Origin of the sequence: Desulfuromonas thiophila, assembly GCF_900101955.1 — a bacterium.
GTDB lineage: Bacteria > Desulfobacterota > Desulfuromonadia > Desulfuromonadales > Desulfuromonadaceae > Pseudodesulfuromonas > Pseudodesulfuromonas thiophila.
Window position 1 is genome coordinate 227,731 of sequence record NZ_FNAQ01000002.1, and the last position, 55,991, is coordinate 283,721.

At 61.6% G+C, this 55,991-nt stretch carries 51 protein-coding genes and 7 tRNA genes (2 of these 58 only partly in view); 33 read left to right on the forward strand and 25 right to left on the reverse strand.

The window, feature by feature from the left end; all coding sequences use genetic code 11:
* The 5 genes from BLR80_RS03375 to BLR80_RS13295 all read left to right on the forward strand — a co-directional run.
* Nucleotides 1-682, forward strand: partial view of a phosphohexomutase domain-containing protein gene (locus BLR80_RS03375; protein WP_092076271.1) — the final stretch only. Its footprint begins 689 nt before the window's first position; only the last 682 of its 1,371 coding nucleotides appear in the window; its start codon lies off the left edge, out of view; the stop codon is at nt 680-682.
* A gap of 13 nt (nt 683-695) precedes the next feature.
* Nucleotides 696-1,289, forward strand: coding sequence for a Maf family protein (locus tag BLR80_RS03380; RefSeq protein WP_092076273.1), 594 nt, complete (start codon nt 696-698; stop codon nt 1,287-1,289).
* Nucleotides 1,290-1,358: 69 nt separating this feature from the next.
* Nucleotides 1,359-4,832 carry a DNA polymerase III subunit alpha gene (gene dnaE, locus BLR80_RS03385; RefSeq protein WP_092076275.1) on the forward strand — a complete coding sequence of 1,158 codons (3,474 nt, stop codon included), beginning with the start codon at nt 1,359-1,361 and terminating at the stop codon, nt 4,830-4,832.
* A 114-nt stretch (nt 4,833-4,946) separates the two neighbouring features.
* Complete coding sequence (locus BLR80_RS03390) at nt 4,947-5,915, forward strand: acetyl-CoA carboxylase carboxyltransferase subunit alpha (RefSeq protein WP_092076277.1); 969 nt, start codon at nt 4,947-4,949, stop codon at nt 5,913-5,915.
* Entirely contained in the window at nt 5,916-6,683 is a 768-nt protein-coding gene (locus BLR80_RS13295; RefSeq protein WP_092076279.1) for a septal ring lytic transglycosylase RlpA family protein, read from the forward strand.
* 27 nt (nt 6,684-6,710) lie between these two features.
* On the opposite strand, the gene BLR80_RS03400 is transcribed toward BLR80_RS13295, so the two are convergent.
* Both BLR80_RS03400 and tgt read right to left on the reverse strand, forming a co-directional pair.
* Nucleotides 6,711-7,490: a hypothetical protein gene (locus BLR80_RS03400; protein WP_092076281.1), complete on the reverse strand. Its 780-nt coding sequence runs from the start codon at nt 7,488-7,490 to the stop codon at nt 6,711-6,713.
* A gap of 22 nt (nt 7,491-7,512) precedes the next feature.
* Nucleotides 7,513-8,634, reverse strand: coding sequence for a tRNA guanosine(34) transglycosylase Tgt (tgt, locus tag BLR80_RS03405; RefSeq protein ID WP_092076283.1), 1,122 nt, complete (start codon nt 8,632-8,634; stop codon nt 7,513-7,515).
* Between the two features lie 150 nt (nt 8,635-8,784).
* Here tgt and cas6 point away from each other — a divergent pair, with 150 nt between their 5' ends.
* The 3 genes from cas6 to BLR80_RS13070 all read left to right on the forward strand — a co-directional run bounded on the left by cas6 (nt 8,785) and on the right by BLR80_RS13070 (nt 10,943).
* Complete coding sequence (cas6, locus tag BLR80_RS03410) at nt 8,785-9,741, forward strand: CRISPR system precrRNA processing endoribonuclease RAMP protein Cas6 (RefSeq protein ID WP_092076285.1); 957 nt, start codon at nt 8,785-8,787, stop codon at nt 9,739-9,741.
* Nucleotides 9,742-9,842: 101 nt separating this feature from the next.
* Nucleotides 9,843-10,172: a zf-TFIIB domain-containing protein gene (locus BLR80_RS03415; protein ID WP_092076287.1), complete on the forward strand. Its 330-nt coding sequence runs from the start codon at nt 9,843-9,845 to the stop codon at nt 10,170-10,172.
* A 246-nt stretch (nt 10,173-10,418) separates the two neighbouring features.
* Complete coding sequence (locus BLR80_RS13070) at nt 10,419-10,943, forward strand: hypothetical protein (protein ID WP_092076289.1); 525 nt, start codon at nt 10,419-10,421, stop codon at nt 10,941-10,943.
* A gap of 170 nt (nt 10,944-11,113) precedes the next feature.
* Here the strand turns inward: BLR80_RS13070 and BLR80_RS03425 are convergent, their stop codons facing one another.
* The 3 genes from BLR80_RS03425 to BLR80_RS03435 are packed head-to-tail and all read right to left on the reverse strand — an operon-like array spanning nt 11,114 to nt 13,182.
* Complete coding sequence (locus BLR80_RS03425; protein WP_092076291.1) at nt 11,114-11,794, reverse strand: retropepsin-like aspartic protease family protein; 681 nt, start codon at nt 11,792-11,794, stop codon at nt 11,114-11,116.
* Nucleotides 11,782-12,471, reverse strand: coding sequence for a Crp/Fnr family transcriptional regulator (locus BLR80_RS03430; protein WP_092076293.1), 690 nt, complete (start codon nt 12,469-12,471; stop codon nt 11,782-11,784). The genes BLR80_RS03425 and BLR80_RS03430 overlap by 13 nt, the downstream gene beginning before the upstream one ends.
* 39 nt (nt 12,472-12,510) lie before the next feature.
* Entirely contained in the window at nt 12,511-13,182 is a 672-nt protein-coding gene (locus tag BLR80_RS03435) for a hypothetical protein (RefSeq protein ID WP_092076295.1), read from the reverse strand.
* A 123-nt stretch (nt 13,183-13,305) separates the two neighbouring features.
* Here BLR80_RS03435 and BLR80_RS03440 point away from each other — a divergent pair, with 123 nt between their 5' ends.
* From BLR80_RS03440 to BLR80_RS03500, 13 genes are all read left to right on the forward strand, one after another.
* Nucleotides 13,306-14,541 carry a class I SAM-dependent rRNA methyltransferase gene (locus BLR80_RS03440; protein WP_092076297.1) on the forward strand — a complete coding sequence of 412 codons (1,236 nt, stop codon included), beginning with the start codon at nt 13,306-13,308 and terminating at the stop codon, nt 14,539-14,541.
* A 116-nt stretch (nt 14,542-14,657) separates the two neighbouring features.
* Nucleotides 14,658-15,188, forward strand: coding sequence for a hypothetical protein (locus tag BLR80_RS03445; RefSeq protein ID WP_092076299.1), 531 nt, complete (start codon nt 14,658-14,660; stop codon nt 15,186-15,188).
* Nucleotides 15,189-15,264: 76 nt separating this feature from the next.
* Nucleotides 15,265-15,341 (forward strand) — tRNA-Pro (locus BLR80_RS03450).
* Between the two features lie 7 nt (nt 15,342-15,348).
* Nucleotides 15,349-15,425, forward strand: a tRNA-Arg gene (locus tag BLR80_RS03455).
* A gap of 76 nt (nt 15,426-15,501) precedes the next feature.
* Nucleotides 15,502-15,577, forward strand: a tRNA-His gene (locus BLR80_RS03460).
* 134 nt (nt 15,578-15,711) lie between these two features.
* Nucleotides 15,712-15,794, forward strand: a tRNA-Leu gene (locus tag BLR80_RS03465).
* A 142-nt stretch (nt 15,795-15,936) separates the two neighbouring features.
* Nucleotides 15,937-17,262, forward strand: a complete 1,326-nt coding sequence (tig, locus tag BLR80_RS03470) for a trigger factor (RefSeq protein ID WP_092076301.1) — start codon at nt 15,937-15,939, stop codon at nt 17,260-17,262.
* A 4-nt stretch (nt 17,263-17,266) separates the two neighbouring features.
* Complete coding sequence (gene clpP, locus BLR80_RS03475) at nt 17,267-17,866, forward strand: ATP-dependent Clp endopeptidase proteolytic subunit ClpP (RefSeq protein ID WP_092076303.1); 600 nt, start codon at nt 17,267-17,269, stop codon at nt 17,864-17,866.
* 63 nt (nt 17,867-17,929) lie between these two features.
* A complete protein-coding gene (gene clpX, locus BLR80_RS03480) occupies nt 17,930-19,192 on the forward strand; it encodes an ATP-dependent Clp protease ATP-binding subunit ClpX (protein WP_092076305.1) in 1,263 nt (420 codons plus the stop codon).
* Between the two features lie 9 nt (nt 19,193-19,201).
* Entirely contained in the window at nt 19,202-21,565 is a 2,364-nt protein-coding gene (lon, locus tag BLR80_RS03485) for an endopeptidase La (protein WP_092076306.1), read from the forward strand.
* Between the two features lie 122 nt (nt 21,566-21,687).
* Entirely contained in the window at nt 21,688-21,966 is a 279-nt protein-coding gene (locus tag BLR80_RS03490; RefSeq protein WP_092076308.1) for an HU family DNA-binding protein, read from the forward strand.
* A 77-nt stretch (nt 21,967-22,043) separates the two neighbouring features.
* Nucleotides 22,044-22,120: transfer RNA gene (locus tag BLR80_RS03495), tRNA-Asp, on the forward strand.
* A gap of 17 nt (nt 22,121-22,137) precedes the next feature.
* Nucleotides 22,138-22,213 (forward strand) — tRNA-Val (locus BLR80_RS03500).
* 611 nt (nt 22,214-22,824) lie between these two features.
* Here the strand turns inward: BLR80_RS03500 and BLR80_RS03505 are convergent.
* From BLR80_RS03505 to BLR80_RS03530, 7 genes are all read right to left on the reverse strand, one after another.
* Complete coding sequence (locus tag BLR80_RS03505) at nt 22,825-23,931, reverse strand: tyrosine-type recombinase/integrase (protein ID WP_171906294.1); 1,107 nt, start codon at nt 23,929-23,931, stop codon at nt 22,825-22,827.
* A gap of 702 nt (nt 23,932-24,633) precedes the next feature.
* Nucleotides 24,634-25,029 (reverse strand): hypothetical protein, encoded by a 396-nt coding sequence (locus BLR80_RS12650; RefSeq protein ID WP_143012073.1) that lies wholly within the window; start codon nt 25,027-25,029, stop codon nt 24,634-24,636.
* A complete protein-coding gene (locus BLR80_RS03510) occupies nt 25,019-25,474 on the reverse strand; it encodes a hypothetical protein (RefSeq protein ID WP_092076312.1) in 456 nt (151 codons plus the stop codon). The genes BLR80_RS12650 and BLR80_RS03510 overlap by 11 nt, the downstream gene beginning before the upstream one ends.
* Nucleotides 25,475-25,568: 94 nt before the next feature.
* Nucleotides 25,569-25,961: a hypothetical protein gene (locus BLR80_RS03515; RefSeq protein WP_092076314.1), complete on the reverse strand. Its 393-nt coding sequence runs from the start codon at nt 25,959-25,961 to the stop codon at nt 25,569-25,571.
* Entirely contained in the window at nt 25,958-28,585 is a 2,628-nt protein-coding gene (locus BLR80_RS03520) for a CHC2 zinc finger domain-containing protein (protein ID WP_092076316.1), read from the reverse strand. Before BLR80_RS03520 ends, BLR80_RS03515 begins: the two co-directional genes overlap by 4 nt.
* Entirely contained in the window at nt 28,578-28,829 is a 252-nt protein-coding gene (locus BLR80_RS03525; protein WP_092076318.1) for a helix-turn-helix domain-containing protein, read from the reverse strand. Before BLR80_RS03525 ends, BLR80_RS03520 begins: the two co-directional genes overlap by 8 nt.
* A gap of 372 nt (nt 28,830-29,201) precedes the next feature.
* Complete coding sequence (locus BLR80_RS03530) at nt 29,202-30,281, reverse strand: hypothetical protein (RefSeq protein WP_092076320.1); 1,080 nt, start codon at nt 30,279-30,281, stop codon at nt 29,202-29,204.
* Nucleotides 30,282-30,817: 536 nt separating this feature from the next.
* On the opposite strand from BLR80_RS03530, the gene BLR80_RS03535 reads away from it, so the two are divergent.
* A tRNA-Asp gene (locus BLR80_RS03535) sits at nt 30,818-30,894 on the forward strand.
* 69 nt (nt 30,895-30,963) lie between these two features.
* Here BLR80_RS03535 and BLR80_RS03540 read toward each other — a convergent pair.
* From BLR80_RS03540 to BLR80_RS03565, 6 genes are all read right to left on the reverse strand, one after another.
* On the reverse strand, nt 30,964-31,398 hold the full coding sequence (locus BLR80_RS03540; RefSeq protein ID WP_092076322.1) for a thioredoxin family protein: 435 nt from the start codon (nt 31,396-31,398) through the stop codon (nt 30,964-30,966).
* A complete protein-coding gene (locus BLR80_RS03545) occupies nt 31,395-31,946 on the reverse strand; it encodes a nitroreductase family protein (protein WP_171906296.1) in 552 nt (183 codons plus the stop codon). Before BLR80_RS03545 ends, BLR80_RS03540 begins: the two co-directional genes overlap by 4 nt.
* Before the next feature lie 167 nt (nt 31,947-32,113).
* Nucleotides 32,114-32,716 carry a peroxiredoxin gene (locus tag BLR80_RS03550; protein ID WP_092076326.1) on the reverse strand — a complete coding sequence of 201 codons (603 nt, stop codon included), beginning with the start codon at nt 32,714-32,716 and terminating at the stop codon, nt 32,114-32,116.
* A gap of 143 nt (nt 32,717-32,859) precedes the next feature.
* Nucleotides 32,860-33,753, reverse strand: a complete 894-nt coding sequence (locus BLR80_RS03555; RefSeq protein ID WP_092076328.1) for a sensor domain-containing diguanylate cyclase — start codon at nt 33,751-33,753, stop codon at nt 32,860-32,862.
* A complete protein-coding gene (locus BLR80_RS03560; protein WP_092076330.1) occupies nt 33,750-34,394 on the reverse strand; it encodes a chemotaxis protein CheC in 645 nt (214 codons plus the stop codon). The genes BLR80_RS03555 and BLR80_RS03560 overlap by 4 nt, the downstream gene beginning before the upstream one ends.
* Nucleotides 34,391-34,774 carry a response regulator gene (locus BLR80_RS03565; RefSeq protein ID WP_092076332.1) on the reverse strand — a complete coding sequence of 128 codons (384 nt, stop codon included), beginning with the start codon at nt 34,772-34,774 and terminating at the stop codon, nt 34,391-34,393. Before BLR80_RS03565 ends, BLR80_RS03560 begins: the two co-directional genes overlap by 4 nt.
* A gap of 470 nt (nt 34,775-35,244) precedes the next feature.
* Here BLR80_RS03565 and panP point away from each other — a divergent pair, with 470 nt between their 5' ends.
* The 3 genes from panP to BLR80_RS03580 all read left to right on the forward strand — a co-directional run bounded on the left by panP (nt 35,245) and on the right by BLR80_RS03580 (nt 39,974).
* Nucleotides 35,245-36,882, forward strand: coding sequence for a pyridoxal-dependent aspartate 1-decarboxylase PanP (gene panP / locus BLR80_RS03570; protein WP_092076334.1), 1,638 nt, complete (start codon nt 35,245-35,247; stop codon nt 36,880-36,882).
* Between the two features lie 124 nt (nt 36,883-37,006).
* Entirely contained in the window at nt 37,007-38,281 is a 1,275-nt protein-coding gene (locus BLR80_RS03575) for a solute carrier family 23 protein (RefSeq protein WP_171906297.1), read from the forward strand.
* 34 nt (nt 38,282-38,315) lie between these two features.
* Nucleotides 38,316-39,974, forward strand: coding sequence for a DUF6178 family protein (locus tag BLR80_RS03580; protein WP_092076338.1), 1,659 nt, complete (start codon nt 38,316-38,318; stop codon nt 39,972-39,974).
* Here BLR80_RS03580 and BLR80_RS03585 read toward each other — a convergent pair.
* The gene (locus BLR80_RS03585; RefSeq protein ID WP_092076340.1) at nt 39,960-41,705 is read right to left on the reverse strand and encodes a B12-binding domain-containing radical SAM protein; all 1,746 of its coding nucleotides are present in this window, start codon (nt 41,703-41,705) and stop codon (nt 39,960-39,962) included. The genes BLR80_RS03580 and BLR80_RS03585 overlap by 15 nt on opposite strands.
* A gap of 179 nt (nt 41,706-41,884) precedes the next feature.
* On the opposite strand from BLR80_RS03585, the gene BLR80_RS03590 reads away from it, so the two are divergent.
* From BLR80_RS03590 to BLR80_RS03610, 5 genes are all read left to right on the forward strand, one after another.
* Entirely contained in the window at nt 41,885-43,270 is a 1,386-nt protein-coding gene (locus BLR80_RS03590) for a radical SAM family protein (protein WP_092076342.1), read from the forward strand.
* Complete coding sequence (locus tag BLR80_RS03595) at nt 43,267-43,896, forward strand: TIGR04211 family SH3 domain-containing protein (RefSeq protein ID WP_092076344.1); 630 nt, start codon at nt 43,267-43,269, stop codon at nt 43,894-43,896. Before BLR80_RS03590 ends, BLR80_RS03595 begins: the two co-directional genes overlap by 4 nt.
* Nucleotides 43,897-43,926: 30 nt before the next feature.
* Entirely contained in the window at nt 43,927-45,264 is a 1,338-nt protein-coding gene (locus tag BLR80_RS03600) for a DUF1015 domain-containing protein (RefSeq protein ID WP_092076346.1), read from the forward strand.
* A gap of 77 nt (nt 45,265-45,341) precedes the next feature.
* Nucleotides 45,342-45,884: a YeeE/YedE thiosulfate transporter family protein gene (locus tag BLR80_RS03605; RefSeq protein WP_092076348.1), complete on the forward strand. Its 543-nt coding sequence runs from the start codon at nt 45,342-45,344 to the stop codon at nt 45,882-45,884.
* Nucleotides 45,884-46,408 (forward strand): DUF6691 family protein, encoded by a 525-nt coding sequence (locus BLR80_RS03610; RefSeq protein ID WP_171906298.1) that lies wholly within the window; start codon nt 45,884-45,886, stop codon nt 46,406-46,408. Before BLR80_RS03605 ends, BLR80_RS03610 begins: the two co-directional genes overlap by 1 nt.
* Before the next feature lie 101 nt (nt 46,409-46,509).
* Here BLR80_RS03610 and BLR80_RS03615 read toward each other — a convergent pair whose 3' ends face one another.
* Nucleotides 46,510-47,781: a DEAD/DEAH box helicase gene (locus BLR80_RS03615; RefSeq protein WP_092076474.1), complete on the reverse strand. Its 1,272-nt coding sequence runs from the start codon at nt 47,779-47,781 to the stop codon at nt 46,510-46,512.
* A 336-nt stretch (nt 47,782-48,117) separates the two neighbouring features.
* The gene (locus BLR80_RS03620) at nt 48,118-48,711 is read right to left on the reverse strand and encodes a Spy/CpxP family protein refolding chaperone (RefSeq protein WP_092076350.1); all 594 of its coding nucleotides are present in this window, start codon (nt 48,709-48,711) and stop codon (nt 48,118-48,120) included.
* A gap of 248 nt (nt 48,712-48,959) precedes the next feature.
* On the opposite strand from BLR80_RS03620, the gene BLR80_RS03625 reads away from it, so the two are divergent.
* Both BLR80_RS03625 and BLR80_RS03630 read left to right on the forward strand, forming a co-directional pair.
* The gene (locus BLR80_RS03625; RefSeq protein WP_216095165.1) at nt 48,960-50,369 is read left to right on the forward strand and encodes an ATP-binding protein; all 1,410 of its coding nucleotides are present in this window, start codon (nt 48,960-48,962) and stop codon (nt 50,367-50,369) included.
* A complete protein-coding gene (locus BLR80_RS03630) occupies nt 50,366-51,079 on the forward strand; it encodes a response regulator (RefSeq protein ID WP_245691320.1) in 714 nt (237 codons plus the stop codon). Before BLR80_RS03625 ends, BLR80_RS03630 begins: the two co-directional genes overlap by 4 nt.
* 12 nt (nt 51,080-51,091) lie before the next feature.
* Here the strand turns inward: BLR80_RS03630 and BLR80_RS03635 are convergent, their stop codons facing one another.
* From BLR80_RS03635 to glpX, 4 genes are all read right to left on the reverse strand, one after another.
* Nucleotides 51,092-51,373, reverse strand: a complete 282-nt coding sequence (locus BLR80_RS03635; RefSeq protein WP_092076352.1) for a YciI family protein — start codon at nt 51,371-51,373, stop codon at nt 51,092-51,094.
* A gap of 22 nt (nt 51,374-51,395) precedes the next feature.
* Nucleotides 51,396-53,741 carry a phosphoenolpyruvate--protein phosphotransferase gene (gene ptsP / locus BLR80_RS03640; protein ID WP_092076354.1) on the reverse strand — a complete coding sequence of 782 codons (2,346 nt, stop codon included), beginning with the start codon at nt 53,739-53,741 and terminating at the stop codon, nt 51,396-51,398.
* 34 nt (nt 53,742-53,775) lie between these two features.
* Nucleotides 53,776-54,603 (reverse strand): cytidylate kinase-like family protein, encoded by an 828-nt coding sequence (locus BLR80_RS03645; RefSeq protein WP_092076356.1) that lies wholly within the window; start codon nt 54,601-54,603, stop codon nt 53,776-53,778.
* 185 nt (nt 54,604-54,788) lie between these two features.
* Nucleotides 54,789-55,742, reverse strand: coding sequence for a class II fructose-bisphosphatase (glpX, locus tag BLR80_RS03650; protein ID WP_092076358.1), 954 nt, complete (start codon nt 55,740-55,742; stop codon nt 54,789-54,791).
* Nucleotides 55,743-55,934: 192 nt separating this feature from the next.
* On the opposite strand from glpX, the gene BLR80_RS03655 reads away from it, so the two are divergent.
* Nucleotides 55,935-55,991: the beginning of a class I SAM-dependent methyltransferase gene (locus BLR80_RS03655; protein WP_092076360.1), read on the forward strand. Its footprint extends 1,101 nt past the window's final position; 57 of the gene's 1,158 nt are visible here — the first part of the coding sequence; its start codon is at nt 55,935-55,937; its stop codon lies beyond the right edge, outside the window.

The following is a 55,991-nucleotide window of genomic DNA, read 5'->3' on the forward strand; positions in this document are numbered from 1 at the left end:
CCTGGCCGGCATCGCCTGGGATGGCGATTTTGACCGTTGTTTCCTGTTCGACGAAAAAGGCCAATTCATCGAAGGCTATTACATTGTTGGTCTGCTGGCCGAGGCGTTTCTGGCAAAGTATCCGGGCGCGAAAATCGTGCATGATCCGCGGCTGGTGTGGAATACCCTGGATATCGTTGCGGCCGGCGCGGGTCAGGCGGTGGAGAGCAAGTCGGGCCACGCCTTCATCAAGGAGCGGATGCGGCTGGAGAATGCCGTTTACGGTGGTGAAATGAGTGCCCACCATTACTTCCGCGATTTTTCCTATTGTGACAGCGGCATGATCCCCTGGCTGCTGGTGCTGGAACTGATAGCGCGCAGCGGCAAGCCTCTGTCGCAGCTGGTGGCGGAGCGCATCGCCGCCTATCCGGCCAGTGGCGAGATCAACCGCGAGGTGCAGCAGGCGGATGCCGCCCTGCAGGCCCTCAAGGCGCACTACCGTGACCAGGCCCAGGCGATTAACGAGGTGGACGGTCTGGGCATGGACTTTGGTCGCTGGCGCTTCAATCTGCGCAGTTCCAATACCGAACCGGTGGTGCGGCTGAATGTGGAATCGCGCGCCGATGTGGCGCTGATGGAGCAGAAAACGCGGGAACTGCTGCTCTGGCTCGACAGCTGGAACGCCCGTTGTCAGAACGCCTGAGCCCGGTTGCCCCATGAGCCGACAGCTGATTCTGGCCTCCACCAGCCCCTACCGGCGCCAGTTGCTGCGTCAGTTGGGGCTGCCATTTACAGCCGTGGCGCCTGATTTCGAGGAAGTGCTTGACCAGCAGATCGCGCCGGAACTGCTGGTCAAGCATCTGGCCGCCGGCAAGGCCCGCAGCCTGGCGCCGCGTTTTGGCGATGCCCTGATCATCGGTGCCGATCAGGTGCTGGTTGATCCGCGCGGCCAGGTTCTCGGCAAGCCCGGCGATTTGGCCGCAGCGCGTCGCCAGCTGCAGGTCATGGCCGGTAAACGCAGCTGTTTTTTTACTGGTCTGGCCCTGCTTGACAGTGCCAGTGGCGCCCTGCTCAGCGAGGTGGTGCGCTTTGAGGTGCAACTGCGCCCGCTGACCAGTGGCCAGATTGATGCCTATCTGCAGCGTGAGCGGCCCTTCGACTGCGCCGGCTCCTTCCGGATCGAGGGGCTGGGCATTGCCCTGATGGAACGGCTGGCCGGGGAGGACTACAGCAGCCTGATCGGTCTGCCGCTCATTGCCTTGACGCGGTTGCTGGCTGCCTGCCACTGCGACCCGCTGCAACCCTGCTGAATCCCCCCACGGTTTGTCATCTCCCGCTGTTTGTTGCCTCGAACCTGATCGCCTGGAAACCTGTGAGCCATGGAACACGCCCCCTTTGTTCATCTGCATCTGCACAGCCAGTACAGCCTGCTGGATGGTGCCATCCGCATTCCCGATCTGATCGATCACGTCAAGGCCCACCGCATGCCGGCGGTGGCGGTCACCGATCATGGCAACATGTTCGGTGCTGTTGAGTTTTATCTCAAGGCCACTGCCGCTGGTGTCAAGCCTATCATTGGCTGCGAGGTCTATGTGGCGCCGAGCAGCCGCTTTGATAAAAAGAACGCCCGTGGTTCCTCCGAGGCGTCCTATCATCTGGTGCTGCTGTGCCAGAATCAGACCGGTTATCGCAATCTCTGTCAGCTGGTCAGTGCTGCCTACCGTGAAGGCTTTTACTATCGGCCGCGTATCGACTGGGAGCTGCTGCGCCAGCACCATCAGGGCCTGATTGCCCTGAGTGCCTGCCTGGGGGGCGAAATTCCGACCCTGCTGCTGCTGGATCGGCCTGACGAGGCGCGCCAGCGGGCGCAGGAAATCGCCACGCTGTTCGATGATGAGCGCTTCTATCTGGAGTTGCAGGAAAACAACATCCCCGAACAGGCCAAGGCCAACGCCGGTCTGATTGAGCTGGGCCGCGAGTTGGGCCTGCCACTGGTGGCGACCAACGACTGCCACTATCTGACCCGCGAAGACGCCTATGCCCACGAGGTGCTGCTGTGCATCCAGACCGGCAAGACCATGGATGACGGCAAGCGCATGCGCTTCGCCAATGATGGCTTTTACGTGCGCAGCCCGCAGGAGATGGCGGCGCTGTTCGGTCATGTGCCCGAGGCCCTGAGCAACACCCTGGCCATTGCCCAGCGCTGCAACCTGACCTTCGATTTCAAGACCTATCACTTTCCGCAGTACGAAAAGCCGGCCGAGCAGACCCTCGACGAGGTGCTGCGTGAACAGGCCCAGGCCGGTTTGGAGGAGCGGCTCAGGGTGATCCGTCAACGGCGGCCCGAGTTCAGCGCCGAACAGGAGGCACTGTACCGTCAACGGCTTGAACGCGAACTTGATACCATTATCCAGATGGGCTTCCCCGGTTACTTTCTCATCGTTGCCGACTTTATCAACTGGGCCAAGGATCATGGCATTCCGGTGGGGCCGGGGCGTGGCAGCGCCGCCGGCAGCCTGGTGGCTTACGCCGTGCGCATCACCGACATCGACCCGATTCCCTACGACCTGCTGTTCGAGCGTTTTCTCAATCCGGAGCGGATCTCGATGCCGGATATCGACGTCGATTTCTGCATTTACGGCCGTGAGGAAGTCATCCGCTATGTGCAGAACAAGTATGGCGCAGAAAACGTCGCTCAGATCATCACCTTCGGAACCCTGGGTGCCAAGGGCGTGATCAAGGATGTCGGCCGCGCCCTCAATCTGCCCTACAACGAGGTCGATAAAATCTCCAAGCTGGTGCCGGCGGTGCTCAATATCAGCCTGACCGATGCCCTCAAGCAGGAACCGCGTATTCAGGAGCTGGCCAAGAACGATATCCGCATCAAGGAGCTGTTGCAAATTGCCCTGCGGCTGGAGGGGCTGACCCGCCATGCCTCGACCCATGCCGCCGGCGTGGTGGTGACACCCAAACCCTTGACGGACTATCTGCCGCTGTACACCGATCCGAAGTCGGGCGGGCAGGTAACCCAGTACGCCATGAGTTATGTCGAAAAGATCGGCCTGGTCAAGTTCGACTTTCTCGGCCTGAAAACCCTCACCGTTATCGCCAACGCCCTGCGGCTGATCCGTGCCCACAAGGCTCCCCAGTTTGATCTGGAACAGCTGGCCGATGACGATGCTGCAACCTATCAGCTGCTCAGTCGGGGCGATACCACCGGCGTGTTCCAGCTGGAATCCTCCGGCATGAAGGAGCTGCTGGTCAAACTCAAGCCCAGTTGCTTCGAGGATATCATTGCCGCCTGTGCCCTCTACCGGCCCGGCCCGTTGGGGTCAGGCATGGTGGACGATTTCATCCTGCGCAAGCATGGCAAGAAGAAGATCGTCTACGATTTTCCTCAGTTGGAACCGATCCTGCGCGACACCTATGGCGTCATCGTCTATCAGGAACAGGTCATGCTCATCGCTCAGGTGCTGGCCAATTATTCCCTTGGCGGCGCCGATCTGCTGCGCCGGGCCATGGGCAAGAAAAAAGCCGAGGAGATGGACAAGCAGAAGGAGCTGTTCCTGGCCGGGGCACGCGACAACAAGCTGGATGAAAAGAAGGCCGAGGCGGTGTTCGATCTGATGGCCAAATTTGCCGCTTACGGCTTCAACAAGTCGCATTCGGCGGCCTATGCCCTGATAGCCTATCAGACCGCCTATCTCAAGGCCCACTATCCAGTTGAGTTCATGGCGGCGCTGCTGACCGAGGATATGGAAAATACCGACAAGGTGATCAAGAACATCGCCGAGGTGCGTTCGATGGGGCTGCAGATTCTGCCGCCCGACATCAATGCGTCGGTGCGTTCCTTCACCGTGCATGACGAAGCCATCCGCTTTGGTCTGGGCGCGGTCAAGGGCGTGGGCAGTGCCGCCATTGACGCCATTCTGCAGGCGCGGCAGGCACAGCCGTTTAAGGATCTCTATGACTTCTGTGAGCGGGCCGATCTGACCAAGGTCAACAAAAAGGTGATTGAGGCGTTGATCTGCTGTGGCGCCTTCGACAACCTGGGCGGTCATCGCGCCCAGTACCTGGCGGCGCTGGAAGAGGCGATGGAGATCGGTCAGCGGCTGCAGCGGGAGCGGCAGATGGGCCAGGAATCCCTCTTTGGTCTCGACGAGATGCTCTCCGGTCCGAAGGGGGCCTATGCCCAACTGCCCGAGGTGGAGGCCTGGCCGGAAAAGGAACGGCTGCAACATGAAAAGCAGGCCCTCGGTTTCTACATCACCGGCCATCCCCTGGCCCGTTTTGCCGAAGACATCAAGCGGCTGGCCACCTGCGACAGCAGTGGCTTGACCGAGCTGAGCGATAAGGCCGAGGTGCGGCTGTGCGGCATGGTGGCCGCCAGCAAGGAGCTGGTGACCAAGAAGGGTGAGCGTATGGCTTTTATCACCCTGGAGGACTTGACCGGTTCGACCGAGGTGGTGGTCTTTCCCGAGGCTTTTCAGGCGGCCGTTGATCTGCTGGCTGCCGAGGAGCCGTTGATGGTGTTTGGTACCCTTGATGCCGGCGAGGAAAGCTGTAAGGTGCTGGCCAGTCAGATTCTGCCCTTGCACGAGGTCAAGCAGCGCCAGACCAGCCGGGTGCGTATCCGCCTGTCCACGCCAGGTCTGACCGAGGATCAGCTGCAGAGCCTCAAGCATACCCTGATGCGTTACAGCGGGGATTGCCCGGTGGAGTTGCAGATGGTGGTGCCCAATCGCAGTGAAACCCGCATCCAGATCGCGCCGGAACTGAGCGTGGTGGCCAGTGACGAACTGTCGCAGGCGGTGGAAAAATTGTTTGGCTATCCGGTTGTCACCTTCGAGTGATTCGGGTAGCATGGTCCGATTTTAAGCCAGTAAAAATTCGTTTTATTTTGCTGCTGTCGCAGCCTGCGCGGGTCTCTGACCGCTGCTGGCGCAGCAGGATACGGGAGAGCGCCCATGCAGACCTACCTTGATTTTGAAAAGCCTCTGGCGGAACTGGAAAAAAAGATTCACGAACTGCGTGAATACTCTACCGAGGATGTCGATTTCACCAGCGAGTTGCAGAAGCTGGAAAAAAAGGCGCAGAAACTGCGCGAGGAAATTTTCTCCAAGCTCAGCCGCTGGCAGCGCACCCAGCTGGCCCGCCACCCCAACCGGCCCTTTACCCTCGACTTCATCCGCCATGTTTTCACCGACTGGTTCGAGCTGCATGGCGATCGCAATTTTGCCGATGACGCTGCCCTGGTGTGCGGCTTTGCCCGGATTGACGGCCAGCCCTGTGCCGTTATCGGCCACCAGAAGGGGCGCGATACCAAGGAAAAGGTGGCGCGCAATTTTGGCATGCCCAACCCCGAAGGTTACCGCAAGGCCCTGCGGATCATGCAGATGGCCGAGCAGTTTGGTCTGCCGATTTTTACCTTCGTTGATACCCCCGGTGCCTATCCGGGCATTGGCGCCGAGGAACGCGGTCAGGCCGAGGCCATTGCCCGTAACCTGCGTGAGATGGCTGCTCTGACGGTGCCGGTGATCGTCACCATCACCGGCGAGGGTGGCAGTGGCGGTGCGCTGGCTGTTGCGGTCGGCAACCGGGTGCTGATGATGGAGTATTCCGTCTATTCGGTCATCTCGCCCGAGGGCTGTGCCGCCATTCTGTGGAGCGATGGCAGCAAGGGGCCCCAGGCGGCCGAGGCTCTCCGGCTGACGGCGGCCGATATCGCCGAACTCGGCTGTGTTATTGACGAGGTGATCCAGGAACCCGCTGGTGGCGCCCACAACGACATCCCCGCGGCCTGCGCTGCGGTCAAGGCAGCACTGCTCAGACATCTGGCGGAACTGCAGCAACTCGATGCCGACCAACTGGTGGAACAGCGCTACCAGAAGTTCCGTGCCATGACGGTGCTGGAAGAAGCGGGGAGCGAGGCCTGAATGCGCCGCGGGCTGGCTGCCCTGGTTCTGCTTGCGTTGCTGGCCGGCTGCAGCAGCGCGCCGCCGCCGCGCCCGCCGGCGGGCGCCCCCGCTGCGGCAGACCCGACGGGGGCGCCGCTCAAGGGCTGGCAGAAGCCCTATCAGGTTAACGGCCAGTGGTACCGGCCGCTGCTTGATCATCAGGGATTCCGCGAGGAGGGCCTGGCCAGCTGGTATGGCAAGGATTTCCACGGTCGCAAGACCAGTAACGGGGAGATCTACGACATGTACGCCATGACGGCGGCCCACAAGCTGCTGCCACTGGGCATTCATGTGCGGGTGGAGAATCAGGCCAATGGCCGCAGCGCCATTGTTCGTGTCAATGATCGTGGCCCCTTTGTCGCCGGTCGCATCATTGATCTGTCCTATACCGCTGCCAGTCAGCTGGGGGTTGTCGGACCGGGCACTGCGCCGGTAAGGGTAACCGCTCTGGGTTACGAGCGGGTTACGCCCGATGGCCGGCATTTCTATGCGTTGCCGGAAAATGTCGCCGGCGGACCGTTCACGGTGCAGGTGGGCGCCTTCACCCAGCGGGCCAATGCCGAGCGGCTGCAGCAGCGGCTGCAGCCGCAGTTTGGCCGCACGCTGATTTGTCAGGCCGATGTTGCCGGCCAGCTGTTCTATCGGGTGCGCTGTGGCCACCACGACTCGCTCGAACAGGCGCTACAGGGCCAGCAGGCACTCCTGGACGCCGGCTTCTCTTCGACCTTTGTGGTCGCCATCGATTGATCCGTCCGTTTTGTCCCTGGCGAGGTGTCAGTTTTGTCCCAGAAAGGAGCGCAGCCAGCTTTTCTGCCGTGCTCCCAGCCGTTGGCTCAGCAGCAGGTTGCGGATCTCTTCCGCCGGCAGAGAGCTCAGCAGCTGACGGAACAGGTCGGCTGGCGTTTGGCTGTTGCGCGCGATGGCGCGCTGGAGGTGGGGGCGGCGCTGCCAGCGTGGATGGCTGGCGATCAGGCGAATGACCTGGGGGCTGGCGTTGGGGCCGTTGAGCAGGAGGTAGAGAGCGGCTTCCTTGAGGTGGGGATTGTCGAGGCAGGCTTCCACGACCTGGGGCTGCCCTCCCTGAATCAGTGCCTGTAACACGGCACTGCCGGTCCGGCGGGCCAGGCTGATGCGGTTGCCCAGCGGGCAGCCCGGCAACCGCTCAATGATGGCCCGTTCCGCCGCCACACGGACGTCCTGGTGCAGGCCGGGCTGCTGGCACAGGCGCACCAGATCGAACAGCTGCAGCCACTGCAGCACGGTTTTGAGCTGCAGTGGCGGTAGTTGTGGGTGGCGCACCAGGGCCAGAGCCACCGGTTTGCGCCGGACCAGACTGTGTTTGCACAGGGTTTTGCAGAATAGACCATCCAGGTCGGGCCGCTGGGCAATCAGCAGCAGGTGTTCTTCACAGCAGTGGACGTTTTTCAGCGCGGCGCGCACCACCTCCAGGTCGGCCTGCCGGACGATGTGCCTGAGTTGTTCGGCATTGCCGGTCAGGGCCTGCTTGAGTTCGGTGGCCCGGGCCGGGCCGATAGGGCTGTCGCTGCTTGCCATGAGGGACGGTCCTGCTGATGTGTCAGTCGTCGCTGTTGCCCGCCGCGCCGTATTGCTGCAGAAAGCTGGCTTTGAAGGCGCTAAAACGGTTTTGCTCAATGGCCTCGCGCGCCTGCCGCACCAGATCCAGATAAAAATGCACGTTATGGATCGCCGCCAGGGTGGCTGAAAGAATCTCGTTGGCGTTGTAGAGATGGTGCAGATAGGCGCGGCTGAAGTTGCGGCAGCAATAACAGCCACAGGAGGCGTCAACGGGGAAGAAATCACGCCGGTAGCGCCGGTGGGTCAGTCGCAGTTTGCCGCGTGAGGTGAACAGGGTGGCGCTGCGGGCGTAGCGGGTCGGGATGACGCAGTCGAACATGTCCATGCCGCGCTCGATGCTTTCGAGGATGTCTTCCGGCAGGCCGACACCCATCAGGTAGCGCGGTTTATCTGCTGGCAGATGGGGTTCGGTGTCATCAACCACTTTTTTGAGCAGTTCGAGGCCTTCGCCGACGCTGACGCCGCCGATGGCGTAACCAGGGAAATCCAGCTGGCGTAGTTGCTCGGCGCATTCGCGCCGCAGTTCGGGATACACGCTGCCCTGGACAATGCCGAACAGGGCCTGGTCGCTGCGGCGGTGGGCCTTGAGGCAGCATTCCGCCCAGCGCAGGGTTTTCTGAATCGACTGGCGGGCGTAACCGATGTCCGACGGGTAGGGGATGCATTCGTCGAAGGCCATGATGATGTCGGCACCCAAGGCGTTCTGAATTTCCATGGCCTGCTGTGGCCCCAGAAAGATTTCCTCGCCGCTGACCTCGTGACGGAAGAATACGCCATCGGCGGTGATGCGCTTTTTCGGCAGGGAAAATACCTGAAAGCCGCCGCTGTCGGTCAGGATCGGCTTGTTCCAGTGCATGAAGCGGTGCAGGCCGCCGGCCTTTTCCACCAGCCCCTCGCCCGGTTTCAGATGCAGGTGATAGGTGTTGGACAGGATGATCTGGGCACCGCAGGCTTCGACCTGGTCGGGGGTTAGGGCCTTGAGGGCGCCGTGAGTGCCTACCGGCATGAAGATGGGGGTTTCGATGACCCCGTGGGGTGTCTGCAGACGGCCACGACGGGCGCGGCTGTGACGGTCCTGGTGGAGCAGTTCAAAGGAAAACATGGGATGTGGGGCGTCTTTCATTCAAGGGCAGAGGCCGTAACGGCCACGTTGGTTGTCGCCGGGGGGAAGCCAAGTGGTGGTGCGGCGGCTGAAATGGCCCAAGCCTAGCAGAGGCGCGGGGCGAATGCAATCCAAGGTGCGTGTGACGCGATGGTGATCCGGGAGCTGTACGACTGGCGGCAGGCCTGCTTTGTCCGCTTGCGCCTGCGCTGTCGTCTGCTGGAACCGGCCCGAATCGATCCGGCGGTTCTGATGCGGTTGCGGCGGCGGTTGCGCCAGGCTGGTCAGCAACGGTTTGGCGCGCCGGCGGCGACCGCTGAACGCTTTGCGGCGCTGTTTGAAGCACCGGCCGCGCTGAATCCGGCGGAACAGCGACGGGCTTACAGGGCCGGCGCGCCCTTTGTGCTGCAACCGCGGGCCACGCCACCCCTGAGCGGCGCTGCCGGCGCCATCTTTGACAGCGAGGTGCTGCTGTGGGGCCAGGCGGCTCTACGGCTGGCCGACTGGCTGGCCTTGTGGCAGCAGTTGGGACAGCAGGGGCTGAGTCTGGCCCGGGGGCGTTTCGAGCCGGTTTGCCTCGATGCGGCCGATGCCAGCGGCCACTTCGTGCCGCTGTGGCAATTGGGCGCTTCTTCTGCCGTGTTGCCGCCGGCGCCCCAGTGTGATCTCGCCTGGTGGCTGGCCCTGCAATCGCTTGATGCGCCGTTGTTGCTGCGCCTGGAGACACCGGCACGTTTGCTGAGCCGTGGCCGCCCCCTGTTCCGGGCCGATTTCAGTCAGTTTTTCCCCTTTGTTTTGCGACGGGTCAGTGCTCTGCTGGCCGCCCATTGTGGCCTGCCTTTTACCGGTGACGCGGCCCGTCTGTGTCAGCTGGCTGGTCAGGTGACACAGACGGGCTGTCTGCGTTGGCATGACTGGCGGTTACTGGCGCCGGCTGCTGCCGACCCACAGCCTCTCGGCGGGCTTCTTGGCCAGCTGAAACTTGATGGGCCTCAGCTGCGGGAGGTGATTGAGGTTGTTGCTGTTGGCAGTTTGCTCAACCTGGGCAAAAACGCGGCCTGTGGTGCCGGAGCCTATCGCCTGCTGCCTGTGACGGCATCAAATTGAAAAGCAGGTTCTGTTCGCTATACTTGAAAGCGATAGACGCAGTGCCCGGATTCGTAACCCCAAAACTGGCGGATCGCTAGATCAAGCAGAGGAGGTGGAGCATGAAGGATATCTGGAACGAGCGGGAAAAAGCTTTCGAAAACAAGTATTTTCGTGATCTTGAACAAAAGCAGCTGGCGGAGCTGAAACAGGCCCTGCAGGAAGAGCAGATTCGCCAGTTGTGTCATAATCGCTGTCCCAAGTGTGGCGAGGCCATCGAGGCGGCCGAGTTCCGTGGTGTGCCGCTGGATCGCTGTCCCGGCTGCGGGGGCATCTGGCTGGGGCCGCGGGATCTGAAGATTCTGGCCGAAAAGGATCATCGTACCTGGTTTGATACCTGGTTCGCCCAGGAAGAGCAGGCTGTGTCGAATGAGAGAGACCTTACGGCTTGACGGGCTACTCGCTGCGGCTGGGGTTGGGGTGACGCGATGCAACCTGGCTCAAGCCGAGAGTGGAAGCGAATAACGGCGGGGCAGTTTTTCTTGACCTCGCCGTTTTATTTGCGTAAAACTATTTGAATCTTCAAGTTGTTTTTATCTGAAAACTGTATACTGTATTTCTTTGGCCCGCTGGGCCGGGTGAGCAGGCTGATGTTGCGGCGTAGCCGCAGCGGGTCTGATGGGTACGGAGGTGTAGCGATGGGGGAGATTCTGTTTATTGTTCTGGTCCTAGCGGGTCTGGGGGCCTTTTTTTTCCGTCAGCCCCTGAGGCGGGCGCGCCGGCTGTATGCGGCGGCGCCGGTCGAGACCGTCATCGAACCGGTCGCGCAACCGGCTTGCCGGGCAACTGCCGAACCCACCGCTGAGTCTGTTGCGGCGGTCGCGGGCGAGCCGACAGAGCCGACAGAGCCGACAGAGCCGACAGAGCCGACAGAGCCGACAGAGCCGACAGAGCCGACAGAGCCGACAGAGCCGACAGAGCTGCCGCCGGTTCCAGCCCCGCCCGAGCGTGCTGCTGTCGAGTCGCCATCGGTCCAGCAAACGCTGGCCTGGCGTCTGGTTCAGCGGATCAGTCAGAAGCCGGGCCTGCGCCAGACGGAGCTGTATCGCCAATTTCCACGCGAAAACCGCAAGAATCTGCAGGCGGCTCTGTTGCAACTTGATCGGGAGGGGGCGATCCGGCGCCAGAAGGAAGGCAGCAGCTACCGTCTATTTGTTCGCTAAGGACGTTACAGGGCCGGTGAAAGGGGACGATTGGCTGGCACCGAGGGGGCTGGCGGGTGGCGCAGGGAGGTTCGCCGCGCGACAGCCCGAAAGGCGGTTAGCGGAAAGATTTTGGCGCCTGTGCCCACAACTTGGGACAGGCGCTTTCGTGTGTTTTATCGCAGGTCTTTTCAGGGGTGCCAGCGAATCTGCTGCTGTTCGAAATCGATCTGATAGCGCAACTGGCGCAGCACGTCCATGCCGAGCAGACCGTCGAATGGCAAGCGTTCGTCGGGTTGGACCACGATGGCGACAGGGAGCTGGCGCAGTTGATGGGGGCCAACCTGCAGCTGATCAAGCTGGGCCAGCCGTGCTTCCAGTAGGGCGCCGCTGGCCTGATAGCCGCGTACGCGCTGTTTGCCTTTGAGCCGCAGCTGCTCGGCGGCGGTGGCGTATAGCAGGCTGGTGGAGGCGCCGGTATCCAGCAGCAATTGCAGTTTCTGGCTACGGCGGCCGTGACGGGCCTGAACCGGCACGATGACCTTGTTGCCGACAACGCGCACGGCGGTGACGGCGGAGGGTTGCGCTGCGCCGGTGGTCTGAACGGGCTGCTCATCCGCCGGTTGGGCTGTTGCCGGGGTGGAGCCGACAATGGACAGGCCGGAAAAGGCTGCCGGATCAGGCTGCAGACGGGGGTCGTTCCGTATGCTTGGAGGCAGTCGGCCGGGGTCGTCCGTGACGATCAGCCGTCCCTCGGCATCGCGGAAGCGGTACAGCTGGGTTTGTGCCGCAGCCAAAACCGGTGCCAGCAGAAGGACCAGCAGAGCCAGCCAGACCGTCAGTCGATAGCCGATGGCGCTTAAGTGGCACATGACGTGGATTCCCTGTTCTGTTCGCGGGGAAAATCGGCCAGCAGGCGGATGGAACGTCCCTCCACGGCGATCAGGCCTTCTTGGCCGAGACGTCCCAACAGCCGTGAAAAGGTCTCCGGCGTGGTGCCCAGCAGCAGGGCGATCTCGCCCTTGGGCGCCGGCAGCCGGATTGCGCCGCCGCTCTGGCGCTGGTCGAGTACCAGCAGGTAGTTGATGAAACGCTGGCGGATGTCACTGAGGGTGAGCTGCTCAATCATGCCGAGCAGGTACTTGATACGTTGCGACAGGGTGCCGATAAACTGCAGAGCCGCGTCCGGGTGCTGTTGCAGGTGGCTTAGGATTTGCTCGGCATCAATGGCCAGCAATGTGCTTTCCTCCAGGGTGACGGCGCTGACCGGATAGCGGCGCTTGAGCTGCAGCAGGATTTCGGCGAAATATTCGCCGGGCTCGATGAAGCGGATGACGGCTTCCTTGCCGTCGGCCGTGGAACGAAACAGCTTGACGCGACCGCGTGCAAGGAAGAAAAAGGTGCTGCCGGTTTCCCCTTCGCTGAACAGTAGCTGGCGCCGGCTGGCGCTGAGCAGGCGGCTGCTGCGGTCAATGAAGGCGAAGCGCTCCGGATCAGGCGCGCCGAAGAAACAGTGCAGAAAGCCATTGATGGCCTGGGTTTTGGTCATGGTTTGTGCTCCTGCACAAGCGGAAGGCGCGGGGCGGGATTATTCCCAGGGTGGCGCACCCCCGCCGGAATCACATGTGGACAGGGTGTCTGGTGTTTGCAGTTGCTGCAGTTCGGCGACGAGGCTGTCGATGAGGGGGAGATGACTGCTGAGCTGCGAGCAGTTGCCCAGCCGCTGCAGGCTGTTCTGCAATCGCCGGGCTGCCTGCAGGGCTGCTTTAAGATCCTGCTGGCGGGCTAAGTTCTCCTGCCGCCGGTTTAGCTCCCGCAGCTGGCGACTCAGGCCGGGGTGGCTCAGCTGGCCGGTCAGAACGGACTGACGCAAGGGCTCGAAGTCCACCGCGGGCAGCTGCCCCTCGGCTTCAATCTGCTGCAACAGGTGCAGACTGCGGAAGTCGGGCGGACAGTAGCCCAGGTCATCGGTCAGCGCCTGGGGGGCTTCCCGTTCGAGATAATGGTAGGCCTGGGTAAGCTTGTCGGCGGTTTGCTGGCGGATGCGGATCTCTTCGCGGCAGTAGCTGGCGAAGTCGGTATAGCCCCATTGGCGGTACAGTTGTTCGTGGCGGACCTGGCACAGCAGTTCACCCAGTTCGATCCAAGATGCCTTGAAGGAGCGGGCTCGGCTGAGCAGGTGGTGGCGGGTACTGCCGGGTTCGACCTGCTGCAACAGCTTTTCGATATGTTGCTCGGCACGGCTGCGGGCCGTCGTCATCGGTTTCACTCCAGTTGACGGGTAATTCAGGATTTCCCGGTTATACCACAGTTTGCCTGTGCTGGCAGGCTTTTGCCCGGTCTTTGGCCGGTTTTGACGAGGAAGGGAGGGTGCTGGTTGCCCATGACCTGTTCGAATCCTGCCTGGTGCCCCTGTGTTGTCGGGCCTCAAACCGGCCAGATGCTGGAGCTCGGTCACCCGCTGGTGTTGCGTGATCGTTATACCGATGCCTGGCCGCAAACCGCCTGTGGCGCCTTGCTGTTGCTGCAGGATCAGCAGGGCCGGCCGTTGGCCTGGGCCCTGCGCGACGCCGATGGGCCGGTGGTGGCCCGGGTGATTGCCGCGCCCGCCAGTGCTGCCGCAGAATTGCTCAGTGTCGACTGGTTTGTCCGGCGCCTGACGCAGGCCGTGCAATTGCGGCGTGACCATGTGGATCTGGAGCAGACGGATGCCTATCGGCTGGTCAATGGCGAAGGTGACGGTCTCAGCGGTTTGACGCTTGATTGCTATGCTGGCCATCTGCTGCTGCAAATGTACGGCCATTGCTGGCAGCTGCATCGCCGGGCGCTGCAGGAGGCGATCGTGCGGTTGCTGGCGCCGGTCTCGCTGCACGAAAAGTTTCGTCCGCGCCAGACCCGGGGGCTCAGTCGCGAGGAACAGCAGGACCTCTGCCGGCTGGTGCACGGCCAGGCGCCGCCGGCTCCCTTGCTGGTGCAGGAAAATGGTCTGTATTTCCAGGTGGATCTGATGGCCGGTCTGCACAGTGGCCTGTTCATGGACCAGCGCGACAATCGCCGGGATCTGATGCGACGGGTTGCTGGCCGGCGGGTGCTGAATCTGTTTGCCTATACCGGGGCATTTTCGGTTGCCGCCGCTGCGGCAGGGGCGCGTCAGGTTACCAGCGTTGATCTGTCGGCCGCCGCCTTGCAGCAGGCCCGGCAGAATTTCGGGCATAATCGCCTCAATCCCAAACGACATGCCTTCATTTGCGCGGACTGTTTTGAGATTCTGCCGCAACTTGGCCAGCAGGCGGAGCGTTTCGATCTGGTACTGATGGATCCGCCCAGTTTCTCCAGCACCGCTAAAAGCCGTTTCACCACCGCCGCCGGCACGGTCAGTCTCGTGAGGCAGGTCCTTGACCTGCTGGAGCCGGGTGGGCTGTTGATTGCTTCATCCAACCACCAGAAAACCGACCTGGCCGACTACCTCAAACTGCTGCGGCGGGCCGCGCTTGACGCGGTTGCCGGTTTGCGGGTTATTCACTGTGGCGGCCAGTCCGGTGATTTTCCGCACAGTGTCAGTTTTCCGGAGGGTCGTTACCTGAAATACGTTGTGGCAGTCAAGACGGCCATGGTCTGATGTTGCCGCCTTTTTTCAGAAGGCGTTGGCCCTGCTGGCCTTTGCTGCTATAATGCCACTTTTATGTGATTGCTGCTAAAAAGCGTGGCCTCTGATGGCCCGATGGAACGGGATTCATGACAGCCTCTTCGGATAATGGCGGAATCGTTAAAAATATCTTTGCCGGCTATTTTATTCTGTTGCTGCATGTGCTGCTGTTGGTGGTACTGGGGCTGTTTATTGTATTTTTCCGTGGTCTGGTGCTCTATCTGCCCTGGATTGTTGGTGGCCTGACGGTTCTGTTGTTACTGTCCGCTTGGTGGTTCTATCGTCGCTACCGGCGCGGCGCCCGGTCGCTTGCCGGTGCCCTGGCGGCGGTTCCGACCGGGCGCGCTGTGGAGATTTCGCTGCTTGGCGGACTTGCCAGTATGCGGGTCGGTGCGCCCGTGGCCGGAGCCGGTGGTGGGCCCGTGCCATTGCAACTGGAAGATCCTCGCAGCGCCAGATTGCGTCAGCTCGATCGCCTGCTGGAGATGTATCAGCAGCAGCTGATCAGTCGTGAGGAGTTTTTGGCGCTTAAGGCTGAGTTGCTCGCGGCCTTGCCGGAAGAGCAGGATTCGGGGCAGGGCACGACCATCGCAATCCGCTGCGAGACGACGGAACCCTGAAGCCCGGGCGGCCGTGGCGGGAAAAAACTGGTTGCATTTTGCTGGAGCCGGTGCTAAAGAACAGCGTCTTGAATGTCGGGGTGTAGCGCAGCCTGGTAGCGCACCTGCCTTGGGAGCAGGGGGTCGGAGGTTCAAATCCTCTCGCCCCGACCATCGTCAGGCGCCAGTAGCTCAGCTGGATAGAGCATGTGACTTCTAATCACAGGGTCGAGGGTTCGAGTCCTTCCTGGCGCGCCACGATGGCCGGCCCCGATCGATTTTCGCAGTTGACAAATAGAGGCAAGGTGCATACGATTGCCGCTCGTTTTGTGTGGTGGGTGTAGCTCAGTTGGTAGAGCGCTGGATTGTGACTCCAGTTGTCGAGGGTTCAAGTCCCTTCACTCACCCCAATTTAATTACCAGACTCGATCGTCGATGTTCTTGTCGGACTCCCGACGGGTGCAGCCAGGATCGGGTCTTTTTTGTTATCAGCGATTGATGCCGCGCCTTGGTGGCGTCAGTCGTAGATGCCTCTGCAGTGTCGGCGAGAGTGGCGGAATTGGCAGACGCACTGGATTTAGGATCCAGCGGGTAACCGTGGGGGTTCGAGTCCCCCCTCTCGCACCAGCGATCAGTAGGCTGGACCGCAGGCTACGCCTGCGGTCCAGCTTGCCATGCCTCGTGATACGGTTGGTGCTGCCAACGCGCCAAGCCTCTTTAACAAGTTATTTTTAGTCTTCTTTTTAGTCCTACGGAAAGGGATTCATGCATGAACGTTCAGGTCGAAGCCATAAGCCCGGTGAAGAAAAAAATCAATGTCGAGATCAGCGCTGAACGTGTCAGCAGTGAAATCGCCGCGACCTATAAGAAAATTGCCAAAAATGCCAAGATTAAAGGGTTTCGCAAGGGCAAGGTGCCAATGTCGGTGGTGGAAAAGTATTTTGCCGGCGACATGGAGCAGGACGTTGTTAACCGCCTGATCCAGGAGACCTACTACCAGGCGCTGGTCGACCACGATATCGCTGCCATCGCTCATCCGACCATCGAGCAGAGCGGTGAACTGCATAAGGATCAGCCCTTTACCTACGAAGCCCACGTCGAGGTCAAGCCCGAGGTGGAAGCACGGGACTATAAGGGACTGAGTCTGCAGAAGGAGGCTTTTGTTTTCGACGGACAACTGGTGGAAACGCGTATCGAGCAGATGCTTGAAAGCCGTGCCCAGCAGGAGGTGGTGGTACGCGACGAAGCCCAGCAGGGCGACTTTGTTACCATCGACTTCGAAGGTTTTGTCGACGGGGTCGCTTTTGAGCATGGTGCCGCCACGGATCACGTTCTCGAACTGGGTTCCGGCAGCTTCATCGACGGTTTCGAAGACCAACTCGTCGGCATGAAGCGCGGCGAGGAAAAGGAGATAGCCGTAACCTTCCCGCAGGAATATGGCAACAAGGAGCTGGCCGGCAAGGATGCCACCTTCAAGGTGGCGCTGAAAGAAATCAAGGTCAAGGTTCTGCCGCAGCTGGACGATGAGCTGGCGGGTGAATTTGGCGCTGAGTCAGCCGAGCAGTTGCGCCAGAAGCTGACCGACAACCTGCAGCAGCAGGAGCAGAAGCGTATCGAGGAGGATCTCAAGGAGCGCCTGATGGCGGCACTGATTGAACGCAATCCCATTGAGGTGCCTGATACCATGATCGAGCGTCAGCTCGATTTCATGCACGAGAATCTGTCACGGCGCCTCAAGGCTCAGGGTCTGAATATGGAAATGATGGGGATGAATGCCCAGTCGTTCCGTGCCATGTACCGTAATACCGCTACCCGCCAAGTGCAGGGTAGCCTGCTGCTGGAAGCGGTTGGCCGGCAGGAGAGCATTGCTGTCGATGAGGCCGAAGTTGATCAGCGTCTGGTCGAAATCGCCGAGATGGCTCAGGCCCCGCTGGAAGAGGTAAAGAAATACTATGCGGGTGAAGAGGCCCGCAAGGGCCTGTTGGCGCAGATCGAAGAGGAAAAGGTGATGCGCTTTTTGCTCGATCAGGCCAGCATCGAAGAGGTGGCAGCCGAGGTGCTCAAGGGAACGGCTGGCGCCGCTGAACAGGAGTAAACCGATGGCGTATGTGCCGATAGTCGTCGAACAGACCGGACGCGGGGAGCGCTCCTACGATATCTATTCGCGCCTGCTGAAGGATCGTATAGTGTTTCTTGGTGGCGGAATCGATGACCATATCGCCAACCTGGTGGTCGCCCAGCTGCTGTTTCTCGAATCGGAGGACAGTGACAAGGATATCCACCTGTACATCAACTCTCCCGGCGGTGTCGTGTCGGCCGGGATGGCCATCTACGACACCATGCAGTACATCAAGGCACCGGTGTCGACCATTTGTGTCGGCCAGGCTGCCAGCATGGGCGCTTTGCTGTTGGCGGCGGGTGCGGCAGGCAAGCGCTACGCCCTGCCGCATGCCCGTATCATGATTCATCAGCCCTTGGGAGGGTTCCAGGGCCAGGCTTCGGATATTCATATCCACGCGCAGGAGATTCTGCGCCTGCGCGAAAGCCTCAATCGGATTCTGGCCGGCCACAGTGGTCAGTCTCTGGACAAGATTGCCGCCGATACCGAACGCGACTACTTCATGGGTGCCCAGGAAGCCTGTGACTACGGTATTGTCGACCGCATCGTGCAGTCGCCGGGACGGACTCCGGCCGACTGAGGCGTGGCGTCGTGCCATCGCTGCGGCAGGCGGTGACACCTTTTTTTGCAAAGGAACGACTTCATGGAACGACATGACAAACGCTCTGGCACGCTCACCTGTTCCTTCTGTGGTAAAACGCAGGAAGAGGTGAAAAAGCTGATTGCCGGCCCCTCGGTCTACATCTGTGATGAATGTATCGAGTTGTGCCAGGAAATCATAGACGAGGAACTCGGCCAGCAGGCCGCCGACCAGAGTGATGTCCTGCCGACGCCGGCACAGATCCGCGAAACCCTGGATGATTATGTGGTTGGTCAGGACCGGGCCAAAAAGGTGCTGGCTGTGGCCGTTTACAATCACTACAAACGGATACGCTGCGTGGGGGCGACCCGGCGTGGCGATGAGGTGGAAATCCAGAAAAGCAACATTCTGTTGTTGGGGCCGACGGGCAGCGGCAAAACGCTGTTGGCCCAGACCCTGGCGCGCGTGCTTAACGTGCCTTTTGCCATGGCCGATGCCACCAACCTTACGGAGGCCGGCTATGTGGGTGAAGATGTCGAGAACATCATCCTGTCTTTGGTGCAGGCGGCCGATTATGACATCGACAAGGCCCAGCGTGGCATCATCTATATTGATGAGATCGACAAGATCGCCCGCAAGAGCGAATCGCCTTCGATTACCCGCGATGTGTCGGGCGAAGGTGTGCAGCAGGCGTTGTTGAAGATTATCGAAGGCACCACCGCCAGCGTGCCGCCTAAAGGAGGCCGCAAACATCCGCAGCAGGAATTCATCAAGGTCGATACCACCAATATCCTGTTTATCTGCGGCGGGGCTTTCTCCGGCCTGGAAGAGGTGATTTCCCGCCGTATCGGACGGCGCCATATCGGTTTTGCCGCCGCGGTAACCGAGGAGAAGGTTCGCCAGCCGACCGGACAATTGCTGTCCCGGGTGGAGCCGGGCGATTTGCTCAAATATGGCCTGATTCCGGAATTCATCGGTCGGCTGCCGGTGGTGGCAACGTTGGAAGAATTGAGCGAGGAGGCGCTGGTTCAGATTCTCAAGGAACCGAAGAACGCCCTGATCAAACAGTATCAGAAACTGTTCGATCTGGAGGACGTTGCGCTCAAGTTCACGGATACGGCACTGGTGGCCATCGCTCGCGAAACGGCCAAGCGCAAGACGGGTGCTCGTGGCTTGCGTTCGATTCTGGAAGAAACCATGCTGGATGTGATGTATGACGTGCCGTCGCAGAAACACATCAAGGAGGTCATCATCAACGAAGAGGTGGTCCTGAAGCGGGCTGAACCGTTGATTGTCTACGACTGTGCTGAATCGGTAAACCAGTAGGGAGACTGCATGACGCAAACGTCTGAAGTAACCGACGCAAACCAGCAGGGAGCAGGGAGAATACCCCTGCTCCCTTTGCGTGATATCGTTATTTTTCCACAGATGGTGACGCCGCTGTTTGTTGGCCGACCTCGTTCAGTCGGGGCTCTGGAGCAGGCCATGGCCGGCGAGCGGTTGATTTTTCTGGTGGCTCAGAACGACGCTGAGGTGGATGATCCCGTTCTGGAGGATCTCTACCGTGTTGGCACCGTGGCCCATATCGCCCAGCTGCTCAAACTGCCTGATGGTACCATGAAGCTGTTGGTGGAAGGTCGCAGCCGAGCCCGTCTGACCGGTCTGGAGGAGCAGGAAGACTGCTTCTATGCCCTGTATGAGACGCTGACGCCGCACCTGGAAGATTCCCTGGAGGTTCAGGCTCTCACCCGCAGCGTACGGGCGCTGTTCGAATCCTATGTCAGCCTCAGTCGCAAGGTGCCGGCCGAGGTGGTCACGGCGGTGGAGAACCTGACCTCGCCGGCGGTGCTGGCTGATACCATCACCGCTCACCTGAACTTGCGGGTTGACGAAAAGCAGGAGATCCTCGAGCAGCTTGATGCTGTGCCGCGACTGGAAAGCCTGCTCGAAGCGCTCGAACGCGAGGTGGAAATCCTCAAGATTGAACGCAAGATCCGCAAACGGGTCAAGAGCCAGATGGAGCGTACCCAGAAGGAGTATTATCTTAACGAGCAGATGCGCGCCATCCAGAAGGAACTTGGCGACAAGGACGAGTTCAAGCAGGAACTGCGTGAGATTGAGGAGCGCATCGAAAAACAGCGGCTGTCGGCCGAAGCGGCCGACAAGGCCCGGGCCGAGTTGCGCAAGTTGAAGATGATGTCGCCGATGTCGGCCGAGGCTACGGTGGTGCGCAACTATATCGACTGGCTGCTGTCACTGCCCTGGAGCAAGACTAGTCGCGACACCCACGATCTGGCCCATGCCCGGGCCGTGCTTGACACCGATCACTTCGGCCTGGAAAAGGTCAAGGAGCGCATTCTTGAGCATCTGGCGGTGCAGGCGCTGGTCAAGAAGATCAAAGGGCCGATTCTCTGCTTGGTTGGCCCTCCCGGCGTGGGCAAGACCTCGCTGGGGCGCTCCATCGCCCGGGCGGTTAATCGCCGTTTTGTGCGTATTTCCCTTGGTGGGGTGCGCGATGAGGCGGAAATTCGCGGTCACCGCCGCACCTATATCGGCTCCATGCCGGGCAAGATTGTCCAGAGCATGAAGAAGGCTGGTGTGCGCAATCCGGTGTTTCTGCTGGATGAAATCGACAAAATGTCGACGGATTTCCGCGGCGATCCTTCGGCCGCCCTGCTGGAGGTGCTTGATCCGGAACAGAACCGAACCTTTGTCGACCATTTTCTTGATGTTGATTACGATCTTTCCCATGTCATGTTCATTACCACGGCCAACAGTCTGCAGGGCATTCCGGCGCCCTTGCTCGACCGCATGGAAGTGGTGCGCCTGAGTGGTTACTCCGAAGAGGAGAAGATTCGTATTGCGATCGATCACCTGATCGGCAAACTGCTGGCCGATCATGGTCTCAAACCGGACCAGGTCCGGTTTTCTCAACCGGCCCTGCTGGAGATTATCCGCTGCTATACCCGTGAGGCTGGCGTACGCGAACTGGAGCGCAACCTGGCTGCCATCTGTCGCAAGGTGGCTCGCCAGAGCCTTGAGCGGGCGCGACCGCAGCAACGCAGCCTCATTGGCGCGGCTCAGGTCCGGCGTCTGCTCGGCGTGGCACCCTACCGTTATGGGCAGAGCGATCAGGTGTCGCGCTGTGGTGTGGCTACCGGTCTGGCCTGGACGCAGACCGGTGGCGAGGTGCTGATGATTGAGGTGCTCGATCTGCCGGGGCAGGGCAAGCTTACCGTTACGGGTAAGCTTGGCGAAGTCATGCAGGAATCGGCACAGGCCGCCCTGGCCTATATCCGTTCACGCTGGCAGTCGCTTGGGTTAGAGCGGGACTTCTACCGCAACCTCGATATTCATATTCATGTGCCTGAGGGGGCCATCCCCAAGGATGGTCCTTCCGCCGGTATCACCATGGCCACGGCTCTGGCCTCGGCCCTGACCCATCGCCCGGTGGATTGCCGACTGGCGATGACCGGTGAAATCGATTTGCGGGGCGATGTTCTGGAAATCGGCGGTCTGAAGGAAAAACTGCTTGCCGCCCGACGGGCAGGGATCACCCGGGTGCTGATTCCGCAGGCCAATATCCGTCATTTGACGGAGGTGCCAGCGGAATTGCGCAAGGCTCTGACCATTGAGCCGGTCCAGCACATGGATCAGGTGCTGGAACGTTCCTTGCTTGCCGCAGAACAGCCGTCGTAGGGGCCTTGAAACTGGCCTGCAGGGTCGTCTCGGACCCTGTTTAGCCCTTGTACTGCCCCTGTATCTCTGTTATAACTGGCGCGTTTTCTACGCCCATTTCACCGAAAACTAGGAGGTTAGCCGTGACAAAAACTGAGCTGGTAAATGCAATAGCCGAGAAGGCCGAATTGAGCAAGAGTGATGCGGAAAAAGCCCTGAAGGCTTTCGTCGACGTTGTCACCAGCGCATTGCAGGCCGATGACAAGATCGCCCTGGTCGGTTTTGGCACCTTCAGCGTCGGTGAGCGGGCGGCACGGGTCGGCAAGAACCCCCAGACTGGCGATCAGATCGAAATCGCGGCTGCCAAGGTGCCCAAATTCAAAGCCGGCAAGGCTCTCAAGGACGCTATCAACGAGGCCTGAAAAATAACGCAGTTGCAGTAAATATCTTCTTTACATCACTTGGCTAATCTGATAGTTTCCACCGCGTTGCACACGAAGGGGCTGTAGTAGAGTCGGTTACAACGCCGGCCTGTCACGCCGGAGGTCGCGGGTTCGAGTCCCGTCAGCCCCGCCATTTTACGAGTAGATAATGGGCGAATAGCTCAGCCGGGAGAGCATCGGTCTTACAAACCGAGGGTCACAGGTTCGATCCCTGTTTCGCCCACCAGTAAAAACAACAGGTTACAGCGAAAATGCTGTAACCTGTTCGTGTTTTTGGGGGCAGTGTCAAGTAAACTGTCAAGTAACGGGGGTTCTGTCATACTGGGGCGGCTGGGGCTGTCATGTCAGGCTGTAATGCGCTGTCAGACGATAAAACCGCAACCCAGCATATATAGGGAAGGTACGCAAAGGTACAAGGTCATCAAGGGGCCGGAATCATTGCGGAAAAGTGCTGTGACCTTCTGTGACCTTTGGGGTTGAAGGCAACCAAAGGTCACAACCTACTGTCAAGTAATCAACTTGACAGTTACAACCCAGCATATATAGGGAAGGTACACAAAGGTACAAGGTCATCAAGGGGCCGGAATCATTGCGGAAAAGTGCTGTGACCTTCTGTGACCTTTGGGGTTGTGGGTCATCAAAGGTCACAGCCTGCTGTTAAGTAATCAACTTGACAGTTGCAACCCAGTATATATAGGGAAGGTACACAAAGGTACAAGGTCATTAAGGGTTTGGAATCATTGCAGAAAAAAGAATGACCTTTGAAACGCGAAGCTTCAAAGGTCATTCAAAGGTCACAGCGTCGCCAACAGCGGCGCTTTTTTGTTTTCGGTGGCTTTAGCGCTCCGCGCCAACGGCAGCAGCAGGCGAAGCAAGCCGGTCAAGGACGCCAACGGCGCTTTGCAGGTGATCCGGCGCCAAGTGGGCATAGCGTAGCGTCATGGTCAGCGACTTATGCCCCAGCAGGCGGGAAACGGTTGTCAGGTCTACGCCGTTCATGACCAGTTGTGACGCGAAGGTGTGCCGCAGGTCGTGAAAGCGGAAGTCGGACAGCTTGGCCCGCTGGCAGGCGCGGTCAAAGCCGCGTTTCATGTCGCACCAGCGGCGGCCGGTGGCCGGGTTGGTGAACACATAGCCGGCCGGGTCAATCGGCCGCACCAGCCCCCGCAGGCAATCGGCCAGGGTGCTGTTTATCGGCACATCGCGGCTTTCGCCGTTTTTGGTTTTGTTCAAGCGGATAAAGCCATGTTTCAGGTCTACACGATCCCAGGTCAAGCCTAAGACTTCCTCCTTGCGGCAGCCGGTATTCAAGGCGCAGATCAGCACCGGCCGCACCTCGGCAGCAGCGCAGGCCACCAGGCGTTGCGCTTCCTCGGTCGATAGAAACCGCAAGCGGGCGTTGTTCTCCTTTTGCAGCTTGCAACGCCGCACGCGGTCTAGGGTGTCCTTGGTCAGTAACTCCCAGTCGTGGCCCTTGGTGGCCATGTGCTTCAGGGTGGCTATCCGCCGGTTGACGCTGGCAACCGCCAAGGGTGGCGCGGTCAGGCGGCCATTGCGGCGGTTGGGCCGGGGATCGCTCAACAGGCGGCTTTGCCATGCCTCGATAGCGGCAAGGCTCAGCTGTGCCAATTTATAGTGCCCCAGCGCCGCCTTGATTTCAGCAACGTATAGTTTCTTTGTGGCGTAGTTGCCGCGCCCGGCAATGAAGGCATCGTATTTTTCGCACAGCTCAGCCACGGTAAAGCGGGCTAGCTGGCGGCGGTCCTGCTGCAGTACCTCGCCTTCTGCTACCGATTTGCGGCGGCAGGCGAGCAGATATTCAGCGTCCGACTTCAACTTGCTGTTGGCGCTCTCGAAATGTTGCCGGCCATCGGGGCCGCTGTAGGTGATCCACCAGGTTTTACCGCGAAGGTAAACGCCCTTGCTGTTTTTTGCGCGTGCCATTGGCAGCCCTCCTTGTGAAAACGGCCGGCAGGGGGCGCGGATCGTTCGCGCCCTTTTTCGGCTTGGCCTGTTGCCTAGCCGGCCTTGGGTGGGGTGCGCTCCGGCTCTTGCCTTCATCGGCGTTTCGCGCCGTCATAAGCTCAGATCGGCCGGCGGCCATCGCTCCCCCTCGATTCTTGTTTGTTCGCTCGCTGCTCACTGCCCCCAGCCAGCGAAGCAAAACAGGCAGGCGGGCGGTTCGGTTCCAATTTGGATTATCGGGAAAACAGGCGGCCGGACAGGTCATGCTTTTTTTTCTGGCGTCGTCAGAAAAATGACGCTTTTTTCCCCTGGGGCCGCTTTCCATTCTTGACGTTTCGCTTGACACTATATTGCAAGACGTTGCTTTTGCAAGGCTTTTTTGCGGCCTTCTGATTCCTAAACCGAAGGCCAGAGCGTAACCGGGCCGGTTTTCTGGTGTTTTTGATCCTGTTTTTTAATGAATGTTTAACGGGTGGCAAGTTAACGCAAGGTGGGCGGCGGTTTTTTGTTGAAGTTCCAATTTTCCAACCGATAGGTGAAAGTCAAATGGATTTGCAAACCGGGGTTTGAACTACCCGCTATGGCGACAGCGGCGGAAGGACCCGCGAACAGTCAGCCGGTGGAATAGCGCGGCGGGCCGGGTGACGGTGTGGCGCCGCGTGGTGTGACCTTGGGCGGTTATTATTTTTTTCGGTGGGTTGGCAGGCGGGGGCGCGGGGTGGTAGTGCGGGGTGCTAGTGCGCGGCACCAGGCGGCACGGCCACGCCAGCCGGGGCCGGGGGGTGGTGGCAGGCGGTGATCGATGCGGATACGGTAGCCGGTGGCGTGGTATGGGCTGCGCCCTCGGCGGCGGTGGTCGCCGCAGTGGGCGGCGCGGTGCTCCAGCGGCGCCAGGTCGCCATCGGGTGCGCCGTGGATATGGTACCGCCGGCACCAGGGGCACCAGACATACACCACGCCGACATCGCGAACCAGCCAGCCATGCAGCACAGGTGGCGCAGGCGCTGGCGTGGTGGCTGGGGCCATGATGTGAACACGCTGTGTGCTCTGTAGTTGTTTTTGATTGTCATTTCTCATGGCAAACCTTCCGTTTAGCTGATGTTTTCCGTTTGGAACGTTCTTTGCCGCTGTTCTTGCCGGGCTGGTCGCCGGCGGGAAAAACATCATCCCACGGGCGCACCGGCCCCAGCTCCAGCGCGTCAAACGGCGGCAACGCAGCCACCATGGCGCACGCCTCGGCGAGCTCAGCGGCCAGGTAGTCACGTATCCGCCGTTCGGTGGTCTGGCCGGCGGCGGCCGGCGGTAGATGGGTGTCGTATTCCACGGCGGCGGCGGCGTGGATGCCGTGCCTGCCGCAGTCCACCAGTAGCCGGCCGGTGGCATCGGTGGCGCCGGTGACGATGCCGATGCGCGGCACATCGTCGCCGATGGTGCCGCCGTAGCACAGCACCAGGTCATCGACTCGCGGACGGTAGTCGGTCGGGCGGATGGTGGTAGTCGTGATGCGGTCGGGGTCGGTCATGGTCGGTCCTCTCTGTGGGGGTCTGGGGTGGCGCAGCCCAAAAACGGGGCAGGCCAGGGTATGGCTGCGGGGCTGATCGTCGATCCTGGGGCGTTTATGGCGCTTCTTTTTTTTCAGTGATTTCGGCATTTTGGCTGGCGGCGACCAGTTCGGCGCGGGTGGCCTCGGCGGATTGTCCCCCTTGCCACCAACGGAACCGCGCCGGCGCGTCAAACGGGATACACAGCGCGCCATCGGCGCCGATAGTCGGCAGGCTGGCGGGGTTCTCCGGTGGCCAGGGTGGCAGCTCACGCACTGGCGCCGGCGGCTCAGGTGTCGCTGCGGCTACGGCGGCGCCCTCGACCAGTAGCCGGTGCGCCAGGCCGGCGGGCAGCCGTGCGGTCATGCCGGCGCGCAGCTCTACGATTTCGCCGGCGGCATTGCGCAGCCGCACCAGCTGGCGAAAGACAACAGGAATCAGGCCATGATCGGTGGCGGCGGCGGTCATGGTGCCGGCTCCGCGCCGACCAACTCCCAGCCGTCATCCGGCCGCAGCTGCGGCGGTTCCGGCGGCAGCGGCGGTGCCACGACATCATCGTCGACCATCTCGCACGGCCGGGCGGCGGGCCGGAAGGTCACGCTGGCTTTGGCCGCGGCGCCACGGCCGCCGTAGTCGTAGCGGATACCGGCGACGCTCAGCGGCACACGCAGGCGCTCGAGCGCCGCCCGTAGCCCTCGGGCCGTCGGGAACCGATCCGCCGGGCCGGGCTGCGCGATATCCCGCAGCCGCCCGGCGACCTCACCGAACGAGCCGCTCAGATACTCGCCACGGCCGGCCAGCTCGACCAGCGCGCCAAACAACAGGTTGGTCTCCGCCAGTTCCAGGTGTTGGCGCCCCTGATTGCGCGCGAAATCACGCAGATAGCGGGCACCGGCGCCGGGCCGATGGGCCTCTGCTATCGCCGCCGCCAGCCGAGCAAACTCGGCCATACGGGGCAGCTGCGGCGGCCGATACCGGGGCAACAGCGCCAGGCCGCCGGCGAGCATACTATACAGGCCGCCGAGGATGCCCGGCCGCAGGCGCTCGAACTCCGCGTCTAGCTCATCATCGGGGCGGCGGTCGCCATCCTCTATCCGCTCCAGGTCCACGCGGATCGATCGTTCCAGCAGGTCAGCCCGACCCGATAGCGCGGTAATCCCCGTCACAAGCAGCAGCACGTCGGCGCGCAGGGTAACCACGTCGCCATCCGAGTGCAGGCGGCGGCGCTGGGGGCTGGCGCCCGTGAGAACCCCGCAGAGCACGTCCGCCATATCGGCGGGGATCGCCGACAAGTTGTCCAGCGCCAGGCAGGCGGACCGGCTCAGCAGCAGATCCAGGTCATCGGGTTTCCTCGGCAGCAAGGATAGCGGCGCGTCCGATGGATCGACCAGCGCCTTGATGCGGCGGGCGGCGGCGGATTTTCCCGAGCCTTGCGGGCCGGTTATGGCCAGCAGCGGCCGGGCCATCTGCGGAACCATCGCCGCCGCCAATGTCGCCAAAAAAAACAGCTGCTGGTCCGCCGGCACCGGCACCAGGCGGAACAGGTGCGCGGCATCGCCGGCCAGATCGGGGTCGGGCTGGGGTAGTTTGCCGGCGCCGGCGCGAAACGCGCCGATGGGCGCGGCGATCTGCGACCAGGCGCCGTCATGGATGCGCACGGCGCGGCCATCGCCAAGTTCGATCAACAGCGCACCATCGGGCCACCAGGCGGTGCGGTGGGCCATCGGCACGGTGCGGCCGGATCGCCGCGCCTCATGGCTCAGCACCGCACAGGCGGCGGCGATGGCGTCCTTGCCGGCTGTCTGGCCCGTCGCGGCATAGTGCATGGCCGACAGCGCCTCGACCGTGGCGGTCGCCGTCGCAATCAGCGGCAGCGGCTCGCCGCCGATATCAACATAGGTGCCGCCATACGGGTCGACGTACAGCGGCGCCCCCTCGGTCAGGGCCAGCAGGCCGGCACCACCACGGGCACGGGCCGGGGTGCCGTCGGCATCATCGGTGCGGCTCCGCCGGCGGCGCGGTGGGCGGGTCGTGGTGCGGGCCGGTGGTGGTGGATCGTCGGCGCCATCGTCGGCGCCATCGTCGGTGGTGCCATCGTCGGCGCCATCGTCGGTGCCATCGTCGGCGGTCGGCATGACCTCCGGCACGGGTTCCCAGGGCGGGGCAACCCCAGCCAACGAAACAAACAGGTCACGGGCGGCGGCATCGGTCATGCCCTCGGCGGTGCGAGCGGCAACCCAGTCGACCACGTCACCCTTGGCGGCCAGGCCGGGCAACCGCAGCCCGGCCACGGCAGCGCCGGCAGCCAACAGGGCGGCCGCAGCGCGGCCGGCGTAGCGCTCACCGGGGGCGTCGTGGTCCGGCACCACCACCACGCGGCGGCCCTGGAACAGATCGGCGTGACCGTCCGGCCACGCGCCGGCGGCGCCGGAATCAGTGGACACGGCGACCAGCCCCCAGCCTCTCAGCACATCGGCGCATTTTTCGCCCTCGACTACGTAGGCAGGCACATCGGCCGGCGCAGCCGCCAGCTCCGCCACGCCATACAGCAGCGGCGCGGCATCGCCACGGCCCGCCGCCCAGCCCCCGCCCGCCACGGGGTGGCGGAAGCGGTACTCCTTGGCGCGGCCGGCGCGGCCCGGCTCCAGCCGTTGTTTTTGGTACAGCAGACGGCCGGACCGATCACAGTAATCGTAGGTGGCGACCACCGGCCCGGCGCCGCTGGTGTTGGCGGCGGCGGTGGCTGGATCGCGGCGCGGGGTCGGTGCGGGTGCGGGTGCGGTGGCATCGATGCCGGCGGCGGCCTCCAGCCGCGCCAGCGCCGCCAAAAAATCGCAGCCCCAGGCTGCGGCGGCCAGGTCGAACAGGCCACCAGCGGCGCCACAGGCATGACAGTGCCACACGCCGTCCGCCAGGCGCACATTGCATGAGGGGTGCGACTCGCCATGCGCGGGACAGCAGATCAGCGCATGACCGGGGCCGGACGGCTGCACCTGCTCCGACACGGTCGCCAGCCAGGCGCGCACGTCCAGGCGGCGCAGCACCTCCGCCTTGCGCTGCGCCAGCGGCGCGGCATAGCGGGTATCAGGCATCGGCGCCCCCCTCCACGCGGCCGGCGGCCATGACGGCGGCGACCTCCGACAGGCGGAACCGCCGCGATTTCCCTAACTTGTAACTGGGCAGCTGGCGCCGCAGGGCGAGTTTGTATATCGAGTTTTCCGGCAAACCCAGGAATGCGGCGACATCGCCGGCAGTAACATAGGGTTCGATTGTTGCCGGCGGCAGGCTGGCGGCGGTGGTGCGCGGGTCGGTGGTGGTGGTGCGGTCGTGGGTCATGGTCGGTCCTCCTGTGGTGTGGTGTGTATGATGGGCGCCCCCGTGGCGCCGGGAATCGACAAATGGTGACACTCACGGCCGACAAACGCCGCCGACAACGCCGCCGCCGCGATTGTCCGCCGGCAGCAAAAATGGAATCGGGCGAGCAACAAGGCAGCGAGCGAAGGAAAACAGGGGGTTAGGCGGCAGGGCGGCGGGTCGGATCGGCGGCAAAAAAAATGATCAAGGCGCCGCTCAGGCGGTGGCAAAAAAACGAATTGGAACGTTTGGGGGCGCTTTTTTGGTGGTACTTCTGCCGTAATATCAGCGGCTTAGCGGGTGTTTTCAGCGAATGGCACGGGGGCGGGAAATTGGAATTGAACGGCGGCGGTATCAGCGCGGCAAGGGCAAGGTGCTGATTGCGGCGCCAGTGCGGGCAGCCTGCAGCAGGGCGGCGGCGTGGCCCTGGTAGCGGCTGCGCCAGCGGATCAGGCTTTGAGCCTCGGCACCGGCGGCCCGCTCCGCCAGGGGCGGCAGGTTGGGGGCTGGGTGAACCTGCCAACGATGCAACAGGCTGTCGAGCCGTTGCCAGCTTGCGCCGCTATGATCGCGCCAAGCGGCTTCACCGCGGCACGTTTTAACGGTGGCGCGGTCCTGTTCCACACTGCCCGGCCAACCCCAAACCTGCAGCACAGCCAGAGCCTGCAGGGCAGCGGCGCGCTTTTTTTCCGGCAAGGCCCGATCCAGCCGGGCGGGTTCGTCGGCGCCATCAAGGCGTTGTTCGGCTTCGATGGTTTCCAGCAGGGCGCACAGATCGCGCCGTAGATCGGCCTTGCTGCGCCGGGGGTCAAGCTCAATCAGGCGGTGGTGGTGAATGCGGCGGGCGTTCGGCTGGCGGTAGGCGCTGGCGGGTTTTTCGTGCTGATAGATTGCGGCGGCATCCGGCCAACTCAGCCAGGCGGCAGCGGGGGCGGCGGTCCGCGTGACGATTTCGAGCAGCTGGTGGACAGCCAGCAGATCATCGGCAGCGGTGGTCAGGCTGGCGCTGTAGTCCTCCCCCAGGGTAACGTGCAACCAGCCACGCAAGGCGCTACTGCGGGGTGGCAAGGCGGCGGCAGCGGGTGCCCAGGGGGCAAGGCTCAGGTTTTCGACCTCGGGCGAGTGCAGCAGCACGGCGGCCTTGATCGCGGCGGCCTGTTGCTCACTGGTCAGGCTGGCATCGGTCAGGGCAGCACGGGCACAACGGCGGGCAGCGCTCAGGCGCTCCGGCAGGGCAGCCAGGGGCGCCCCCGTCAAAAACAACGCCAGGTGGCGCAGTGGGCCACAAAGCGCCGGTGGCGTGGTGGCGACAGGCTGCGGCGGCTGCGTCATGGCTTCAACCAAGGCGGCCTGCTCCAGCGGCACCAGCTCCGCCAGCAAAAAGGCGGGCAAGCTGTTTTCGTCGTGGGCTGGACTTGGGGTTGCAGTGGTCACGGGTTCCCCTTCCCCCTGCTGCAGAGCAGCGAGCGAACAAAACGGGGTAAGGTCAGGCAGGCAGAAGGCGGCACAGTGTGGCAGTAAAAAAACCTCATAAACTTAACCCCAAACGGGAAGATAACGCAAGGTCACAGAAAAAAACAGAGCGGAATCAATAGCTTAATGACCTTTGCTTGCCTACAGGGTCAAAGGTCATCAAAGGTCACAGCACTTTTCATCAATGATTCCGGCTACTTAATGACCTTGTACCTTTGTGTACCTTTCTTATATAGAAGTAAAAAAAAAGGATAGACAGAAGGTCGGGGCTTCTGTATAGTCCCCAGCGTTGCCGGCAGAAATTGTCAAGTAACTGTCAAGTTCGGTATCGAAAAACAGTCAAAATAGCGCTACTGACAGAAAAAGCCAATCCGGTAAGTTGTTGGAAATGCAAGGAACGCAAGGCAATGCTAGACAGATAAAACTAAAAAATTATAACTTACAAACCGAGGGTCACAGGTTCGATCCCTGTTTCGCCCACCAAAACAGAAAACCAGGGGGCTGTAGTAGAGTCGGTTACAACGCCGGCCTGTCACGCCGGAGGTCGCGGGTTCGAGTCCCGTCAGCCCCGCCATAAAACAAAAGAGACCAGCGCTACTGCGCTGGTCTCTTTTGTTTTATGGTTGTTGTGTTTTGGGGCTGTTCACTTCAGCAGCTCTTGGAGGTGTGTGACATAGTCCGCTGCTGAACCGGGTCGAAAGCCGGTTGTGGCAATCTTGTCGCCGGCGGCATTGAACAGCAGCAGGGTCGGGAAGCCGCGAACGCGGTATTGGCGGGCTAGCTGGTCATTGCGGCGAGCCTGTGCGGCGCTTTGGGGCAGGCGCTTGGGAAAGTCGACCTTCAGCAAAACCAGTTCCTTGGCGGCGAAGTCAGCAAATTCCGGTTGTGATAGAACGTTCTTGTTGAGTTGGATGCACCAGTGGCACCAATCAGAGCCGGTGAAATACATCAGAACAGGCCGTTGCTGCTCCCGCGCCTGGGTAAAGGCACGGTCGGAGTCTTCCAGCCACAGGGAGGCACTCAAAACAACAGACGGGAACAGCAGCAGGGCGATCAACAGCAGCAGGGGGCGTTTCATTGGCAGGGGGTCTCCTCGGCGCCGTAACAGTTGAACCAGGCGCGCTGTGCAAAGGGTTTGCGTTCCTTCTGCGGCCAGTGTTCGGCCGGTCGGCCTATGGGCAGCAGAATCTGCAGTTTTTTGTCTGTCGGCAGCATCAGCAGCTGGGCCACCCGGTCGGCGCGCTGTTCTAGGCGCAGCCAGCCATCGATCCAGACGCTGGCATAGCCGAGTGCCGTGATGGCCAGCAACATGTTTTCCACCGCGGCGGCGCAGTCTTCTATCTGGAAGTTGTAACCTTCATAAACAGCTGCCGGCTGCCGGTCGATCAGGCAGGCGATCATCGCCGGCGCCTGCTGCATGGCCTGGTTGGCCGGATGCATGGCCTGCAACTTGGCAAGTAGAACCGGATCGTCGATGATGATGAATTCGGTGGTCTGGGCGTTCCGGCCGGAAGGGGCCTGCAGCCCGGCCTGTATGATGCGTCTGAGGTCCGTGCGCGGCACCGGGTCGGCCAGGAGGGGGCCACGATAGCTGTGGCGCTGGTTGATGGCGTCGAACAGATCCAAGGAAATCCTCCTTTCCAAAGGGAGAGTGACAACTCTCGCTGGTGACTGCAGTGTAGCGTAGAAGGCGTCTCTGGGCAAATCCGAGGGGTGTGCAACCCGTTGGGGGCTCTACCAAAGAAAAAGGCAGCGCGGAGCTGCCTTTTTCTTTGGATGGATGAATGTATGGATTAGAGCTTGTCGGCATTTTCAGCCAGGTAGCTGGCTACGCCTTTGGGATCGGCCTTCATGCCTTGGTCCCCTTTTTGCCAGCCGGCGGGGCAGACATCGCCATACTGCTCGAAGAACTGCAAGGCATCGATCATGCGGATCATCTCGTCAACATTGCGACCCAGTGGCAGGTTGTTGACCACCTGGTGCTGTACCACCCCTTCGCGGTCGATCAGGAAGGAGGCGCGCAGGGCGACCCCGGCCTGGGGATGCTCAATGCCGTAGGCGCGGCAGATTTCGTGTTTGACGTCAGCCACCATGGGGAAGGCAACAGGGCCAATACCGCCATCGGCCGGGGCCGTGTTGCGCCAGGCCAGATGGGTATACTGTGAGTCGACGGAGATGCCGACGACCTCGATGCCGCGTTCCTTAAGTTGTTCGATGCGGCGGTTGTGGGCGATGATTTCCGACGGGCAGACAAAGGTAAAATCAAGCGGCCAGAAAAACAGCACCACATACTTGCCTTTGAGGTTGCTAAGCTTGAAGTCGTTGACGATGGCGCCATCGGCCAGAACGGCCGGGGCGCAGAAGTCGGGGGCCTGACGGGTTACCAGTACGCTCATTTCGTGTTCTCCTTGCAGTGGGTAGGATAAAGAAAATGCGGCGCTTGCCGCTGCTGTCTTTGTTCTTGGAACCTATTGTAGAAATATAACCACAAAAGTCAACATTGTCGGCAAATTTTTTTTGGGGGCCCTGGGAGGTCGGCTCAGGTAACGGTGTTACGGCCAGCCTGCTTGGCTCGATAGAGGGCATCGTCGGCTTTTTTCAGCAGGCTCTCCAGATCGCAGTCCTGCTGGTCGAGGGAGGCGACCCCAACGCTGATGGTGGCGTTGAACTGGCTGCCCTGGAAGGTAAAGGGAGGGGCGGCGATGGTCTGGCGTAACTGTTCGGCAACCTTGTAGGCGGCCTGGCACGAGGTTTCTGTCAGGATACAGCAGAACTCGTCACCGCCATAGCGAATCAAGGCGTCGGTTTTGCGGATCTGGCTGTTGATGCGTTGGGTAATGGCCTTGAGGGCATAGTCGCCGCAGGGATGACCATAGGTGTCGTTGATCGACTTGAACAGATCAACATCAATCATCAACAGGCTCAGATTGTGGTTGAAACGCTTGCAGCGTTCGATCTCTTTGGCCAGATGGGCTTCCATGTAGTTGCGGTTGTAAACTCCGGTGAGTTGGTCGGTCTGGTTCAGCTGCATCAGCTTGCGCTGATAGGAAACCACTTCGGTGACATCCTGGACCGACAGATAAAGCATCTCGATTTCATCGCTGGCGTTGCGCAGTGGTCCCATGGCACAGCTCTGCTGCATGTGGTCGAAATGATCCGCCAGCGAGCCGACAGGCGCCATTGGAAACAGATAATGGTGCAGTTTCTGGGAGAAGAAACAGAAGTTGCCAAAGGTCAGCACCGATTTGCAGTTGCGCAGAAAGTGCGGCCGATTGAGGTCGGGGAAGAAGTCGAACAGGTTGTGACCGACAATGGCGCTGCTCTGGATGTGGCTGTGCAATGCCATCCAGCGATTCCAGTAGTGGACCACCATCTGGCGGTCGAGAACCACCAGCCCGGTGTTGATGGTGTCAAAAATCTGCGCGAAGATCACTCGTAAGCCTCCAGGAAGGCGTGCAAAGCCTTTTTCAGCCAGGTGATGGAATGCTGGTTGGTGATCAGGAACAGATAGCCCTCCACGTTTTGTTGCTCGAAGCGGAAAACGGTGCGGATCGAGATGGCGAAGGAGCCCTTGGCGACAGGGGCGCAGGAGGCCTGTTGTAAGGAAAAATCCTGCGCCAGCAGACGTGGTGGATCGTAGGTGACGATGTCCTGCAACAACTCGGCGATCTTGCCGATGCAGGCGCCGATGAGGATGTTGCCTACCTCCATCAGGGTTTCCTGCTCCAGGGTATCAATGTCGATGTCGATCTGTCCCAGTTCGTTGTTGCTGTTGAACAGTTTGAGCAGATCCTTTTCCGCGCCGGAAGGGAAGATCAGCAGTGCCTGACCACTGAACTTGCCGAGAAAGCTCTGTTCAATGATGTGGACACTGCCGCTGCAGGAAATTTCCTGGCGGAAGTAGTCCGGCAGATCACAGTCACGCACCACCTGGATATCCGGGACGCTGAGGATCACGAAAATATCGATTACCTCGGCCAGATCTGCCGAGGCTTGCCCGAAGGCGATATTCATGACTTCCTGCAGAATGTCTTTTTCGTCGCTGGCGAACAGCGTATCCGCCAATACGTTCATGATGACACCTGCTGCAGGGCAGCCGTGCCCCGTTCAAGCGCCTGAGCCAGGGCTTCCTTTGTCGGGGGTTTCTTCAGGGTATAGAGGGCGCCAAAGGTGGCGACACGCTGCAGTACCTTTTCCTGAATGTCGGCGGTCGCCACGATGACCACGGCCTGCGGGTTGATCTGCTTGATACGCCGTAGGGCTTCGAAGCCATCCATGACCGGCATGGTCAGATCCATGAAGGTCAGATCCGGCCGATGGCGTTCGTACTGTTCAACGCCCTGCTGTCCGTTGCCTGCTTCGAAAATGGTCAGATTATGGCCCGCCGGCAGACATTTCTTCATGATCATGCGGGCCACCGGGGAATCGTCGACAATCAGGATGGTTTGAAGCATCAGGCTGGATCCTTCTGACATGGAGAGGGAGGACGGGGTCCTGGCAGGCATCAGGCGTGTTACAGCAGGCTTCGTGCCAGCCTCGGTTGTCGTTGTCAGGTAATGTTTTCATGTCTTAACATAACTGAAGGGGCTGAATGAAGTGGAATCGTTCCATGAGGTATCAAGCAAAAAATGAGCTGCCGGTCCGTTTGGGGATTTTCTTTGGCCGGGGGCTGAGGTCTTGCCAGCCCGGTTCGGGCCGCGGGACGGTGAAATGGCGGTGTCTCTGCGGCAAAACGCCGCTTCCGGTGGCGGGGCGGCGGCCTGGCCGAAGCGTCCTGGCAGTGTGGCCTGTCGGCAGCACCGGGGTGGTTTTAAAATTGACAGTGCCGGGGGGGGGTTGTATACAGGGACGCCGGTATGCCGTCCCTTTGCCTTGTGGGCAAACAGGGTTCTGAAATGAATTATTATCCCGATTGAAGGCGCCCATGACTGAACAAGCCAAGGCCAATCTGGAAAATCTCTATCGCATCTTCACGGTTCCCGAAGCTCCGGATTCCACCCTCGGCAGAATTGATCAAGCCCTTACCGCCGATCTTGCCGGTTTTCTGCAGCAGCATATTGTGGCCACGGGCTGCAGCCTGGAGGAAATCGAACGCGATTTTTCCAGTACGCAGATTCCCGAGGAACCGACCTTCGTGTCGGATTACACCGAGTTCGTCAAAAACAAGCTGGTGGCGCAATCGGTTCATACCGCTTCGCCCGGTTTTGTTGGCCACATGACCTCGGCCATGCCGTATTTCATGCTGCCGTTGTCGCGTATTCTCATCGCCCTGAACCAGAACACCGTCAAGGTGGAGACATCCAAGGCCTTCACACCGCTGGAGCGGCAGGTGCTGGCCATGCTCCATCGGCTGGTGTTCGCGCAGGATGATGCCTTCTATCAGCGCTATATCCATGACAGCCGCTGTGCCCTGGGGGCTTTCTGTTCCGGCGGAACCATTGCCAACACCACGGCCCTGTGGCTGGCGCGCAATCGCCTGTGCAAACCCGACGGCATGTTTCGCGGTATCGCCCAGGAAGGCTTGCTCCGGGCGCTGCAGCATCTGCGCTGTGAAGGGCTGGTGGTCTTGGCTTCACGCCGTGCCCATTATTCGTTGGCCAAGGGAGTTGATCTGCTGGGGCTTGGCCGCGATAACCTGATACCGGTCGAGACCGACGAAAACAACCGGATCGATTTGCGCTGTCTGCGGCAGCACTGTCAGCGATTGCAGGATGAAAACAAGCGGGTGCTGGCACTGGTCGGCATTGCCGGTACCACGGAAACCGGCACCGTCGATCCCCTCGATGCCCTGGCCGATCTGGCCGCCGAACTGGAATGTCATTTCCATGTCGATGCCGCCTGGGGCGGACCGACCCTGTTTTCCCAGACGCATCGCGGACTTCTCAAGGGTATCGAACGAGCGGATTCCGTTACCATCGATGCCCACAAACAGCTTTACGCGCCGATGGGGGCCGGCATGGTGCTGTTCCGCGATCCCAGGGCTGTTTCCGCCATTGAGCATCATGCCGCCTACATTCTGCGGCCTGGCTCGAAGGATCTTGGCACCCACACCCTCGAAGGTTCCCGGCCAGGCAAGGCGTTGCTGGTGCATGCCGGGTTGTCGATTATCGGCCGCAAGGGCTATGAACTGTTGATTGATCAGGGCATTGAGCGGGCACGCCACTTCGCTGACTGCATCCGGGCCCATCCTGATTTTGAACTGGTGACCGCGCCGGAACTCAACATCCTCACCTACCGCTATAATCCGGCCTGGTCGCAGCAGGCCATGGCCCAGGCTAGCCAGGAACAGCGGCGTGTGGCCAATGTTTTGCTGGATCAGCTGACCGTGACCATCCAGAAGGCTCAGCGCGAGGCCGGCAACACCTTTGTTTCCCGTACCCGGCTGGAGCCGGCCCAGTATCAGGGCGACAGTATTACCGTCTTTCGGGTGGTGTTGGCCAACCCGCTGACCACCGATGCTCTGCTGGAAGCCGTACTGGCGGAACAGTGTGGTTGGGCGCGGCGCTTTGCCGAGCTGCTGGCGCCGTTACAGGCGTTGCAGGCCGGCTGGCGGCAGGCGTGACACGGCTTGTTGCTGTCCGCAGGTGCTCGCTGTTGCTGGAAAAGGCCCCTTCCGCGGGGTCTTTTCTGCGTTTGGGGCCGTTTCTAACGTCAGGGGCAGGAACGCCCGGAAGAGGTCTGCGGCAATGAAGTTGCACTATGGCCTGGAAGATCGGCCGCCCTGGCCGCAACGGTTGCTGTATGCCGGCCAGTGGTTTGTCATCTGTCTGCCGACCCTGGTGATTCTGGCCCAGTTGGCGGCGCGGCTGCAGCCTGGTGGTACCGCCGCGGCTGGGCTGTATCTGCAAAAGATCAGTCTGATGACAGCGGTCGCACTGCTGGCTCAAGTGCTGGTCGGTCATCGTTTGCCGCTGGTGCTGGGGCCGGCGGCGGTGCTGCTGGTCGGGGTTCTGGCCTGTCGCGCCAGTGATCCGGCCGCCGTGACCAGCGCCCTGTTTCTGGGCGGACTGCTGTTGTTTCTGCTGGCTCGCAGCAGCCTGCTGCTGCGTTTGCAGCGGCTGTTCACGGCGCGGGTGATTGCCGTTGTGCTGCTGCTGATAGCCTTTACCCTGCTGCCGCTGATCGGCCAATTGCTGTTGCCTGCCGGACTGGCAGCGCCTGATGGCCCGTTGCGGCTGGGTTTTGCCAGCCTGTTGCTGCTGCTGCTTTTGCTGCTGCATCGCTGGCTGACAGGGTTGGGGCGTGCCACCTTGGTGATCTGGGGCCTGGCGGCAGGAACCTTGGTCTGGCTGATACTGGTGCCGCCGTGCCAGAGTCCTGTGCCGCTGCCCTGGCTGGGCTGGCCGCTGACATCGCTGTCGCTGACCTGGCAGTTCGATCCCGCCGTGCTGCTGGCCTTTCTGGTTTGCTATCTGGCTCTGGCGGTCAACGATCTGGGGTCGATGCAGTCGCTCGCGCCCTTCTTTGATTTGCCCGATCTGCCCCGGCGATTGCGCCGCGGTCTGGCCGTTACCGGCCTGGCCAACATGCTGGCTGCCTTCATTGGGGTGATCGGGCCGGTCAATTATTCCTTCAGCCCTGGTGTGCTGGCGGCTTCGGGCTGTGGTGCGCGTCGGGTGCTGTTGCCGGTGGCCGCCGCCCTGGGCCTGTGCGCCCTGTCCCCTCGTCTGCTGGGCTACCTCAGTGCCGTGCCGGACGTTGTCATCGGTGTCATTCTGCTTTATGTTCTCAGTGTTCAGTCGCTGACCGCGCTGCGTTTGCTGGCCGGGGCCGGAACGCGTCGCAGTCTGGTGCTGGGAGTCGGCCTGCCGGTGCTGTGTGGTACCCTTGTGGCTTTCATCCCGGCACAGCAACTGCTGCGGCTGCCGCTGGCATTGCAGCCGCTGGCTGGCAATGGTTTTGTTGTTGGTTTGCTAGCCGCCCTGCTGCTTGACCGGTCCGGCGGCCGTGGCCAGAGGTGAACGTCCATTCTTTCTTTTGCGAGAGGAAACCATCATGACCCGCCGTCGCCAAGGGCACTTGCCATCGGTTAATGCGTCGCTGGCTCATCAGATTCAGGCGCTGCAGACGCGCAGCGCCCGCCAGAAATACCAGTATCTGCTCGATCAGCAGCAGCCTGAAGAACTGGTGCAGGCGTTGCCGGCGCAGGATCTGTATTTGTTGCTCAAGGAGCTTGGTCCCCTTGATGTACCCGAGTTGGTTGGCCTGGCCAGTGGCGCTCAGTTGACCTGCTGTATTGATCTGGACTGCTGGCGGGGAGATCAGTTTGACAGCCGTCAGGGCTGGCTGTGGTTGGAGCTGCTGGCGCAACAGGATGAGCAACAGCAGTTGCGCCTGCTGGAAGAGATGGATTTTGACGCGCTGGTGCTGCTGCTGAAGGGCCATCTGCATATCGTGCACGGGCTGGAGGCCTGGGACGAAGACAACAATGACGCGCCGCCGCAGCGGCCTGGTCAGATCTACGAATGTCGCTATGCCGGCGAGGAGCAGGCCCGTCTGCTCGAAGGGCTGCAGGACCTGTTGTTTCGCGAGCGGCGCTCCTTTTTTCTGCAGCTGATGGAGGCGGTGCGCCACGAGACGCGCCTGACGCTGACCGAGGAGGTCTATCAGCTGCGCTCCGGCCGGCTGGGTGATCTGGGTTTCTACGAGCCGGTTGAGGCGCGACTGCTGCGTGCCTGGCTTGATCCGGCCAGCTTCCGGCCGCAGGATTTTGACAAGACCGCCGATCCGCTGTGGTCTCGGCAGACGGCTCTGCCCGAGGCGCCGCTCTTTATCCTGACGGCGGCACGGCCGCAGGATCTGCTGGCCGAGGTGCTGTCTGGCGGTCTCACACCGGCACTGCACAGCGAACTGGCGCTGCTGCTCAATCGTGCCATGAGCGCCGATCAGGTGGATGTCGGTGATCCGGTCGCGGTGCGCCAGAGTCTGGAGGATGTCTACCACTATCTCAACATCGCCTTGGGTCATCTGGCCGGCAGTGCCGCCGATACGGCGACCGAGCTGTTTGGCCGGCTGTATCTGCAGTCTCTCTACCGGTTGGGCTTTTGTCTGACGGAGCGCTTGGCGCGGCAGGCCCGCAGCCTGCGACGTTCCTGCCTTGGTCCCTGGTTCGATCCGCCGGCGTTGGCCCTGCTGACAGCCCTTGATCAGCCCAAGCCGCGTCTGTACGCCGCCCTGATCGACCCGGTGCACGCCGATATGCGGCCCTTCACCACCTGTAGCCAGCTGCAGCTGGTTCAGCGTGAGCTGGATACCTTGCAGGCCCTGCAGCAGCTGTTCAGCCGCCAGCCACCCTTCGCCTTGCCCGTGCCGACAGAATGGGATCTGTGTGACTGTCAGCCGCCCCAGGCGAACGAGGTCGGGCTGGCCCAGCTGTTCCTCACGGCGCTGGCCAATCGGCTACTGGGGGAGGCGTTTGCGCCAGTACCGCTAGCGCTGGTCGCGCTGGAACCGCTGCACCAGCGTCTGACGGCATCGGCAGGAGCGTTTGAGGCGCTGTGGCAGCAGAGCCGGCAGCAGTTCGAACAGCAGCAGCCCGGAACTGGAGTCTTTGTCGATTATGCCTTCCGGCTGCTGCAGCAGGAATTCTGCCCCCTGGCACCAGCCGATCTGAAACCGGCCTTCATCACGGCTTTTGTGCTACGGCTGTCTTGAGGTTGCGCTGGTGCCGGGCCAGGCCAGGCGCTGATGCTCAATGTGCAGGGGCCGGCCCTTGCCGCTGAGATAGAAAAACAGATGAATGGGGCGGGCGGGATCGTCATCGCTGGCGGCGGGCAGATGCAGTGCCAGATACTGCAGTTTGATGCCCTGGCCGCGCAGCGTGGCGAGGCGGCTGTCGACGCTGTGACTGATGGCGGTGCTCAGTGCGGGGTTGTCGGTCGGGCAGCGGCGGGGAACACAAAAGTCTGGCAGATTGTTGACCGAAACCAGTTCGGCATCGGCATAGTCGGCACACAGGGCCTCCACCAGACGGGTCTGCAGCGGTGGCGGATAGAGGTGCTCGATGCAGCTGGCCAGCCGCTCGAACAGGCTGCGGCCGGTAAGGGGAAAGCGCAGCAGTTGCCGGCTCTGAAAGAAATCGGTCAGGGCCAGCAGGGCGGCGCTGGCGCTGCCGTGATGGCTCTGCAGCATTTGAAGAAAACGTCGGCCGCGCTGTTGATTCCAGGTCAGATCAAGCAGCCGGCTCAGGCCCCGCAGCCGTTCGAGTTCGGAAAAGTCCAGATCGGGGGTGACCAGCACACTGTAGGGCGGGTGGGGGTCGAAGCGTAGGCCCAGTGCCGTTGCCTGCTGCCGCAGTGGCGCGCCGGGCAGCAGTTTGAGCGGTTCGATCTGCAGATGATGCGGTTGCAGCGCCAGCACCTGATCGATATTGGTACAGATCTGGGCGAAGGATTCGCCCGGCAAGCCGGCGATGAGGTCGAGGTGCAGATGAATCTGGCTGTGCTGGCGCAGAAAGCGGACGGCGTGGCTGAGCTGATCGAAAGGCGCGTGACGCTGCACCCGGCGCAGGCTGTCCGGCAGGCAGGACTGCACGCCGATTTCAAACTGGAAGGTCTCGGCCGGAACCTGCCGCAGCAGCTGCAAGGTGTCATCGTCCAGCAGATGGGCGCCGATCTCGAAATGCAGATGGCTGCCCTGATTGTGCCGCAGGATGAAGGCGAACAGCTCACGGGCGCGGGCGGCGTCGTAATTAAAGGTCCGATCGACCAGTTTGATCTTCGGCACCCGTTGGCGCAGCAGCCACAGCAGGTCGGCTTCGATGCGCGCGGGTGAGAAGCTGCGCACCTGGCGGTCGAGGGCGCTCATGCAGAAGGCACAGCGGTAGGGACAGCCGCGGCTGGTTTCGTAGTAGACGAAGCCGCGTTGGCAGTCCACCAGCCCCTGGGCGAAGGGCGAGGGAATGGTGTCGAGGTCGGCCAGGGGCGGGCCGTCGGGCCCTTCGGCGATGCTGCCGTCGGCGCGGCGCAGACTCAGGCGGGCAACGCCCTGCGGTTCCTCACCGCGCTGCCAGCTGTGCAACAGGGCGCGCAACGGCGCTTCCCCCTCGCCGCGCACGATGGCACGGATGCCGGGGTGGCGCCACAGCTCTTGCTGCGCGTAGCTGACCTCCGGCCCTCCCAGCACCAGGCGCAGTTCCGGCCGGATCAGATGCAGGGCATCCACCAGCGCCAGGGTTTCCTCGCGATTCCACAGATAGACGGAAAAGGCGATAACGTCGGGTCGATGCTGCAGGAGCAGCGCCAGCAGATTGTCACGCGGTTCGTGGACCGTGGCCTCGACGATTTCGATCGTGCCGCAAGCCGTGCCGCAGTACGCCGCCAGGTAGGGCAGAGCCAGACTGGGGTGGATAAATTTGCTGTGGAGTGTGGTCAACAGGGTATGCATGGTGTGGCAGCATACTCCAGCCGGACGACCGCTGCAATCGTCCAGCGGGGGCGGGCTGGTCCGTCACGGTGCCGAGCCGGTTTTTTCGCTGCGGTGAAGGTTGTGTGGCGGGGCGGTTTTGCGGTAGCATCGGCCTTTCTTGCCCGCCTGGCGGGATCTTGGCTCTTGAGGAGATGTTCATGGCAAAACCGACCGGCCGACCGGATCGCAAAACCTTCTGCACCGTCGTGGCGACAGCCGATGGCCAGGTGTTCGAATATCCCGGACTGCTGCTGGCCGGCCACAAGGGTGATCAGCCCTGTGCACCGCGCCCCGAAGAGATGATTCCGCTGCCCGCCGGCAGCCGGTTGTTCACCCTGCCGCAGGCGCTGCCGCAGGGCTTCGATTCCCAGACGGGCCGTCTGCAGACGCTGGAACGGCTGCCACGCTCCTGGGGCGGCGACAGGGTGCAGGCCGTCTGTGCCTTCATGGCGCCGGGTTATACCCGGACCCTGCTGCCCGCCGCACAGTATCCGGCCCGGCGCGAGACCCTGCCCCTGTGGGCGTATACCGCCCTGGGCTGGTGCCTGGAGGAGGAGCGCTTCTACGTCGCCGCCAGCCAGGTCGACCGTAACCTGCAGTGGCAGCCTGACCGCTTTGATGATCGCGAGGTGGCGCCGGGGGTTGATCGTCTGCTGGCGCGCTTTCCGGACAACCGCCTGCTGCGTCAGCTGGCCCGCTGTGCGCTGGATTACCACTGCTTCGCCGCCAAGAATCTTTTTCTGGGGCGGTGGGAAGCGCCACTGCCGACTTCGCCGCAGTGCAATGCCCGCTGTCTGGGCTGCCTGTCGTGGCAGAGCGCCGAGAATGAATGCTGTCCGTCGAGTCAGGAGCGCATCACCTTCGTGCCGACGGTGCAGGAACTGGTCGAAACCGCCGTTCCCCATCTGCAGACCGCCGAAAACGCTATTGTTTCCTATGGCCAGGGCTGTGAAGGCGATCCGATTCTGCAGGCCGATGTCATCTGCCAGTCCATCCGTGCCATGCGCGCCGAAACGGCGCGTGGCACCATCAATTTCAACTCCAACGCCTCGTTGCCGGATAAAATCGACGCGCTGGCGGCCGCCGGTCTCGATTCCCTGCGCGTCTCCCTCAATTCCGCCCGCGAGGATTTCTACACCGCCTATTACCGCCCGCGCGGTTACTGCTTTGCCGATGTCCGCGAGTCGCTGCGGCGGGCGCGGCAGCAGGGTTTGTTCGTCATGCTCAACTATCTGGTGTTTCCCGGCATCAGTGACCAGCAGGAGGAAATCGACGCTTTGGTCGAGCTGATTGATGACGGCCGTGTCGATCTGATCCAGATGCGCAACCTGTGCATCGATCCGCAGCAGTATCTGCGCGCCATGCCCAAGGGCGGCACACCCATCGGCCTGCTGGCTATGCTGGAACAGATTAAGGAGCGGGTGCCGCGCATTCAGTATGGCTATTTCAACCGCACGCGGGAGAGCTTTTTTCCTGCCGGATTCGAACAGGACTGGCCGATCCGGCCGTCCCGCACCGCCAGCCCCAAGGAGTCCAAGCGATGAACCAGCGTTTTTATTCCGTCATTGTTACCGGTATTCTCTTGCTGACCTCGGTGTCGTCCGGCCAGGCTGAAACCGGCTATGTGTCGGACCGGCTGATGGTGAACCTGCGTCAGGGCAAGGGCACCGCCTATCCCGTGGTGCGCACCCTGCAGTCAGACACGCCGCTGGAGATCCTGGCCGAGGAGGGCGATTTTTACCAGGTGCGGCTGGAAGAAGGGCTGGATGGCTATATCCCGCGACAGTACGTTTCGCGTGAGATACCCAAGGCCCAGCAGATCGCGCAGCTCAATGCTGAAGTGGATCGTCTGCGGCAGCAGCTGAACAGCCAGCCGGGTCAGCAGGAAAACCAGCGACTGCAACAGGAGATCAGCCACTTGCAGCAGCAGCTGGCCGAGCGTGATCAACAGCTGGCGCAGTTGCGCGCCGCCAATCCCGACCTGGATGCCCTGCAGCAACAGCTGCGGCAGGCCCAGGAGGAGGCCACGCGCCTGCGGCAGCAGGATCGCAGCCTGCTGCAGACGGCGGCGGTCCGCTGGTTTCTGGCGGGGGCTGGAGTTTTGCTGCTGGGCTGGTTTTTGGGCCGCAGTTCGCGCCAGAAACGCCGCAGCAGTTTTGGTCATCTGTAACGCTCAGGCTTCAGGGAAGGAGAATCTGGCATGAAGGTTTTTGAATCGATCGGGCTGGCGGTGCCACAGATTCTGCTGCCGGCGCCACAGGTTGATCTGCGGCGCTGGGCGGTGATTGCCTGCGATCAGTACACCTCCGATCGCGAGTACTGGCAGCAGTTGGCGCAGCAGGTCGGCGAGGCGCCCTCGACCCTGCAACTGATCTTTCCCGAGGTGTATCTGGAGGACGCTGACGCCGCCGAACGGGTTGCCGCCATCCAGCAGCGGATGGAGGCCTATCTGGCCGAGGGCCTGCTGCAGCCGCAGGCGCCCGGTTTTGTGCTGGTTGAACGTGCCACGCCTCAGGTGCCGGTTCGCCATGGCCTGATGGTGGCGTTGGATCTGGAGTGTTACGATTACAGCACCGGCTCCACCTCGCTGATTCGCGCCACCGAAGGCACCATCGTTGAACGCTTGCCGCCGCGGATTCGCGTGCGGCGCGGCGCGGCGTTGGAACTGCCTCACATCATGGTGCTGATCGACGATCCGCAGCGTACCGTCATTGAACCATTGCTGCGTCAGAAGCTGCCGCCGCTGTACGATTTCGAGCTGCTCGGTGGTGCCGGCCATCTGCGCGGCTACGCCGTTCAGCGCCCCGCTCTGCTCCAGCAGGTGGCCGACGCCCTTGCGGCCCTGGCCGATCCCCAAGGGTTCCGCCAACGTTACCCCGACCACCCCGAGGTGCTGCTCTACGCCATGGGTGATGGCAATCACTCCTTTGCCACTGCCAAGGCCATCTGGCAGGAAATCCGCAGCCAGATTGACGACCCCGCCCTGCTGGCCCGCCATCCGGCGCGCTATGCCCTGGTCGAACTGGTCAACCTGCACGATGCCGGCCTGGAATTCGAGGCCATTCACCGGGTTTTGTTCGATGTTGATTGTGATGCACTGTGCCAGCAGCTGCAGTGTTACGCGGCCGCTCAGGGCATGGTTTGCAGTCTGACGCCCTGCGCCGATCTGGCCAGCGCTCGACAGCTGGCGGCGCAGCCGCTTCCAGGGTGCCATCAGCTGGTAGCCAACCTGGCTGGGCGTCTGTACCTGCTGCGTTTTGAGGGGGTGCGCCGCACCCTGCCGCTGGCGACGCTGCAGGACTTCCTTGATGACTTTCTGCAGCAGCAGCCTTGGGTCGGTATCGATTATATTCATGGCGAGGACAGCGTCAGCCGGCTGGCGTCACGCCCCAAACGGGCCGGTTTTTATCTGCCCGCCATTTCCAAGCACGAGCTGTTTGCGACCATTGTGCGTGATGGAGCGCTGCCGCGTAAAACCTTTTCCATGGGCCATGCCGACGAAAAACGCTTCTACCTGGAGGCCCGCGCCCTGCGCTGAGACTTGCAATAGCGGTTGTGTGCGCTAGACTCGCCAAGTAACGTCTGATTTTACGCTGTTTTTACAAGGAGGAAGCGATGAAACGCTGGTTGACCCTGGCGCAGTGGAATCCCTACCTTGCCGGGGCCTGTGTCGGTATTCTGGCCGTGCTGTCGGTGTTGGTGACCTCCCTGGTGCTGGATAAGGGACAGTACCTTGGTGCTTCGACCACTTTCGTGCGGGCTTCGGGCCTGATTGAGCAGGTGGTCAGCCCCGATCATGTGGCCGCCAACAGCTATTTCCAGAAAGAGAAAATCAAGGTGGACTGGCAGATGCTGTTTGTCATCGGTGTCTTTGGCGGCGCGTTGCTGTCGGCCCGCCTGGGGCGCACCGCCCGTCTCGAATGGGTGCCGCCGGTCTGGCGCGAACGCTTCGGCCCCAGTCCGCTGCGGCGTGCCGTTGGCGCCTTCATCGGTGGCTTCATTCTGCTGTTCGGCGCGCGTCTGGCCGGCGGCTGCCCCAGTGGCCACGGCATGTCGGGCAATATGCAACTGGCCGTCAGCAGTCTGCTGGCGCTGGTTTTCTTCATCCTTGGCGCCGTGCTGGCGGCGCGCCAGATCTACCCGCCGGGAGACCACTGATGGAACTGTTTCTGGGACTGATCACCGGGGTGCTGTTCGGCTTCTTTCTGCAAAAAGGCCAGGTATTGCGTTTTGAGCGGCAGGTGCGTTTCATGCTGCTGCAGGATTTGACCATCATCAAGTTCATGGCCACCGCCGTGCTGGTCGGTATGGTCGGCGTCTATGCCCTGCACGGCCTGGGAGTGATTGCCCTGAGTGTCAAAGGCACCGTGGTCGCTGCCCAGATCATGGGCGGACTGCTGTTTGGCGTCGGCTGGGCACTGGCCGGCTTCTGCCCCGGTACCGCCGTCGGCGCCCTGGCTGAAGGCCGGTTGCATGCCCTTTGGGCCTTGCTGGGCATGCTGTGTGGTGCGGCTGCCTATGCTGAAGCCTACCCGGTGCTGCAAAAAACCGTGCTTACCTGGGGGGATTACGGCAAAATCACCTTGCCGCAGTTGCTGGGTCTGTCGCCCTGGCTCATTATTGTCGTTTTTATTGCTGCTGCCGTACCGTTATTGTATCTGGCCGAACGCAAGGGTTTGTAACCAGCCTGTCACGGCGGAGCAGACCAATCAAAAAGCCGGAATGCCCTTGAGGGCATTCCGGCTTTTTGATTGGTGTTCTCGTTGTCCTGCTCAGGTCAAGTTTAGCGGCGGCTGGCCGTGGAGACTTGACGATCAGTGTTTCTGGATGCACCAGCGCTCCTCCGGCGGCGGGGTTGCTGGCGATTGCCCGGTGCAGTGGCCGGTCGCGGAGCTGAAGCTTCCGATGAAGCGACCGCAGGGGCGACGAAGCCGCTGACTTGCTCCTGCGGCAGGCTGCGCTTGAGCAGCCGTTCGATGTCGCGCAGCAGCTTGATTTCATCTGGGCTGACCAGGGAAACGGCTTCACCGCTGTGGCCGGCACGGCCCGTGCGGCCGATGCGGTGGACGTAGTCTTCCGGCACATTGGGCAACTCGTAGTTGACCACCTGGGGCAACTGATCGATATCGAGCCCGCGGGCGGCGATGTCGGTGGCGACCAGGACACGCACCCGTCCGGCCTTGAAGTCGGCCAGAGCCTTGGTCCGGGCGCCCTGACTTTTGTTGCCGTGGATGGCTGCGGAACTCAGGCCATCCTTTGCCAGTTGCTCGGCCAGACGATTGGCGCCGTGCTTGGTGCGGGTGAAAACCAGCACCTGCTGCCAGTTGCGTGAGCCGATCAGGTAGGACAACAGGGCCCGCTTCTGGCTTTTGTCCACCGGATAGACCCGCTGTTCAACGGCTTCAGCCGGGGTGTTGCGCCGGGCCACCTCAATTACCGTCGGACGGTTGAGCAGGCCATCGGCCAGGCGGCGGATGTCGTCGGAGAAGGTGGCGGAAAACAACAGGTTCTGGCGGCTGGCCGGCAGCAGGGCCAGTACTCGCCGGATATCGTGGATAAAGCCCATGTCAAGCATGCGGTCCGCTTCGTCGAGTACAAGAATTTCGACCTGACGAAGATCAAGGCATTGCTGGTTGTGCAGATCAAGCAGACGGCCCGGCGTGGCGATAAGGATGTCAACACCTTGGCGCAGGGCAGCTTTCTGCGGCACACAGCTGACACCGCCGAAGATGACGGCCGATTTCAGCGGCAGATGGCGACCGTAGGCGGTGACGCTGTCACCGATCTGGGCGGCCAGTTCGCGAGTCGGGGCCAGAATCAGGGCGCGGATTGGATGACGCCGGCCACTGAGGCGGCGGGCAGAGAGCTGTTGCAACAGTGGCAGGGTGAAACCAGCGGTTTTACCGGTACCGGTCTGGGCAGCGGCGAGCAGATCGCCTCCGGCGAGAACGGCAGGGATGGCCTGGCTCTGGATCGGGGTCGGGGTGCTGTAGCCCTGTTCGGCGACGGCACGCACCAGTTCGGCCGACAGGCCGAGTTTGTCAAACGTATTCAAAAAAAACTCCAAATAGGGTGGAAGCCCGCCCCTTTGCGGCGCAGTGGCGGCAAAACGGTCAGCGGGGCTGGCGACGCAGGGGAAACCGGGAAGCCCGGAATTGTGTCGGGGAAGGTTCAGGCAGAAGATCGCAGAGGGGCGAGATACCACAAAAACAACCGGGGACACGTGCGGGTGCCGACCGATGGGCACCGAAGAAAGCTCAGGCTAACAGTTGTGAGGCTAAAAAGCGAGGGAATTCTGGGCGAGGTCATGCTGAGGCGCTAGAAAGCGCGCCGGCCCTGGCCAGCATTGTAGCTAAAAGATGCTGGCCAGGGCTTAGGGGGCGGGGAAGGATCAGTCGGTGGTTGGATTGGTGCTGTTGTCGCCGCTGCCAGGCGGGCAGCAGCCGCGCCGGCCCTGGAATCCCTTGCCGCAGCCTGCCGGGGCATCGTTCTGGCTGGGGCGGCACAGCTGACGCGGGCCGCAGTTGCCGGCGCAGAGGTCGCGCAGCTTAGCCGCCAGCTCACGTTGTTGCGGGCTCAGGAGCGCATGAATGGCGCTGCGGGTGCGGGCCTGTTCGATCATCAGCTGGGTTTTGAGCTCGGCCAGTTGTTGAGCGCTGCTCCGCACGGCTTTTTCATTGAACTGGCCGTCACGGCCGGCCTGACGCAACTCCAGGCGCAGGGGTTCCATTTGCTGCTTGAGTTGCTGGCGCTGCTGGCGGGCATTCTGGCGCAGGATGCGGATCTGTTCGAGCTGGGCGTCGCTCAATTCGAGCACCTGTGCCACCCGCTCATAAAAGGGCTGCGGGCTGCAGCCGCCCTTGTCCGCCATGGGGTGTTTGAAGCCGGGGCCGGAATGGCCCCCCTGGGGCCAGGCCAGGGCGGAGCCACTGGCCACCAAGCTCAACAGCAGGGTCAACAGGGTGAGGGTACGGAACTGAGACATGAGGTTTCTCCTGTGTAAGGGGGGATACGTGGCAGTGATCGCGTTGTTTGGTTGATCTGTCCTTGCTTCTGGGGATCAGACTAGCGTGGCAATGCGCAAGAAATAGGGAAGAATCGTGGAAAGGTTGAGGCTGGTTCGATTTGTTTTGAACAGCCCCGGGCGCTATCGCCATAATGAGCGTCAGGCTTCTGCCCTGGCGGTGCGCTCTGGCCGGGGTTTTTATCTCACCTGAACGCGGGAGGTGAACGTTGCTGTTTCGCCTCAAATACAAATGGTTTGCTACCCTGCTGCTGAGTCTGTGTCTCGTGATCATCGGTATGTTCGCTCTGATGCAGTGGAGCTTCGACCGGGGGTTTCTGCGCTATGTCAACCGCCTGGAGCAGCAGCGGCTGGAGCAGCTGGCGACTCTTCTGGAACAGCATTACCCGTTGCTGGGTGACTGGCAGATGCTGCAGACCAATCCGACCTTGTGGCGGCAATTGCTGCGGGCCAGTCTGGTGGAGCCGGAATCGGGTGAGCTGTTGCCGATGGCGGCGCTGCGTCGCCATGGCCCGCCCGAGGATCTGTTTGCCCGCCGGCTGGTGTTACTCGATGCCAAGGGGCGGCCGGTGGTGCCGGCGGGCCACCGCAGCTGTGCCGAAGAACTCCGGCCATTGCAGGTTGACGGGCACCTGATCGGTTATCTGGGGCTGGCCTGTCAGCGAAAGGTGGCGTTGCAGCACCAGCTGGTATTTGCCAGTGAGCAGAAACGGGCATTTTTTCTGATTGCGCTGGCCATGGCGGCCGGTGCCGCGCTGCTGGCGCTACCGCTGGCGGCTGCCATGGTCAGGCGGGTACAGTCTCTGGCGCAGGCCACCCATCAGCTGGCAGCAGGTTGTTACAGGGTGCGGGTGGAGGCCCACGCCAACGATGAGTTGGGGCAACTGGCGCGTGATTTTAATGCCCTGGCGCGAACACTGGAACAGAATGAACAAGCTCGGCGGCGCTGGCTGGCCGACATCTCTCATGAACTGCGTACTCCGCTGGCGGTGCTGCGTGGCGAGATCGAGGCCCTGCAGGATGGTCTGCGGCCGTTGGATGCGGCAGCGCTGGCCTCGCTGCAGGGGGAAACGCTGCGGTTGGGGCGACTGGTCGATGATTTGTATCAGCTGTCGCTGTCGGATCTGGGTGCTCTGACCTACCGTTGGCAGACCCTTGATGCGGTGGCTCTGCTGGTTCAGGTGGGCGAGGAGATGCGCGGCGCTTTTACGCGGGCCGGTCTGGAACTGTGCTTTGAGTGGCCGCCGGATCTGACAGCCTGGCTGCGGACCGATGGTGACCGGTTGCAGCAACTGTTCAGTAATCTGCTGGCCAACAGCCTGGCCTATACCGATGGTGGTGGCCGGGTGCGCGTTGCTGCTCACCGCGACGGTGCAGAACTGGTGATCGATGTGCAGGATAGCGCGCCGGGAGTGCCGCAAGAGAGTCTGCCACGGCTGTTCGAGCGTCTCTACCGGGTGGAGACTTCGCGCAGCCGCGAGTGGGGTGGCGCCGGGCTCGGTTTGTCCATCTGTCGCAGCATTGTCGAGGCCCATGGTGGCAGCATACAGGCACGGCCATCACCCCTGGGCGGGGTGTGGATTGAGGTGCGGCTGCCGTTGCAGGAGGAGGGACGATGAGTGAGCCGATGGCAGGCCAGGCGAGGGAACCGGCTGGCGCGGGCCGGATTCTGGTGGTTGAGGATGAGCCCAAGCTGGCGGCGTTGCTGCGCGATTATCTGCGCCAGGCCGGGTTTCGCGTGGAATTGCAGGCCGACGGCGCGGCGGTGGTGGGGCAGATCCGTCACCAGCCGCCGGATCTGCTGTTGCTTGATCTGATGCTGCCGGGCAGTGATGGCATGGAAATCTGCCGTCAGGTGCGCCAGTTCAGCAGCCTGCCCATTATCATGACCACGGCACGGGTCGAGGAGATCGACCGGTTGCTGGGGTTGGAACTGGGGGCTGACGATTACATCTGCAAGCCCTACAGCCCGCGCGAGGTCGTGGCGCGGGTGAAGGCAGTGCTGCGCCGCAGCCAGCCGGAGGGACTGGCCGGCGGCGGTTTGCAACTGGATGCGCTGTCTTACCGGGCCTGGCTTGATGGGCGGGAACTGGGGCTGACAGCCGTGGAATTCAAGCTGCTGGCGCTGCTGGCGGGTCAGCCGGGCCGGCTGTTTTCGCGCAGCCAGCTGATGGCCCGGATCTATCCGGATGACCGCACGGTCAATGATCGAACCATCGACAGCCACATCAAGAAACTGCGCCGCAAGATCGCCGCCATTGATCCAGGGGCCGAGCTGATCCATTCGGTGTATGGCGTCGGTTACCGTTTTGAGCAGCGGTCGTTGTGAGGTTGCCTGGGCTCAGGCCTCCGGCAAGACCTTTTTCCATGGCTGGATGCTGACCTGGGCAAACAGGCCGGCCTGGGCGTAGGGGTCGTTGCGGGCGAACTCCTGGGCAGCGGCCAGATCGGCGCAGTCGAGGATGACGACGGAACCATTCATATCGCCCTGTTCATCGAGGGTCGGGCCAGCGGCAAACAGCCGTTCTCCCAGATTTTTGAGGTAAGCGACGTGCGCTGGCCGGTTCTGTTGACGCACGGCCAGTTGGCCTGGCTTGTCCTGGGCATGGATGACATACAGCATAAAAGGAACCTCCTTGAACGGGTCAGGCAGAACAGGGCAGACAGGCGGAAGCGGTTTGCTGAGAGGCCGACCGCATCCGTTCGAGAAGGCTGCTCAGCTGTGTGCGGATGGCACTGCTGTCGCTCATCAGCAGCACCTGCTCGGCGGTTTCCGCCGCTTGGCCGCTGTCAATATCGGCCAGCAGGGCCTTGATGCGCGGGATAAAGGGCGCGACAATGGAAAACTCTCGAATTCCCAGCCCCAGCAGTAAGAGGAAATGCAGGGGGTCGGTAGCCATCTCGCCGCAGATGCAGATGCCCTTGCCCTGCTGGCGGGCACAGCTGCATACCTGGTGGATGGCCTGCACCACAGCGGGATGCAGTGGGTTGTAGTACTTGTTGACCAGCGGGTTGTTGCGGTCGGCGGCCAGCATATACTGAATCAGATCGTTGGTACCCAGAGCGAAGAAGTCGACCTCGCGGGCCAGAAAGGCACACAGCTGCACCGCTGAGGGCACCTCGATCATCACGCCAAGGGGAATGTCGTCAGCAAAGGGATGACCTTGCTGGCACAGGTTGGCCTTGGCTTCGGTCACGACCTGTTTACAGGCACGCAATTCTTCGATGCCGGAGATCATCGGGAACAGCAATTTGACCGGGCCGTGGTGACTGGCCATCAGAATGGCTTCAATCTGGGTGCGGAAGATATCAGGATTGTCGAGAGATACCCGCACCGACCGCCAGCCCATAAAGGGGTTGTCTTCCTCCGGCGGCTTGAAGTAGGGCAGGGCCTTGTCGCCACCGATGTCGAGGGTGCGGATGGTGACCGGCGCGCCGGCGAAACTCTCGACGATCTTGCGGTAGAGCAGGTACTGATCCTGCCGGTCGGGGAAGGTGTTGCGTGTCATGTAAGGGAATTCAGTGCGGTACAGACCGACGCCCTCGGCGCCGTTGCGTAGGGCGATGGCGACATCGCTGATCAGACCGATGTTGGCCCGCAGGGTCACCCGCACGCCGTCGGCGGACAGGGCCGACCGATCGCGAAATTCATTGATGCGGTCGAGCTCGCGATCGCAGTCCTTTTCCAGCCGGCGGTATTCATCGATGATGGCGGGGGCCGGTCGTACGAACAGGCAACCGGAGTTGCCATCAACAATGACAAAGTTGCCCGGTTCCGCCGCCCGGCAGGCGCCCCTGACGCCGACTAGGGCCGGAATGCCGAGGGATTTGGCCATGATTACGGCGTGGGAATTCTGTTCGCCGGTTTCGGTGACAATGCCGAGCAATTTGTCATGATCAAGCACCGCCATGTCCGAAGGCAAAATCTCGCGTGCCAGCAGGATGCCCTTCTGCTTGAGCTGGAGGGTCTGGTTTTCCTTGCCAGTCAGATTGGCCAGCAGGCGCCGGCCAATGTCCATGGCGTCGCTGGCCCGTTCACGCAGGTAGGGGTCCTCCATGCGCGAAAAGGCCTCGGTGTAGCTGGTGATGACCTTCTTCAAGGCGTAAGGCGCGCTGTGGCCGCTCTGAATCTCGCTGGCCAGTTGATCCTGGAAGGCGCGATCCTCTAGGATCATCAGATGGGTGTGGAAGATGGCGGCATCCTCTTCCGACAGCCGTTCGGCTACCCGCTTTTCCAGAAACAGGGTCTGGATACGGGTTTCTTCCAAGGCATCGTGCAGGCGGCGCAGTTCCTGATGGACGTCGACATCGATTTCGTCGAGCAGGTCGGCAAAGCCGCATTGTTCATCAAGAATGTAGGCTGGGCCGGAAACCACGCCGGGATAGGCGACGGTGCCGCGCAGGGCCGCGCCCAAGGGTTCCTGGGGCTGTGGCGAGGCGGGCGCGAGCAGTTTGGCGCGGGTGACCTGGTTGATCGAATTCAGCAGGCGGGCGTTGGTGACCACCGCCGATACCTGAAAGGCGATGGTCGACAGGGCGCTGATTTCCGTGGCGGTGAAGGCCCGTTGCTCGGTGGTCTGCAGGGTGATAACGCCAATGGGCTGACGCCGTTCAAGCAGGGGAATCGCCAGAAAAGTGCGGAAGCGTTCCTCACGTGTTTCGCGGAAGTAGAGATAGCGGGGATGTTCTTCCGGATTGAGGATGGAGACCGGCCGGCCTTCCTCGATGGCCATGCTGGCCAGACCTTCGCCCAGCCGCATACTGACCTTGCCGATGGTTTCGCGCGGCAGCCCCTCGGTGGCGTGTAACACCAGCGTAGCGCCGTCCTCCTCCAGCAGATAGATGGAGCAGACCTCTGATTTCATCCGCCGTGCCACCAACGACACAATATTGTCGAGGGTTTCGTGCAGATCGTGCGACTGCAGGATCAGCGTGCTGATGTCTTCCAGCGTGCTGATTGAAAGCCGGTCTGAGATTGCTCGCTGTTCCATAAAATCGGCCTGGCCGGACGGCGGTGACGAAGGATCAGACTTCTTTGGGATTGAGATGGTAGGCGAACACCTTGAGGCGGTCGTCGACCCGCAGTTTGGGGGCCAGTCCGGCGATCAGACGCTGGATGGCGCGCCGCTCGTCCTCGCTGTGGATATGGCCTTCGAGACGAATTTCACTGCCGTCGATATTCACCTGCAGGTGGTGCCCTTCAATCTCCGCTGACTTGAGAATGGCGATTTCAATCCTCTTGCGCAGCAGCAGATCCTGCAGCCGGGTGCGCGAAGGCTCGTCGAGGCAGCGCAGATTGTTCTCCTGCAGTCCCTGACAGATCAATTCAACAGCCATATCTTCGGAGATCTTGGCGGTGTTGATGATCAGATCGTAAGCATAGGGATCGTTCCAGTCGCGATCGAAATAGTATTTGATGAAGCCGGCGCGCTGCTGGTCGCTTTTGCGCACCAGAATGCGCGAAAGATCCGGATCGAGCCATTCGCGTTCGGCCCAGCGTTCCACCCGCAATTCGAAGGGCGCGATGATCCGGGTGCTGAAGATGCAGGAAACGCCATCAAGAATGTCCTGACCACCGCGACCGTAGATGATGACATTGTCCTTGAGAGCGTATTCCAGAATGATCTGCTGGATATGCAGCATGTCGATTTCGATGCGGGCATCCAGGCTTTCAACGAAGGCCGGTGGTTTCTCGTCGGCGGTTTCAAGAGCCTCTTCCGACAGGCCGTATTTTTCCGCCACCTGCAGAATGGCATCGCCATCAACCAGGGTATAACCGAGTTTGTCTGCCAGGGCGCGGGCGATAATGGAGCCGCCGCTACCCATTTCACGCGATATTGTGACAATGGCCATCGTTCTTCCCCTTGATGTTGAATAAAATCAGAACATTGCAAAACCTGGCGATTCTAGCAACAGCTTCGCCGGTTGACAAGCGATTCCTCCGTGCTGCAAAGGTAGGGCCTGTCTGTGGCCTGGCCAACAGCGCAAACGCTGTTTCCCTGACCTCAGCTGGTTCTTGCCAGAGTCTGCGCTGCCGGCTAGAAGCCGGGCTTATGCTCGAAGGTGTGGAGCGAGCGGATAAAACGCAGGGTCCGGCTCTTTGAGCGCATCACCAGGGTATCGGTTTCAGCGCCGCCGGCAAAGTAACGTACACCCTTGAGCAGGGCACCGGAGGTGACGCCGGTGGCGGCGAAGAAGACATCACCGCCGGCCAGATCCTCGACGCCGTAGACACGCGTCAGGTCACTGATGCCCATTTGCGGTGCCCGCTGGCGTTCTTCATCGGTGGTGAAGACCAGCCGGGCCTGCATGTCGCCGCCGAGACATTTGATTGCTGCCGCCGCCAGCACGCCTTCGGGGGCACCGCCGGTGCCGATAACCAGATCGACGCCGCTACCGAGGATGCCGGTGGCCACCGCTGGAGCGACGTCACCATCGGAAATCAGCAGAATGCGGGCACCACACTGACGGATGGCGCTGATGATCGCTTCGTGGCGGGGCCGGTCGAGCAGGACCACGGTCAAATCGCCCAGCTGGCACTGCTTGGCGCGGGCCAGACGCCGCAGGTTGTCGCCGACGGGGGCATCGATATCGATGCAGCCATGTCCAGCCGGGCCGACAATCAGTTTTTCCATGTACATGTCCGGCGCGTGAAGAAAGCCGCCAGCCGGGGCGAGAGCAATGGTGGCGATGGCGCCACTCTTGCCCTTGGCGCAGAGGCTGGTGCCTTCCAGGGGATCGACGGCGATATCCACCGCTGGTCCCCGGCCACTGCCGAGGCGCTCACCGATGTAGAGCATTGGCGCCTCGTCCATTTCCCCTTCACCGATCACTACCGTCCCCTCAATGTCCATCAGGCCCAGGGCCTGCCGCATGGCACCGGTTGCGGCTTCGTCGGCGGCGATCTTGTCGCCCCGGCCGACCCAGCGGCCACAGGCCAGGGCCGCCGCTTCAGTGACGCGGGCCAGTTCCAGGGCCAGACTGCGATCCATAAGCTCACCTCGTGAAGAGAAAAAGGCGCCCAGAAGTAAACATTGAAAAGCGGACAAGGACTCTGGGCTCGCCGTTGTCCGGCGTGCTATGATGGCACGATTGTACCTGAGAAACAATTGTCAATTCGTTTGGCAAGGCAGACGGTTTGTCGGGTTTTTTGTCGCCGATGGCGGGAAGGAGAAGGCTTTTTCATGACACAGGCGCCAACGCTCCTGCAGCAGATTCGTGCCTTGGTGCGCCAGCGGCAG

Bases quoted from the DNA above. Each gene is read 5' to 3' on its own strand.
- BLR80_RS12650 (WP_143012073.1), bottom strand. From the start codon at position 25,029: ATGAGAAATGACAATCAAAAACAACTACAGAGCACACAGCGTGTTCAC.
- glpX (WP_092076358.1), bottom strand. From the start codon at position 55,742: ATGGATCGCAGTCTGGCCCTGGAACTGGCCCGCGTCACTGAAGCGGCG.
- ptsP (WP_092076354.1), bottom strand. From the start codon at position 53,741: ATGGAACAGCGAGCAATCTCAGACCGGCTTTCAATCAGCACGCTGGAA.
- BLR80_RS03505 (WP_171906294.1), bottom strand. From the start codon at position 23,931: ATGGCACGCGCAAAAAACAGCAAGGGCGTTTACCTTCGCGGTAAAACC.
- BLR80_RS03610 (WP_171906298.1), top strand. From the start codon at position 45,884: ATGGAACTGTTTCTGGGACTGATCACCGGGGTGCTGTTCGGCTTCTTT.
- lon (WP_092076306.1), top strand. From the start codon at position 19,202: ATGACGCAAACGTCTGAAGTAACCGACGCAAACCAGCAGGGAGCAGGG.
- BLR80_RS03645 (WP_092076356.1), bottom strand. From the start codon at position 54,603: ATGGCCATTGTCACAATATCGCGTGAAATGGGTAGCGGCGGCTCCATT.
- cas6 (WP_092076285.1), top strand. From the start codon at position 8,785: ATGGTGATCCGGGAGCTGTACGACTGGCGGCAGGCCTGCTTTGTCCGC.
- BLR80_RS03635 (WP_092076352.1), bottom strand. From the start codon at position 51,373: ATGCTGTATGTCATCCATGCCCAGGACAAGCCAGGCCAACTGGCCGTG.
- BLR80_RS13295 (WP_092076279.1), top strand. From the start codon at position 5,916: ATGCGCCGCGGGCTGGCTGCCCTGGTTCTGCTTGCGTTGCTGGCCGGC.
- BLR80_RS03435 (WP_092076295.1), bottom strand. From the start codon at position 13,182: ATGACGACGGCCCGCAGCCGTGCCGAGCAACATATCGAAAAGCTGTTG.
- BLR80_RS03540 (WP_092076322.1), bottom strand. From the start codon at position 31,398: ATGAAACGCCCCCTGCTGCTGTTGATCGCCCTGCTGCTGTTCCCGTCT.
- clpX (WP_092076305.1), top strand. From the start codon at position 17,930: ATGGAACGACATGACAAACGCTCTGGCACGCTCACCTGTTCCTTCTGT.
- panP (WP_092076334.1), top strand. From the start codon at position 35,245: ATGACTGAACAAGCCAAGGCCAATCTGGAAAATCTCTATCGCATCTTC.
- BLR80_RS13070 (WP_092076289.1), top strand. From the start codon at position 10,419: ATGGGGGAGATTCTGTTTATTGTTCTGGTCCTAGCGGGTCTGGGGGCC.
- BLR80_RS03525 (WP_092076318.1), bottom strand. From the start codon at position 28,829: ATGACCCACGACCGCACCACCACCACCGACCCGCGCACCACCGCCGCC.
- BLR80_RS03630 (WP_245691320.1), top strand. From the start codon at position 50,366: ATGAGTGAGCCGATGGCAGGCCAGGCGAGGGAACCGGCTGGCGCGGGC.
- clpP (WP_092076303.1), top strand. From the start codon at position 17,267: ATGGCGTATGTGCCGATAGTCGTCGAACAGACCGGACGCGGGGAGCGC.
- dnaE (WP_092076275.1), top strand. From the start codon at position 1,359: ATGGAACACGCCCCCTTTGTTCATCTGCATCTGCACAGCCAGTACAGC.
- BLR80_RS03515 (WP_092076314.1), bottom strand. From the start codon at position 25,961: ATGACCGCCGCCGCCACCGATCATGGCCTGATTCCTGTTGTCTTTCGC.
- tig (WP_092076301.1), top strand. From the start codon at position 15,937: ATGAACGTTCAGGTCGAAGCCATAAGCCCGGTGAAGAAAAAAATCAAT.
- BLR80_RS03445 (WP_092076299.1), top strand. From the start codon at position 14,658: ATGACAGCCTCTTCGGATAATGGCGGAATCGTTAAAAATATCTTTGCC.
- BLR80_RS03560 (WP_092076330.1), bottom strand. From the start codon at position 34,394: ATGAACGTATTGGCGGATACGCTGTTCGCCAGCGACGAAAAAGACATT.
- BLR80_RS03605 (WP_092076348.1), top strand. From the start codon at position 45,342: ATGAAACGCTGGTTGACCCTGGCGCAGTGGAATCCCTACCTTGCCGGG.
- BLR80_RS03575 (WP_171906297.1), top strand. From the start codon at position 37,007: ATGAAGTTGCACTATGGCCTGGAAGATCGGCCGCCCTGGCCGCAACGG.
- BLR80_RS03390 (WP_092076277.1), top strand. From the start codon at position 4,947: ATGCAGACCTACCTTGATTTTGAAAAGCCTCTGGCGGAACTGGAAAAA.
- BLR80_RS03580 (WP_092076338.1), top strand. From the start codon at position 38,316: ATGACCCGCCGTCGCCAAGGGCACTTGCCATCGGTTAATGCGTCGCTG.
- BLR80_RS03550 (WP_092076326.1), bottom strand. From the start codon at position 32,716: ATGAGCGTACTGGTAACCCGTCAGGCCCCCGACTTCTGCGCCCCGGCC.
- BLR80_RS03440 (WP_092076297.1), top strand. From the start codon at position 13,306: ATGACCTGTTCGAATCCTGCCTGGTGCCCCTGTGTTGTCGGGCCTCAA.
- BLR80_RS03415 (WP_092076287.1), top strand. From the start codon at position 9,843: ATGAAGGATATCTGGAACGAGCGGGAAAAAGCTTTCGAAAACAAGTAT.
- BLR80_RS03595 (WP_092076344.1), top strand. From the start codon at position 43,267: ATGAACCAGCGTTTTTATTCCGTCATTGTTACCGGTATTCTCTTGCTG.
- BLR80_RS03400 (WP_092076281.1), bottom strand. From the start codon at position 7,490: ATGGCAAGCAGCGACAGCCCTATCGGCCCGGCCCGGGCCACCGAACTC.
- BLR80_RS03425 (WP_092076291.1), bottom strand. From the start codon at position 11,794: ATGTGCCACTTAAGCGCCATCGGCTATCGACTGACGGTCTGGCTGGCT.
- tgt (WP_092076283.1), bottom strand. From the start codon at position 8,634: ATGTTTTCCTTTGAACTGCTCCACCAGGACCGTCACAGCCGCGCCCGT.
- BLR80_RS03620 (WP_092076350.1), bottom strand. From the start codon at position 48,711: ATGTCTCAGTTCCGTACCCTCACCCTGTTGACCCTGCTGTTGAGCTTG.
- BLR80_RS03520 (WP_092076316.1), bottom strand. From the start codon at position 28,585: ATGCCTGATACCCGCTATGCCGCGCCGCTGGCGCAGCGCAAGGCGGAG.
- BLR80_RS03430 (WP_092076293.1), bottom strand. From the start codon at position 12,471: ATGACCAAAACCCAGGCCATCAATGGCTTTCTGCACTGTTTCTTCGGC.
- BLR80_RS03565 (WP_092076332.1), bottom strand. From the start codon at position 34,774: ATGCTTCAAACCATCCTGATTGTCGACGATTCCCCGGTGGCCCGCATG.
- BLR80_RS03380 (WP_092076273.1), top strand. From the start codon at position 696: ATGAGCCGACAGCTGATTCTGGCCTCCACCAGCCCCTACCGGCGCCAG.
- BLR80_RS03590 (WP_092076342.1), top strand. From the start codon at position 41,885: ATGGCAAAACCGACCGGCCGACCGGATCGCAAAACCTTCTGCACCGTC.
- BLR80_RS03510 (WP_092076312.1), bottom strand. From the start codon at position 25,474: ATGACCGACCCCGACCGCATCACGACTACCACCATCCGCCCGACCGAC.
- BLR80_RS03585 (WP_092076340.1), bottom strand. From the start codon at position 41,705: ATGCATACCCTGTTGACCACACTCCACAGCAAATTTATCCACCCCAGT.
- BLR80_RS03600 (WP_092076346.1), top strand. From the start codon at position 43,927: ATGAAGGTTTTTGAATCGATCGGGCTGGCGGTGCCACAGATTCTGCTG.